This window comes from Pseudomonas sp. TSO6 (assembly GCF_056098905.1).
On record NZ_JBLZWV010000021.1, the window covers coordinates 1 to 56,619 of the forward strand.

Annotated in this window: 52 protein-coding genes (1 of these 52 only partly in view); 27 read left to right on the plus strand and 25 right to left on the minus strand. The window is 62.6% G+C overall.

Features of this window, described 5'->3' with window-relative positions; translation table 11 throughout:
- Window positions 1–44: 44 nt before the first annotated feature.
- From ccmA to ACN6NG_RS07035, 17 genes are all read left to right on the plus strand, one after another.
- Window positions 45–677: a cytochrome c biogenesis heme-transporting ATPase CcmA gene (gene ccmA, locus ACN6NG_RS06955; protein WP_016498577.1), complete on the plus strand. Its 633-nt coding sequence runs from the start codon at window positions 45–47 to the stop codon at window positions 675–677.
- Window positions 674–1,342: a heme exporter protein CcmB gene (gene ccmB, locus ACN6NG_RS06960; RefSeq protein ID WP_012051653.1), complete on the plus strand. Its 669-nt coding sequence runs from the start codon at window positions 674–676 to the stop codon at window positions 1,340–1,342. The genes ccmA and ccmB overlap by 4 nt, the downstream gene beginning before the upstream one ends.
- Before the next feature lie 46 nt (window positions 1,343–1,388).
- The gene (locus ACN6NG_RS06965) at window positions 1,389–2,156 is read left to right on the plus strand and encodes a heme ABC transporter permease (protein ID WP_016498579.1); all 768 of its coding nucleotides are present in this window, start codon (window positions 1,389–1,391) and stop codon (window positions 2,154–2,156) included.
- Window positions 2,153–2,329, plus strand: coding sequence for a heme exporter protein CcmD (gene ccmD, locus ACN6NG_RS06970; protein ID WP_012273475.1), 177 nt, complete (start codon window positions 2,153–2,155; stop codon window positions 2,327–2,329). The genes ACN6NG_RS06965 and ccmD overlap by 4 nt, the downstream gene beginning before the upstream one ends.
- Window positions 2,326–2,781: a cytochrome c maturation protein CcmE gene (gene ccmE, locus ACN6NG_RS06975; protein ID WP_049277351.1), complete on the plus strand. Its 456-nt coding sequence runs from the start codon at window positions 2,326–2,328 to the stop codon at window positions 2,779–2,781. Before ccmD ends, ccmE begins: the two co-directional genes overlap by 4 nt.
- Window positions 2,778–4,766, plus strand: coding sequence for a heme lyase CcmF/NrfE family subunit (locus ACN6NG_RS06980; protein ID WP_414816542.1), 1,989 nt, complete (start codon window positions 2,778–2,780; stop codon window positions 4,764–4,766). The genes ccmE and ACN6NG_RS06980 overlap by 4 nt, the downstream gene beginning before the upstream one ends.
- Window positions 4,763–5,299 (plus strand): DsbE family thiol:disulfide interchange protein, encoded by a 537-nt coding sequence (locus tag ACN6NG_RS06985; protein ID WP_063423090.1) that lies wholly within the window; start codon window positions 4,763–4,765, stop codon window positions 5,297–5,299. Before ACN6NG_RS06980 ends, ACN6NG_RS06985 begins: the two co-directional genes overlap by 4 nt.
- Window positions 5,296–5,772, plus strand: coding sequence for a cytochrome c-type biogenesis protein (locus tag ACN6NG_RS06990; RefSeq protein WP_016498583.1), 477 nt, complete (start codon window positions 5,296–5,298; stop codon window positions 5,770–5,772). Before ACN6NG_RS06985 ends, ACN6NG_RS06990 begins: the two co-directional genes overlap by 4 nt.
- Complete coding sequence (gene ccmI / locus ACN6NG_RS06995) at window positions 5,765–6,961, plus strand: c-type cytochrome biogenesis protein CcmI (protein ID WP_063423091.1); 1,197 nt, start codon at window positions 5,765–5,767, stop codon at window positions 6,959–6,961. The genes ACN6NG_RS06990 and ccmI overlap by 8 nt, the downstream gene beginning before the upstream one ends.
- A gap of 12 nt (window positions 6,962–6,973) precedes the next feature.
- The gene (locus tag ACN6NG_RS07000) at window positions 6,974–7,390 is read left to right on the plus strand and encodes a hypothetical protein (RefSeq protein WP_063423092.1); all 417 of its coding nucleotides are present in this window, start codon (window positions 6,974–6,976) and stop codon (window positions 7,388–7,390) included.
- A 414-nt stretch (window positions 7,391–7,804) separates the two neighbouring features.
- A complete protein-coding gene (locus ACN6NG_RS07005) occupies window positions 7,805–8,743 on the plus strand; it encodes a 2-hydroxyacid dehydrogenase (RefSeq protein ID WP_414816543.1) in 939 nt (312 codons plus the stop codon).
- Between the two features lie 49 nt (window positions 8,744–8,792).
- Window positions 8,793–9,581: a PhzF family phenazine biosynthesis protein gene (locus tag ACN6NG_RS07010; RefSeq protein WP_016498586.1), complete on the plus strand. Its 789-nt coding sequence runs from the start codon at window positions 8,793–8,795 to the stop codon at window positions 9,579–9,581.
- A gap of 79 nt (window positions 9,582–9,660) precedes the next feature.
- Window positions 9,661–10,068, plus strand: a complete 408-nt coding sequence (locus ACN6NG_RS07015; protein ID WP_061203375.1) for a GFA family protein — start codon at window positions 9,661–9,663, stop codon at window positions 10,066–10,068.
- Between the two features lie 82 nt (window positions 10,069–10,150).
- On the plus strand, window positions 10,151–10,489 hold the full coding sequence (locus ACN6NG_RS07020; RefSeq protein ID WP_232877057.1) for an FKBP-type peptidyl-prolyl cis-trans isomerase: 339 nt from the start codon (window positions 10,151–10,153) through the stop codon (window positions 10,487–10,489).
- A gap of 288 nt (window positions 10,490–10,777) precedes the next feature.
- Window positions 10,778–11,284, plus strand: a complete 507-nt coding sequence (locus tag ACN6NG_RS07025) for a hypothetical protein (RefSeq protein ID WP_061203374.1) — start codon at window positions 10,778–10,780, stop codon at window positions 11,282–11,284.
- Window positions 11,285–11,517: 233 nt separating this feature from the next.
- A complete protein-coding gene (locus ACN6NG_RS07030; protein WP_063423096.1) occupies window positions 11,518–12,180 on the plus strand; it encodes a hypothetical protein in 663 nt (220 codons plus the stop codon).
- 44 nt (window positions 12,181–12,224) lie between these two features.
- Window positions 12,225–13,418, plus strand: coding sequence for an FAD-dependent oxidoreductase (locus ACN6NG_RS07035; protein WP_474313337.1), 1,194 nt, complete (start codon window positions 12,225–12,227; stop codon window positions 13,416–13,418).
- A 118-nt stretch (window positions 13,419–13,536) separates the two neighbouring features.
- Here the strand turns inward: ACN6NG_RS07035 and ACN6NG_RS07040 are convergent, their stop codons facing one another.
- The 3 genes from ACN6NG_RS07040 to ACN6NG_RS07050 form a co-directional block, all read right to left on the minus strand.
- The gene (locus tag ACN6NG_RS07040; protein ID WP_016498592.1) at window positions 13,537–14,265 is read right to left on the minus strand and encodes an aspartate/glutamate racemase family protein; all 729 of its coding nucleotides are present in this window, start codon (window positions 14,263–14,265) and stop codon (window positions 13,537–13,539) included.
- Between the two features lie 16 nt (window positions 14,266–14,281).
- Window positions 14,282–15,814, minus strand: a complete 1,533-nt coding sequence (locus ACN6NG_RS07045; RefSeq protein WP_156858308.1) for an NCS1 family nucleobase:cation symporter-1 — start codon at window positions 15,812–15,814, stop codon at window positions 14,282–14,284.
- Between the two features lie 555 nt (window positions 15,815–16,369).
- Window positions 16,370–16,807, minus strand: coding sequence for an Lrp/AsnC family transcriptional regulator (locus ACN6NG_RS07050; RefSeq protein ID WP_063423160.1), 438 nt, complete (start codon window positions 16,805–16,807; stop codon window positions 16,370–16,372).
- 133 nt (window positions 16,808–16,940) lie between these two features.
- Between ACN6NG_RS07050 and ACN6NG_RS07055 the strand changes: the two genes are divergently transcribed.
- Both ACN6NG_RS07055 and ACN6NG_RS07060 read left to right on the plus strand, forming a co-directional pair.
- Window positions 16,941–17,837, plus strand: a complete 897-nt coding sequence (locus ACN6NG_RS07055; RefSeq protein WP_063423159.1) for a DMT family transporter — start codon at window positions 16,941–16,943, stop codon at window positions 17,835–17,837.
- Between the two features lie 145 nt (window positions 17,838–17,982).
- Window positions 17,983–18,909 carry a class I SAM-dependent methyltransferase gene (locus ACN6NG_RS07060; RefSeq protein ID WP_063423158.1) on the plus strand — a complete coding sequence of 309 codons (927 nt, stop codon included), beginning with the start codon at window positions 17,983–17,985 and terminating at the stop codon, window positions 18,907–18,909.
- A 119-nt stretch (window positions 18,910–19,028) separates the two neighbouring features.
- Here ACN6NG_RS07060 and ACN6NG_RS07065 read toward each other — a convergent pair whose 3' ends face one another.
- The 9 genes from ACN6NG_RS07065 to gcl form a co-directional block, all read right to left on the minus strand.
- On the minus strand, window positions 19,029–21,053 hold the full coding sequence (locus ACN6NG_RS07065; protein WP_414816545.1) for a mechanosensitive ion channel family protein: 2,025 nt from the start codon (window positions 21,051–21,053) through the stop codon (window positions 19,029–19,031).
- A 173-nt stretch (window positions 21,054–21,226) separates the two neighbouring features.
- Window positions 21,227–22,225, minus strand: coding sequence for a sulfate ABC transporter substrate-binding protein (locus ACN6NG_RS07070; RefSeq protein WP_236198309.1), 999 nt, complete (start codon window positions 22,223–22,225; stop codon window positions 21,227–21,229).
- 213 nt (window positions 22,226–22,438) lie between these two features.
- Window positions 22,439–23,260, minus strand: a complete 822-nt coding sequence (locus ACN6NG_RS07075) for an ion transporter (protein ID WP_132845359.1) — start codon at window positions 23,258–23,260, stop codon at window positions 22,439–22,441.
- A gap of 45 nt (window positions 23,261–23,305) precedes the next feature.
- Complete coding sequence (locus ACN6NG_RS07080; RefSeq protein WP_236198308.1) at window positions 23,306–24,178, minus strand: urea transporter; 873 nt, start codon at window positions 24,176–24,178, stop codon at window positions 23,306–23,308.
- 210 nt (window positions 24,179–24,388) lie between these two features.
- Window positions 24,389–25,804 (minus strand): pyruvate kinase, encoded by a 1,416-nt coding sequence (gene pyk, locus ACN6NG_RS07085; RefSeq protein ID WP_016498601.1) that lies wholly within the window; start codon window positions 25,802–25,804, stop codon window positions 24,389–24,391.
- Window positions 25,801–27,075 carry a glycerate kinase type-2 family protein gene (locus tag ACN6NG_RS07090; protein WP_414816546.1) on the minus strand — a complete coding sequence of 425 codons (1,275 nt, stop codon included), beginning with the start codon at window positions 27,073–27,075 and terminating at the stop codon, window positions 25,801–25,803. Before ACN6NG_RS07090 ends, pyk begins: the two co-directional genes overlap by 4 nt.
- A gap of 178 nt (window positions 27,076–27,253) precedes the next feature.
- Window positions 27,254–28,147, minus strand: coding sequence for a 2-hydroxy-3-oxopropionate reductase (locus tag ACN6NG_RS07095; RefSeq protein WP_016498603.1), 894 nt, complete (start codon window positions 28,145–28,147; stop codon window positions 27,254–27,256).
- A 152-nt stretch (window positions 28,148–28,299) separates the two neighbouring features.
- Window positions 28,300–29,082, minus strand: a complete 783-nt coding sequence (gene hyi, locus ACN6NG_RS07100) for a hydroxypyruvate isomerase (protein WP_049273327.1) — start codon at window positions 29,080–29,082, stop codon at window positions 28,300–28,302.
- Between the two features lie 54 nt (window positions 29,083–29,136).
- Window positions 29,137–30,912, minus strand: a complete 1,776-nt coding sequence (gene gcl / locus ACN6NG_RS07105) for a glyoxylate carboligase (RefSeq protein WP_063423153.1) — start codon at window positions 30,910–30,912, stop codon at window positions 29,137–29,139.
- Between the two features lie 257 nt (window positions 30,913–31,169).
- Between gcl and ACN6NG_RS07110 the strand changes: the two genes are divergently transcribed.
- Window positions 31,170–31,610 carry a GlcG/HbpS family heme-binding protein gene (locus ACN6NG_RS07110; RefSeq protein ID WP_063423152.1) on the plus strand — a complete coding sequence of 147 codons (441 nt, stop codon included), beginning with the start codon at window positions 31,170–31,172 and terminating at the stop codon, window positions 31,608–31,610.
- Between the two features lie 135 nt (window positions 31,611–31,745).
- Here the strand turns inward: ACN6NG_RS07110 and ACN6NG_RS07115 are convergent, their stop codons facing one another.
- Entirely contained in the window at window positions 31,746–32,357 is a 612-nt protein-coding gene (locus tag ACN6NG_RS07115) for a TetR/AcrR family transcriptional regulator (protein WP_010955036.1), read from the minus strand.
- A 132-nt stretch (window positions 32,358–32,489) separates the two neighbouring features.
- Between ACN6NG_RS07115 and ACN6NG_RS07120 the strand changes: the two genes are divergently transcribed.
- Window positions 32,490–33,404, plus strand: coding sequence for a DUF808 domain-containing protein (locus tag ACN6NG_RS07120; protein ID WP_063423151.1), 915 nt, complete (start codon window positions 32,490–32,492; stop codon window positions 33,402–33,404).
- 137 nt (window positions 33,405–33,541) lie between these two features.
- Here ACN6NG_RS07120 and ACN6NG_RS07125 read toward each other — a convergent pair whose 3' ends face one another.
- The 7 genes from ACN6NG_RS07125 to puuE form a co-directional block, all read right to left on the minus strand.
- Entirely contained in the window at window positions 33,542–34,324 is a 783-nt protein-coding gene (locus ACN6NG_RS07125) for an outer membrane protein OmpK (RefSeq protein WP_016498611.1), read from the minus strand.
- Between the two features lie 355 nt (window positions 34,325–34,679).
- Window positions 34,680–35,465, minus strand: a complete 786-nt coding sequence (locus tag ACN6NG_RS07130; RefSeq protein ID WP_474313341.1) for an outer membrane protein OmpK — start codon at window positions 35,463–35,465, stop codon at window positions 34,680–34,682.
- A gap of 140 nt (window positions 35,466–35,605) precedes the next feature.
- A complete protein-coding gene (locus ACN6NG_RS07135) occupies window positions 35,606–36,961 on the minus strand; it encodes a nucleobase:cation symporter-2 family protein (protein WP_012273436.1) in 1,356 nt (451 codons plus the stop codon).
- Window positions 36,962–37,174: 213 nt separating this feature from the next.
- Window positions 37,175–38,503 carry a urate hydroxylase PuuD gene (locus ACN6NG_RS07140; RefSeq protein WP_016488366.1) on the minus strand — a complete coding sequence of 443 codons (1,329 nt, stop codon included), beginning with the start codon at window positions 38,501–38,503 and terminating at the stop codon, window positions 37,175–37,177.
- 43 nt (window positions 38,504–38,546) lie between these two features.
- Window positions 38,547–39,050 carry an ureidoglycolate lyase gene (locus ACN6NG_RS07145; RefSeq protein ID WP_016488365.1) on the minus strand — a complete coding sequence of 168 codons (504 nt, stop codon included), beginning with the start codon at window positions 39,048–39,050 and terminating at the stop codon, window positions 38,547–38,549.
- A gap of 49 nt (window positions 39,051–39,099) precedes the next feature.
- On the minus strand, window positions 39,100–39,615 hold the full coding sequence (uraD, locus tag ACN6NG_RS07150; protein WP_016498613.1) for a 2-oxo-4-hydroxy-4-carboxy-5-ureidoimidazoline decarboxylase: 516 nt from the start codon (window positions 39,613–39,615) through the stop codon (window positions 39,100–39,102).
- A complete protein-coding gene (puuE, locus tag ACN6NG_RS07155; protein ID WP_016498614.1) occupies window positions 39,615–40,541 on the minus strand; it encodes an allantoinase PuuE in 927 nt (308 codons plus the stop codon). Before puuE ends, uraD begins: the two co-directional genes overlap by 1 nt.
- 399 nt (window positions 40,542–40,940) lie before the next feature.
- Between puuE and uraH the strand changes: the two genes are divergently transcribed.
- Window positions 40,941–41,294, plus strand: coding sequence for a hydroxyisourate hydrolase (uraH, locus tag ACN6NG_RS07160; RefSeq protein WP_003254328.1), 354 nt, complete (start codon window positions 40,941–40,943; stop codon window positions 41,292–41,294).
- A 383-nt stretch (window positions 41,295–41,677) separates the two neighbouring features.
- Here uraH and ACN6NG_RS07165 read toward each other — a convergent pair whose 3' ends face one another.
- Entirely contained in the window at window positions 41,678–43,027 is a 1,350-nt protein-coding gene (locus ACN6NG_RS07165) for an NCS2 family permease (RefSeq protein ID WP_016498615.1), read from the minus strand.
- Between the two features lie 283 nt (window positions 43,028–43,310).
- On the opposite strand from ACN6NG_RS07165, the gene ACN6NG_RS07170 reads away from it, so the two are divergent.
- Window positions 43,311–44,066 (plus strand): GntR family transcriptional regulator, encoded by a 756-nt coding sequence (locus ACN6NG_RS07170; RefSeq protein WP_063423149.1) that lies wholly within the window; start codon window positions 43,311–43,313, stop codon window positions 44,064–44,066.
- 236 nt (window positions 44,067–44,302) lie between these two features.
- The gene (gene aqpZ / locus ACN6NG_RS07175; RefSeq protein ID WP_474313344.1) at window positions 44,303–45,001 is read left to right on the plus strand and encodes an aquaporin Z; all 699 of its coding nucleotides are present in this window, start codon (window positions 44,303–44,305) and stop codon (window positions 44,999–45,001) included.
- Here the strand turns inward: aqpZ and guaD are convergent.
- The 4 genes from guaD to xdhA all read right to left on the minus strand — a co-directional run bounded on the left by guaD (window position 44,998) and on the right by xdhA (window position 51,154).
- Window positions 44,998–46,302, minus strand: coding sequence for a guanine deaminase (gene guaD, locus ACN6NG_RS07180; protein WP_474313345.1), 1,305 nt, complete (start codon window positions 46,300–46,302; stop codon window positions 44,998–45,000). The two genes, aqpZ and guaD, sit on opposite strands and share 4 nt — an antisense overlap.
- A gap of 10 nt (window positions 46,303–46,312) precedes the next feature.
- Window positions 46,313–47,158 (minus strand): xanthine dehydrogenase accessory protein XdhC, encoded by an 846-nt coding sequence (xdhC, locus tag ACN6NG_RS07185; RefSeq protein WP_016498618.1) that lies wholly within the window; start codon window positions 47,156–47,158, stop codon window positions 46,313–46,315.
- A 149-nt stretch (window positions 47,159–47,307) separates the two neighbouring features.
- Window positions 47,308–49,707, minus strand: coding sequence for a xanthine dehydrogenase molybdopterin binding subunit (gene xdhB / locus ACN6NG_RS07190; RefSeq protein ID WP_474313348.1), 2,400 nt, complete (start codon window positions 49,705–49,707; stop codon window positions 47,308–47,310).
- Window positions 49,700–51,154, minus strand: a complete 1,455-nt coding sequence (gene xdhA, locus ACN6NG_RS07195) for a xanthine dehydrogenase small subunit (protein ID WP_063423147.1) — start codon at window positions 51,152–51,154, stop codon at window positions 49,700–49,702. Before xdhA ends, xdhB begins: the two co-directional genes overlap by 8 nt.
- A gap of 268 nt (window positions 51,155–51,422) precedes the next feature.
- Between xdhA and ACN6NG_RS07200 the strand changes: the two genes are divergently transcribed.
- The 3 genes from ACN6NG_RS07200 to zipA form a co-directional block, all read left to right on the plus strand.
- Window positions 51,423–52,082, plus strand: coding sequence for a GntR family transcriptional regulator (locus ACN6NG_RS07200; RefSeq protein ID WP_016498621.1), 660 nt, complete (start codon window positions 51,423–51,425; stop codon window positions 52,080–52,082).
- 3 nt (window positions 52,083–52,085) lie between these two features.
- On the plus strand, window positions 52,086–55,574 hold the full coding sequence (smc, locus tag ACN6NG_RS07205) for a chromosome segregation protein SMC (protein WP_063423146.1): 3,489 nt from the start codon (window positions 52,086–52,088) through the stop codon (window positions 55,572–55,574).
- A gap of 204 nt (window positions 55,575–55,778) precedes the next feature.
- Window positions 55,779–56,619: the 5' portion of a cell division protein ZipA gene (gene zipA / locus ACN6NG_RS07210; RefSeq protein WP_049272885.1), read on the plus strand. 50 nt of this gene lie beyond the right edge of the window; 841 of the gene's 891 nt are visible here — the first part of the coding sequence; its start codon is at window positions 55,779–55,781; its stop codon lies beyond the right edge, outside the window.

Genomic DNA, 56,619 nt, shown 5'->3' on the forward strand with positions numbered 1-56,619 from the left:
CGCGCCCCCGCCGGCCCGAAGCCCTACAAAGATAAGGCGAAACCGTGACCCTTCACCTCCAAGCTGCGGGCCTGGCCTGCGAGCGCGACTGGCGCCTGCTGTTCGAGCAGCTCGATTTCGAGCTGGGCGCCGGCGACATGCTGCAGATCAGCGGCCCCAACGGCAGCGGCAAGACCAGCTTGCTGCGGCTGTTGGCCGGGTTGATGCAACCCACCGCCGGGCAGATATTGCTGGGCGGCAAGCCCCTGGCCGAGCAGCGCCATGCCCTGGCCAGCATTCTGCTGTGGATCGGTCACGCCGCGGGCATCAAGGACCTGCTCACCGCCGAGGAAAACCTCACCTGGCTGTGCGCCCTGCACCAGCCGGCCAGCCGCGAGGCGATCTGGGCGGCGCTGGCGGCGGTCGGTTTGCGCGGTTTCGAAGACGTACCCTGCCATACCCTGTCGGCCGGCCAGCAGCGCCGCGTAGCCCTGGCCCGTCTGCACCTGGCCAGCCCGCCGCTGTGGATTCTCGACGAGCCGTTCACTGCCCTGGACAAGCAAGGCGTAGCGCAGCTCGAAGCGCACCTGGCGGCCCACTGCGAGCAGGGCGGCACAGTGGTGCTGACCACCCACCATACGCTGGAACGCAAGCCCTCCGGTTACCGTGAACTGAACCTGGGGCAATGGGCGGCATGAGCGTATTCATCCTGTTGTTGCGTCGCGAAGCGCGCCTGCTGTTCCGTCGCCCTGCCGAGCTGGCCAACCCGCTGGTGTTCTTCGCCATCGTCGTGGCCATGTTCCCGCTGGCAGTCGGCCCGGAAAGCCAATTGTTGCAAACCTTGTCCCCGGGCCTGGTCTGGGTAGCGGCGCTGCTGGCAGTGCTGCTGTCGCTGGACGGCTTGTTCCGCAGCGATTTCGAGGATGGCTCGCTGGAGCAGTGGGTGCTGTCGCCGCACCCGCTGGCGCTGCTGGTGCTGGCCAAGGTGCTGGCGCACTGGATCTTTTCCGGGCTGGCGCTGGTATTGTTGGCGCCGCTACTGGCGCTGATGCTGGGGCTGCCGAGCCATTGCCTGCCGGTGCTGCTCGGCTCCCTGCTGTTGGGCACACCGGTACTGAGCCTGCTGGGCGCGGTAGGTGCGGCGCTGACAGTCGGTCTGAAACGCGGTGGTTTGTTACTGGCGTTGCTGATTCTGCCGTTGTATATCCCTGTATTGATCCTGGGCAGTGGTGCGTTGCAAGCGGCGTTGCAAAATATGCCCGCAACCGGCCACCTGCTCTGGCTCGCCAGCTTGACGGCCCTGGCCGTGACCCTGGCCCCCTTTGCGATAGCGGCCGGCCTGAAGATCAGCGTCGGCGAATAACGAGTCCCGGGCTTTCAAGCCCGGCAAATACCCTGGATGTACCCTGATGAAAATAAGCTGGACGTGGTTCCACAAGCTGGGCTCCCCGAAATGGTTCTATGCCATCAGCGGCCGTATGCTGCCATGGCTGGCCGGCGCTGCCGTGCTCCTGTTGCTGGTCGGTATCACCTGGGGCCTGGCGTTCGCCCCCCAGGACTACCAGCAAGGCAACAGCTTCCGCATCATCTACATTCATGTGCCGGCGGCGATGCTGGCGCAGTCCTGCTACGTGCTGCTGGCGGTCGCCGGGGTGGTGGGGCTGGTGTGGAAGATGAAACTGGCCGACGTCGCCCTGCAATGTGCTGCGCCCATCGGCGCCTGGATGACCGCCGTGGCGCTGGTTACCGGCGCCATCTGGGGCAAGCCGACCTGGGGCAGTTGGTGGGTGTGGGACGCCCGCCTTACGTCCATGCTCATCCTGCTGTTCCTGTACTTCGGCATTATTGCGCTGGGCCAGGCAATCAGTAATCGTGACAGTGCGTCCAAGGCCTGTGCGGTGCTGGCGATTGTCGGCGTGGTCAACATCCCGATCATCAAGTACTCGGTGGAGTGGTGGAACACCCTGCATCAGGGCGCGACCTTCACCCTGACCGAAAAACCGGCGATGCCCGCAGAAATGTGGTTGCCGCTGCTGTGCACGGCGTTGGGTTTCTACTGTTTCTTCGGCGCTGTGCTGTTGCTTCGCATGCGCCTTGAAGTGCTCAAGCGCGAGGCGCGCGCCAGTTGGGTCAGGGACGAAGTGTTGAACAGCCTGGGGCGGAGGAGCGCACAATGAGCTTTGCCACCTTCGGTGATTTTCTCGCCATGGGCCACCATGGCCTGTACGTGTGGTCGGCCTATGGCATCTGCCTGGCGGTGCTGGCGCTGAATGTCGCTGCGCCGCTGTTGGCCCGCCGTCGCTACCTGCAAGAAGAGGCGCGCCGTTTGCGCCGGGAGAACAACCAGTGAATCCGCAGCGCAAGAAACGCCTGTTGCTCATCGTCGGCCTGCTGGTCGGCGTCGGGGTTGCCGTCGGCTTTGCCTTGAGCGCATTGCAGCAGAACATCAACCTGTTCTACACGCCCACCCAGATCGCCAACGGCGAAGCGCCGCTGGACACCCGCATCCGCGCTGGCGGCATGGTCGAGAAGGGCTCGGTGCAGCGCTCGTCCGACTCGCTGGACGTGCGCTTTGTGGTCACCGACTTCAACAAGTCGGTGCCAATCACCTACCGCGGCATCCTGCCCGACCTGTTCCGCGAAGGGCAGGGCATCGTCGCCTTGGGCAAGGTCAACGCCGACGGCGTAGTGGTGGCCGATGAAGTACTGGCCAAGCACGATGAGAAGTACATGCCGCCCGAGGTCACCAAGGCCCTGAAGGAAAGCGGCCAGGCTGCCACCGGTACGGAGGCCAAGCCATGAATGCGGCACTGGTAATCCCTGAACTCGGCCAGCTGGCGATGATTCTGGCCATCTGCTTTGCCGCCGTGCAGGCCAGTGTGCCGCTGCTCGGCGCCTGGCGTGGCGACAGCCTGTGGATGAGCCTGGCGCGCCCGGCGGCGTGGGGGCAATTCGCCTTCCTGGCCTTTGCCTTCGCCTGTTTGACCCATGCCTTCATGACCGACAACTTCTCCGTCGCCTATGTGGCCAGCAACTCCAACAGCGCCTTGCCGTGGTACTACAAGTTCAGCGCCGTATGGGGCGCCCACGAAGGTTCGTTGCTGCTGTGGGCGTTTATCCTGGGCGGCTGGACCTTTGCCGTGTCGGTGTTCTCGCGTCAGTTGCCGCAGGTGATGCTGGCCCGCGTGCTGGCGGTGATGGGCATGATCAGCGTCGGCTTCCTGAGCTTCCTGATCATCACCTCCAACCCGTTCCAGCGCCTGCTGCCGCAAGTGCCCACCGACGGCCGCGACCTCAACCCGCTGCTGCAGGACTTCGGCCTGATCGTTCACCCGCCGATGCTGTACATGGGCTACGTGGGCTTCTCGGTGGCCTTTGCCTTCGCCATTGCCGCCTTGCTCGGCGGCCGCCTGGACGCTGCCTGGGCGCGCTGGTCGCGGCCCTGGACCATCGTCGCCTGGGCGTTCCTGGGTGTCGGCATCACCCTGGGCTCGTGGTGGGCCTACTATGAGCTGGGCTGGGGTGGCTGGTGGTTCTGGGACCCGGTGGAAAACGCCTCGTTCATGCCTTGGCTGGTGGGCACGGCGCTGATCCACTCGCTGGCGGTGACCGAAAAGCGTGGGGTGTTCAAGAGCTGGACCGTGCTGCTGGCTATTGCCGCATTCTCGCTGAGCCTGCTGGGTACCTTCCTGGTGCGCTCTGGCGTGCTGACCTCGGTGCACGCGTTTGCCGCCGACCCGTCGCGGGGCATTTTCATCCTGTTCTTCCTGTTGTTCGTGGTCGGTGGTTCGCTCACCCTCTTCGCCCTGCGCGCACCGGTGGTCAAGAGCCAGGTCGGCTTCGCCCTGTGGTCCCGCGAGACGCTGCTGCTGGCCAACAACCTGGTGCTGGTGGTGGCCGCGTCGATGATTCTGCTCGGCACGCTGTACCCGCTGGTGCTTGATGCCCTGACCGGGGCCAAGCTGTCGGTGGGTCCGCCGTATTTCGATGCCTTGTTCCTGCCGCTGATGGCACTGCTGATGGTGGTAATGAGCGTGGGCGTGCTGGTGCGCTGGAAGGACACCCCGGGCAAATGGCTGGTCAGCATGATCACCCCGGTGCTGATCGGCAGTGCCATCCTTGCCCCGGTTGCCGGTTTTATCGTTGACGACTTCGACTGGCCGACCCTGACCGCCTTCGCCCTGGCTGCCTGGGTGGTACTCGGCGGGCTGCGCGACATCCTCGACAAGACCCGTCACAAAGGCCTGCTCAAGGGCCTGCCTGGCCTGGGGCGCAGCTACTGGGGCATGCAACTGGCACACCTGGGCCTGGCGGTGTGTGCGTTGGGCGTGGTGCTGTCGAGCAACAACAGCGCCGAACGCGACCTGCGCATGGCCCCGGGCGAAAGCGTGGAGCTGGGTGGGTATCACTTCCTGTTCCAGGGCGCCAAGCACTTCGAGGGACCGAACTTCATTTCCGACAAAGGTACCGTGGTGGTCAGCCGTGTTGGCCGTGAAGTGACTACCCTGCACCCGGAAAAGCGCCTGTACACCGTGCAGCAGTCGATGATGACCGAAGCTGGCATCGATGCCGGCTTTACCCGCGACCTGTACGTTGCCCTGGGCGAGCCGCTGGAAAATGGCGCCTGGGCGGTGCGTGTGCACATCAAGCCTTATGTCCGCTGGATCTGGCTGGGCGGTCTGCTGACCGGCCTGGGCGGGTTGCTGGCGGCACTCGACCGGCGCTACCGCGTCAAGGTCAAGACCCGGGTGCGTGATGCCCTGGGCGTGTCTGGAGCAGCTGCATGAAGCGTTGGATCATGGTAGTCCCCCTGGCAGTGTTCCTGCTGGTGGCGGTGTTCCTCTACAAGGGGCTGTTTCTCAAGCCCGACGAGCTGCCGTCGGCAATGATCGGCAAACCGTTCCCGGTGTTTTCCCTGGTTTCGACCCAGGGCGACCGCACCCTGACCCAGGCCGACTTGCAGGGCCGCCCGGCACTGGTCAACGTGTGGGCCACCTGGTGCCCGTCGTGCAAGGTCGAGCACCCGTACCTGAACCAGCTGGCGCAGCAGGGCGTGGTGATCCACGGGGTCAACTACAAGGACGACAACGCCGCCGCGCAGAAATGGCTGGCCGAGTTCCACAACCCCTACCAGCTGGACATCCGTGATGAGCAGGGCAGCCTGGGCCTGGACCTTGGGGTGTACGGCGCGCCGGAAACCTTCCTGATCGACGCCAAGGGCATCATCCGCTACAAGCACGTGGGCATTGTCGATGCCACTGTCTGGCGTGAGCAGCTGGCGCCGCTGTACCAGGGCCTGGTCGACGAGGCCAAGCCATGAGGCGCTGGCTGGCAGCTGCCGTGCTGGGCATGAGCCTGGCCGGTGTGGCCAAGGCGGCCATCGACACTTACCAGTTCCGCGATGACGCCGAGCGCGAACGCTACCAGCAGTTGACCAAGGAACTGCGTTGCCCCAAGTGCCAGAACCAGGACATTGCCGACTCTAACGCGCCGATTGCTGCCGACCTGCGCCGCGAGATCTTCCGCATGCTTGGCGAAGGCAAGAGCAACCAGCAGATCGTCGACTTCATGGTCGACCGCTATGGTGACTTTGTGCGCTACAAACCGGCACTCAGCGGGCGTACCTGGCTGTTGTGGTTCGGGCCGGGCATCCTGTTGGTCGGTGGTTTTGCGGTGCTGGCGGTGATCGTGCGCCGACGCCGTGGTACGGCTTTGCCGGGCAATAATGAGCTTTCCGTCGAAGAACGCGAGCGACTCGCCAAACTGCTGGAAAAAGAACAGACACATGACTGAATTCTGGCTTAGCGCGGGCCTGCTGCTGCTCGCCGCCCTCAGCTTTTTGCTGATCCCGATCCTGCGTGGCCGTGGCCGCCAGCAGGAAGAAGACCGTACCGCCCTGAATGTGGCCCTGTACCAGGAACGCGTTGCCGAACTGGCTGCCCAGCAGGCTGCCGGTGTGCTCGATGCGGCGCAGTTGACCAAGGGCCGTGACGAGGCTGCCCGAGAGCTGCTGGCCGATACCGAAGGCGCCGAAGCCCCGCGCCAGGGCCATCTGGGCAAAGCCCTGCCGCTGCTGGCTGCAGTGCTGGTACCGCTGATGGCGCTGGGGCTGTACCTGCATTTTGGTGCTGCCGACAAGGTGGCGCTGACCCAGGAATTCGCCGAGGCGCCCAAGTCGATGGAAGAAATGACCACGCGCCTGGAGCGTGTGGTCCAGGCCCAGCCGGAGTCGGCAGAGGCCCTGTACTTCCTGGGCCGTGCCTACATGGCCGAGCAGCGCCCGGCCGATGCTGCGCGTACCTTCGAGCGCTCGGTCGCTTTGGCTGGCCGCCAGCCCGAGCTGCTGGGCCAGTGGGCCCAGGCCCTGTACTTTGCTGCCGACAAGCAGTGGAACCCGCAGTTGCAGGCACTGACGGATGAAGCGCTGAAGGCCGACCCCAACGAAGTGACCAGCCTGGGCCTGCGCGGTATTGCCGCCTTTGAAGGTGAGCGTTACCAGGAAGCCATCGACTACTGGAAGCGCCTGTTGGCGCAGCTGCCGGAAGGCGATGCCTCGCGTGCGGCCCTGCAAGGTGGCATCGACCGCGCTGCCGAACGCCTGGGTGACCCGGCAGTGCAGGGTGCAGCGCCCGCACCAGTGGCTGCGCGGCTGAAAGTACGGGTGGAACTGGCGGCGGCACTGAAGGACAAGGTAAAACCGGACGATACGGTGTTCATCTTCGCTCGCGCCAGCAATGGCCCACCGATGCCCCTGGCAGCCAAGCGGGTGACGGTGGCGCAGTTGCCGATCGAAGTGGAGTTGTCCGATGCTGACGCGATGATGCCGCAGATGAAACTGTCGCAATTTGCCGAAGTCCAACTGGTTGCACGTGTTTCCCGCGCTGGCCAGCCTACCCGCGGCGAGTGGATTGGCCAGGGCGCGCCGTTGCCCAGTGCCACCCAGGCTACCCAGCACCTGACCATCGACAGCCCAGACCCGTAAGAGAGCAAAGCCATGCACAGCACCGTCCGCCTGACCCTGATTACCCTGGCCCTGGGTTTGTCTGCGTGTACGGTGCACCAGCCGTATGAACAGCCGGCACCCCCGATCGAGCGCGTGCCGCCGCAAGGGCCGGTGGTCAAGCCGTTGCCGGGTGGGCAGCCGTCCACCCAGCCGAGCAAACCGGCGGCGATACCCAAGCCGATGCCGCGCACCTCGGCCAGCTTTGCGCCACCACCTGGCGGGGCGAGCCACTGGGACCCCAAGCTGGGTGTGTATGTATTGGAGAAACAGCCCAATACCTTCTACCGGCAGCGTACCTATTATCGGTTTGATAATGGCTGGAGTTGGTCGCTGAGCCCGAATGGGCCTTGGCAGGATACTGACAGCAGTGGCGTGCCGGGTGGGTTAGGGCGAGCGTTCGCCGAGTAGTGGGCTTTTCCGGGTCTGTCTTGAGTTATTTGGGTGTTCGAGATCGAGCGCCGCCCGCGCCGCATCGCGAGCTGCGCTCGCTCCTACGATTGTTTCGGGCCAATTATTCCTGTGGGATTTGCGCGCGAACGCCTTGGTGCATGGCTCGATATCGCGTTGTACAAACAAGGCGGTCGCGCGAACCTGTCACAGGTGTAACTGGCCCGAAACAAACGTAGGAGCGAGCGCAGCTCGCGATGCGCCGCGCGGGCGGCGCTCGATCTCCCATGCACCGCATCTGTAACGCCGGACTCCCCGGCCGTTACGCAATCTCATCTCCCACTCCACCTATACAGTACAATTTTCCGCGCAATTACCAATTGACTGTACTGCACGGTAATTCCGCATAATGCCCCTTCAACATTGGGAGGTGGCATGCGCAAGACAGTCCTGGTACTGGTAGAAACCGTCGACGATTACCTGCCCATGCTGGAGCAGGCCGGTTACCGCCTAATCCGCGCCCCCTCACCGCAACTGCGCGCCGACGCCATCCAGCGCCACGCCAGTGAAATCGATGCCGTGCTCACTCGCGGCCCGCTGGGGCTGACTGCCGCAGAAATCGACGCATTGCCCAAGTTGCAGATCATCTGCGTGATCGGTGCCGGTTACGAGCAAGTCGACCTGGCTGCCGCCGCCGCCCGCGGCATCACCGTTACCAACGGCGCGGGTGCCAATGCCAGTGCAGTCGCCGACCACACCCTGGCGCTGTTACTGGCGCTGCTGCGCGACATTCCCCGTGCTGATGCCAGCACCCGGCGCGGTGAATGGAACCGGGTGATCAGCCCCTCGGTGAGCGGCAAGCGCCTGGGCATTCTTGGCCTGGGGGCGGTGGGGCAAGCCATTGCCAAGCGCGCCAGCCTGGGCTTCGACATGCCCGTCAGCTATCACAGCCGCACGCCGCGCGAAGATGTGCCTTACACCTGGTACGACAGCCCGCTCCACCTGGCCGAAGCTGTCGACATCATGGTCGTGGCCACCCCCGGTGGCGCCAATACGCAGCATCTGGTCGATGCCCAGGTACTAGAGGCGCTGGGCGGCAAGGGCTATCTGGTGAATATCGCCCGGGCCAGCGTGGTCGACACCGACGCCCTGGTGGCCGCCCTGGAGCAAGGCAAGCTGGCGGGCGCCGCCCTGGACGTATTCGACGACGAACCGGCGGTGCCGGATGCTCTCAAGGCTATGGCCAACACGGTGCTCACACCCCACGTGGCCGGACAGTCGCCGGAGGCCGCGCGCGATACCGTCACCCTGGTGCTGCACAACCTGCAGGCATTCTTTGCCGGTGAACCAGTGCTGACCCCGGTGCGCCAGTAACCCTTTCATACATCTGCCTGGCAAATCCCGGGCAACAAGGAGTGTGTGCATGCAACTCGAAATCTTCCAGGTCGATGCCTTTTCCGCTGAACCGTTCGGTGGCAACCCGGCGGCGGTGATCCCGCTACAAGCCTGGCTGCCGGACGATGTGCTGCAGCGCATTGCCGAAGAAAACAACCTGTCGGAAACCGCCTATTTCGTGCGCAACGGCGAAACCTTTGACCTGCGCTGGTTCACCCCGACCGTAGAAGTCGACCTGTGCGGCCACGCCACCCTGGCCTCGGCTTATGTGCTGTTCGAGCAGCTGGGTGAGCAGGCGCAGGTACTGCGCTTCAACACCCGCAGTGGCGAGTTGCGTGTCAGCCGTGGCACTGACGGGCTGCTGGCCATGGATTTCCCGGCCAGGCAACCGGCCGTCGTGGAAACCCCGGTGGGCCTGCTGCAAGCGCTGGGCCTGACCCAGGCACAGGCGGTGTACCGCAGCGATGACTATGTAGTAGTAATTGATGACGCCCTGTTGCTCGACACGCTGAAGCCGGACTTTGTGGCGCTGTCGGCCTTCGACGTGCGTGGTATTGCCGTGACGGCGGCAGGGCGTGGCTTTGATTTCGTCACCCGCTGGTTCGGCCCACGGGTTGGCGTGAATGAAGACCCGGTCACCGGCTCGGCACACACCTCGCTGGCGCCAGTGTGGGCTGACCGCCTGGGCAAGCAGTTGCTGAGCTGCGAGCAGGGCGGGGCACGCAAAGGCCAGCTGCTGTGTGAAGTACCGGGCAATGGCCGGGTGATCATCAGCGGGCGAGCGGCGTTGTACCTGCGCGGCACTGTGTACATCTGAAGCTTCACGCGATCCTTTGTAGGCGCGTTGCAGCTGGCATCTATAATTGCTGGCCCAACCCTCGCTAAAGGAACCAGCCATGGCCATGGAAAAACAAGGTACCTGCCTGTGCGGCGCCACCACGCTCAAGGTCATCGTCGACAACACTCATATCAGCGCATGCCATTGCAGCATGTGCCGCAAGTGGACCGGCGGGCCGTTGCTGGTGGTGCATTGCAGCCAGCCACCGGTGATCGAAGGGCGTGCCCCCAGTGTCTATGACTCGTCCGACTGGGCCCAGCGAGGGTTCTGCGGCCAATGCGGCACGCACCTGTATTACCGGCTGAAGGCCAACGACTTCCATGCGGTGCCGGTCGGCCTGCTGGATGGGGATCAGGAATGGGATTTCGATCTGCAGATTTTTGTCGAGCAGAAGCCCGCCTGGTACTGTTTTGCGAACCACACCAAAGAGCTGACCGGCCAAGAGGTGTTTGAGCAGAACAGCTAATCGTGTGCCGTCGATCCTGCTTGCCAAACCGGTGCATTCCTGAGAAAAGGGCGGCTTTGTTTTCCAGCGTTGGAGTGTGCCCGTGAGCCAAGAACTGCAGATCATCGACCTGGTCGAGGGTGAAGGCAAAGCCGCCGTCAAAGGCGCCCTGATCACCACCCAGTACACCGGCTGGCTGGCTGACGGCAGCGAGTTCGATTCATCCTGGTCACGCGGCAAGCCGTTCCAATGCGTGATCGGCACGGGTCGGGTGATCAAAGGTTGGGACCAGGGCCTGATCGGGATGCGCGTTGGCGGCAAGCGCAAACTGCAGGTTCCTGCACACCTGGGCTATGGCGAGCGCAGTGTGGGGGCCATACCGCCTGGCTCGGACCTGACCTTTGAGATCGAATTGCTGGAAGTGCTGACGCGGGATGATTGAGGAAAAGGACTACACGCGCTGTCGGCGCGTGTCTGATTGAGGGGCGATTCACAGCCAGTTAAGCTTGCCGACTCAACAAGCGAGAGGGGAGCAATTCCATGAAGTCGCATTTTTCCTCGAGGGTGGTACGCGAAGCTAACGCTTTGCTAGTTGCATCAGGTGCACGTATGGAAATTTTGCTACCGCGTGAACTGGCCAGCGTGATCACTAACCCGCGAAAGACCCGTTCGGAACTGAAGGCAGCCTTCACAGCCGCTTACTTCCGCCTGCGCAAGGGGTGAAAGCCTTATGGCGGACGGCTGTTACAACCACATCTACTCTGTGCTTGTAGAAAATGAGCAAGATACGCTCGGTATCATTGCCTATTCGTTATACAAGCGGCAGAAAATCGAATTCATCCAGGCTTTCAAAACAAAGCATGATCGGGAGCCCAAAGATGAAGACTTGGCTCCTTTCCACGACGTCAGCAACAGCGCCACGCAGATCGAGAGTTATCGAAACCAGGCCAGCCAGCTTGCTCAGGGCTTTCTTGACGCCTCGATCGCAGCGCAGGCTGTGGAGCTTGAACAGTACTACTCAGATAAGGCGAGCAGTGAAATCAGGCAAGCCAAACCTGGGTTCTGGTTGGGCGTGGCACAAAGTCTTGTAGGTTCAGTTCTATTTGTATTCTTGCTAGGTTTTCTGGTGTTTTTCGCCTGGAGTTTGAATCAAGGTCCGAAACAGGTCATCGAACAGGTGTTTGATGTCACCATCATCAACTCTGTCCCTGCGAGCGAAGCTGCAGGAGCACTGTGACGGCTACTCCCCAGAGTGATTAGTTGAGACTGGACATAATTCAGCAACACCCATCCCCTAATCTAGGCCTTGCCCAGGGAACGGCATCCACCTCCAGGGAGGAACCAAACGGGTTCAGGGCACTCTGACCCTCACTCGTTGCCAAGGATGGCATTCACTACAAGGCCGCCCTGCAGCTGACAGGGCGATGTGGCGGGTCAACCCGATTTTCTCTGCCACACGAGCCTGCCTTGATGAAGTTGCCAACATTCTTCCGCCGTCGTCGCCATTTGCTGCTGAGCCTGGTACTCACGGCCGTCGCCGTGCCGCTGGCGCTGGAGGCTGTTGAAAGCCGGGCTGAACCGGTGGATGGCACCCAAACCCTGGTGTTCCTGCGCCATGCCGAGAAGCCCGGTGAGGGGCTTGGCCAATTGAACTGCCAGGGCCTCAACCGCGCACTGGATCTGGCAACCTTGCTGCCGGAACGCTTCGGCAATGCCGACTACGTGTTTGCCGCCAACCCTTCGCGGCATGTCGAAGAAGGCAGCAAGGACGAAAGCTACAGCTACATCCGCCCGCTGATGACCATCACCCCCAGCGCCATCCGCCTCGGCTTGCCGGTGAATATCGACTACGGCGCCAACGACACCGACGAACTGGCCGATGAGTTGCTGAGCGAAAAATACCGCAATGCGACCGTCTATACCGCCTGGTCCCACGGCTACCTGCCTGAACTGATCAACACGGTGGCCGGCAAGGCCTTGGGTGAAGAGCGGGTAATCACCCAGGACTGGAGCGGCGATGACTTTGACACCCTCTATGTACTGACCCTGACCTGGCACGACGGCAAGGCCAGCCTGCTCAGCCGCAACGTGCGCCAGGGCCTGAATGACGGTGCGCATAGCTGCCCGACCTGATCCGCTGGTACTGTTTGGCCAGGAAGCCGGAACAGGGAAGTGTGATGAAGCAGCGGGTAACGGTAATCGGTGGCGGGGTGGTTGGCCTGGCAACGGCCTACGCGCTTGTTCGTGAAGGGTGGTCGGTTGATTTGATCGAGGCCCGTGACAGCCTGGCGTCGGCCACCAGCTTCGCCAATGGCGGGCAATTGTCCTATCGCTATGTGGCACCGCTGGCTGATGCCGGGGTGCCCTGGCAGGCACTGGGTTGGCTATTGCAGGGCGAGTCGCCGCTGCGCCTGCGCTTGCGTCTGGACCCGGCGCAGTGGCGCTGGCTGCTGGCATTCACCTTGGCATGCCGGCGCAGCGTCAATCGCCGAAATGCCGGGCAACTGCTGGAGCTGGCGCTGCGCAGCCAAGCCGTTCTGGCGCAGTGGCGCGACAGCCAGAACTTTGGTGATTTTGCCTGGCGGCGCAATGACAAGCTGGTGGCCTTTCGCAGCGAACGGGCCTTTGCCCATGGCCGGGCGCAATCGACCGACCCGGCCAGCCAGCGGGTGCTGGCGGCCTCCGAGTTGCGCGCGCTGGACCCTGCCCTGGAGGGCGCACCGTTTGTGGGTGGCGTGTTCACAGCGGATGAAGAGGTTGGCGACTGTCACTTGTTCTGCCAGCGCCTGGAGGCACTGTTGCGCGCTTCGGGGCAATGCCGTTTCCTGCTTGGTCGGCCAGTGACGCAGCTGGTACGGCGCCAGCACCAGGTCGTAGCGCTGCAACTGGGCAACGAACAACTGGAGGTGGAACAGTTGGTGCTGTGTGCCGGGCATCGTGGCCCAGGCTTGGCTTTACCGGGGGTGCAGATACCGGTGTATCCGCTTAAGGGCTACAGCCTGACGGCACCCATCAGCGCCTGGCATCGGCCGCCGGAGGTGAGCCTTACCGACTATGAACGCAAGATCGTCTATGCCCGCCTGGGGCAGCAGCTGCGGGTAGCGGCGATGGTGGACATTGTCGGGTTCGACGAATCGGTGGAAAAGCGCAGGTTGCAGAGCATGCGACGGCTGGCGCTGGAGACATTACCGATGGCTGCGGATTATGGGCAGGCGGTGGAGTGGGCGGGCATGCGACCGGCGACACCGACCGGGGTGCCGATCATAGGTGGGACGGTGTATCGCAACCTGTGGCTGAACCTGGGGCATGGGGCTTTGGGGTTTACACTGGCCTGTGGCAGTGCAGAGCGGCTGGCTAGAGAAATCGGTTGACCATACCGGCCTCTTCGCGGGTAAACCCGCTCCCACAGGACCCCACAGCATTCAGGTTTGTGGTGAACCTGTGGGAGCGGGTTTACCCGCGAAGAGGCCGGTACAGCCAAACCTGAAATCAGCGGCCCAGGCGCATCGGCCAACCCACCACTTTCTTCACCCGCGGCGTGGCATAGGTTCGCACTTTGGAGGTGCTCAAGCCCATGCGCACCAGCGATTCGGCGATGGTCACCGCCGCGCTCACGCCATCCACCACCGGCACGCCGGTGCGCTGGCGGATCTGCTCGTCCAGCCCGGCCATCCCACCGCAACCCAGGCAGATCACCTCTGCCTTGTCGTCACGCACGGCGCGTTCGGCCTGCTCGACAATCGCCTCCACAGCCCGTTGTGGGTCAGCTTCCAGCTCCAGCACCGCCAGCCCGCTGGCCCGCACCGACGCACAGCGGTCATAAAGGCCAGACAGCTTCAGACGGTCTTCGATCAGTGGCACGGTGCGGTCCAGCGTGGTCACCACGGAATAGGCATGGCCCAGGTACATCGCGGTGCTGGCGGCTGCATCGGTAATGTCCACCACTGGCACGTTCAGCAATTCCTGCAGGCCTTCGCGGCCGTGTTCGCCATAACCGGCCTGGATCACGGCGTCGTAGGGGCCCTCGTAGGCCAGCACCCGGTCCATCACGGCGATGGCGGCCAGGTAGCTTTCGAAGTTGCCTTCCACCGACTCGGCACCGAACCAAGGGGTAAGGCCGACGATTTCGGTACCGGGCGCTGCTACGGCCCGGGCTTGCTGGGCAATGGCTTCGGTGATGGCTTCGGTGGTGTTGACGTTGGCGATCAGAATACGCATGGGCAGTCCTCCCTGATTAATGGCTGCTGTGGTCGACGGCGATGCATTCGCCGCTGACGTCGTGGTAGTGGCGGTTGCGTGGTGCGATCAGCAGGTACAGGACGGCGGCGATGCCGGCACCGATCAGCCAGGAGAACGGGGCAACACTGTGGAAATTGGGTACCAGGGCCAGCACGATGGCCAGCAACGCAGCAGGCACGAAGGCGGCCACGGCGCGCAGGTTGATACCCTTGCTGTAGTGGTAGGCGCCGGTCGGGTGCTCGGTGTACAGCTCTGGCACGTTGATGCAGCCTTTGCGCAGCAACCAGTAGTCGGACATGATCACCCCGTACAGCGGGCCGAGCAGGGCGCCCAGGCCGGACAGGAAGTACACGATCACCAGCGGACTGTTGTACAGGTTCCACGGCAGGATCAGCACCGCCAGGGTGGCGCTGATCAGCCCCGCGCGGCGGAAGTTCAGGTGGCGTGGCGCCAGGTTGCTGAGCACGAAGGCCGGGGCGACGAAGTTGGCCATGATGTTCACCGCCACGGTGACAATCAGGAAGGCTACGCAGCCCAGTACCAGGAACAACGTGCTGGGGATGGCGGCGACGATCTGGGTCGGGCTGTCGATAATCTGGCCGTTGATCTTGAACTGCGCGCCGCACAGCACCACGGTGATCACGGCGAACACCAGGATGTTCACCGGCAGGCCCCAGAAGTTGCCGACGCGGATGGTCTTGCGGCATGGCGAGGAGCGGGCGAAATCACAGAAATTCAGCACCAGGGTGCCGTAGATGGCCAGCCACAATGCGCCGCCGGCGAAGATGTTGCGCCACATATCGATGCCGGTCAGTGGCTCGGCGACCGACCAGGCGATGCGCGCGTCGGCCCTGAAGTACATGAACACTGCCAGGGCGGCCACGGTCAGCAGGATCACCGGGCCGGCGAAGGCCTCGTAGCGGCGCACCATTTCCATGCCGTAGGCCAGGATCACCAGCTGTACCAGCCAGATTGACACGAAGCACACCCAGCCCAGGCTCGACAGGCCGAGGATGCTGTCGTGGTCGTAGGCCGCCATTTGCGGCCACACGGCGGTAAGCAGCACGCGCAGCACCACTGAGGCCAGGTAGGTCTGGATGCCAAACCAGGCAATGGCAATGACTGCGCGGATCAGCGCCGGTATCTGTGCGCCATGGATGCCGAAGGCAATGCGGCTGATGACCGGGAACGGCACCCCGGTTTTCTGCCCCATGTAGCCGGACAGGTTCATGAAGAAGTACACCAGCGCCGCGCCAATGGCCAGCGACAGCAAAATCTGCCAGCCACCCAGGCCAAGGGCGAACAAGCCCATGGCGAACGAGTAGTTGGCAATATTGTGCACATCGTTTGTCCACAACGCGAAGATGCTATAGCCACCCCAGCGCCGCCCTGCGGTGCGTGTCGGGGCAAGGTCGCGGTTGTGCAGGCGCGGGCTCAGGGCCAGTTCTGGCGCATTGCCGACGAGGCTGGAAGCGGGGTGGGTGCTGGCGACGGATAGTTCAGGGGCAAGGTCGAGGCTGCTACTCATTCCGGCGGGCTCCTGATGCACATTGACTGCGATGAGCGGGCATGCGCACGGGCTCGCCATCTCGTCGGTGCAGCTTGGCATCACAGGGTTCTGGGCGCGGCGGCCGGCTTTGGACCGGCGTGGCGGGTTCTTGTGTATTTATGTTCTGTTTAATTTGTATACAAAACACGAACACACAAAAGCGAGTTCCATGCCAAGGGAAAGCAAGTTTTACCAGATGGACATTTCGAACTTATCTTGTTGAAAGATAAGTTAATGAAATAAGTGAGGTATAAATTGACCGAATGAACAGGTTTAAATTTTCTCTCGACTATTTAGTTGATCGAATGGTCAAAATTAGTTGCGGGGAGTGTGTAACGCAATGGGGCGTTTCTGAAGAAAGTGCACACAAAAATGGCACTTATGGTGACGTTTATGTGTACAAAAAATAGTCAGGTTTTCCTGCGCTGGCCTCTTCGCGGGTAAACCCGCTCCCACAGGGTTCAACACAAGCCCAAATCTGGTGCAGTGCCTGTGGGTGCGGGTTTACCCGCGAAGAGGCCGGAACAGGCGAATTCATTCCATCGGCGGCAATCGCCGCTTCACCGGGCTTTTCTTGATGATGGCGGTGTTGGTCTCGGCCAGCACATTGATGCGGTCGAGCAGGGTGTCCAGTTGCTCCATCGAGCGCACATGCAACCGGGCAATGAAACAGTCCTCCCCGGTGACCTTGTCGCACTCGGTGAACTCGGGGATGGCAATGATCTGCCGTTCTACCTCCTGCAGCTGGCCCGGCAGTGGGCGGACGCGCACGATGGCCTGTAACTGGTAACCAAAGGCGCGCGGGTCGACCTCCACGGTGTAACCGCGCAGCACCCCACGCTCTTCCAGTCGGCGCAGGCGCTCGCTGACGCTGGGCGCGGACAGCCCGCTGACTTGCGCCAAGGCTTTGAGCGAGCGGCGCGAGTCTTCCATCAGTGCGTTGATCAGCAGTTGGTCGATGGCATCGGTCATGGTCACCTCGTCAGGTAATTCGCGTTATTTGCCTTGATAGTAAAGGCAAGGCTGCAAATTTGCCTTGGTAAACCGCTGGAAGGCAAGGCTGCAACCTTTGCATACTGTTGTCATCGTCAATAGGAGGTGTGAGATGGACAGTTCATTGCGCCGTGGCTCGCTGGAAATGGTCGCCGCCATGCTGATTTCCGGGACCATCGGCTGGTTCGTGCTGGTGTCGGGGCAGCCGGTGCTCGAGGTGGTGTTCTGGCGCTGCGTTTTCGGCGCCGTGACCCTGCTGGTGATTTGCGCCGCTTTCGGCTTTTTGCGGGCCGGAGTCATCAGCCGTACGGCGTTCCTGTTGGCGATCGCCAGCGGCGTGGCCATTGTCGGCAACTGGCTGCTGCTGTTTGCCTCGTATTCCCGTGCGTCGATCGCCATCGGGACAGCGGTGTACAACGTGCAGCCGTTCATGCTGGTGGGGCTGGCAGCGCTGTTTCTGGGCGAAAAGATCACACTGGCCAAGCTTACATGGCTTAGCGTGGCGTTCCTCGGCATGTTGGCCATCGTCAGCGCCCATGGTGCGGGGCAGGGCGGTGGTGAGGAATACTTGCTGGGCATTGGCCTGGCACTGGGCGCGGCGTTTTTGTATGCCATTGCGGCGTTGATCATCAAGCGGCTGAAAGGCACCCCGCCTCACCTGATCGCGTTGATCCAGGTAACGACGGGTGTGCTGTTGCTGGCGCCGTGGGTCAAGCTCGGCGGATTGCCGGGTGAAGCGCCAGCGCTGGCCAGCCTGTTGACGCTGGGCATGGTCCACACCGGCCTGATGTATGTGCTGCTGTACAGTGCCATCCAGCGTTTGCCCACTGCGTTGACCGGGGCGCTGTCGTTCATTTACCCGATTGCGGCGATTCTGGTGGACTGGGTGGCGTTCGGGCACCGCTTGGCGCCGCTGCAATGGCTGGGGGTAGGGCTGATTCTGCTGGCAGCGGCGGGGATGCAGCAGGGATGGTGGTTCCGGCCAGCGCGGCTTGCAGTCAAGAATTGAAGTGACCTTGCGGGCCTCTTCGCGGGTAAACCCGCTCCCACAGGATCACCGTAGCTCTGAATACTGTGGGGTCCCTGTGGGAGCGGGTTTACCCGCGAAGAGGCCGGCAAGGTAGAATGCCGCTTTTGCCAGCCTGCGACCCACCATGACTTCCCCGATTCACACCTTGGAGCAGCACCTGCTCGCCGCCCTCGACCCTGCTCCGCAGGAAACCCGCCGCCTGTTCCATGGCCGTGGCCGCTGCTGGGCAGGCCTGGAGCAGGTCACTGTCGACTGGTTGCAAGGCGTGCTCTCGGTAGCCCTGTTCCGCGAGCTGCCCGAGGGCCAACTGGCCGAACTGGAAGCCATGCTGCGCAACTTGGCGCAGAGCCCGCAATGGGCCGGCCAGGCCATTCTCATCCAGCACCGCTACTTGCCCGACAGCCCGGGCCAGTGGCTGCTGGGCGAGCCGTGCCACCAACGTGAGGTGGTCGAAGACGGCCTGACCTACCTGCTGGACCTGGGCGTGCGGCAGAACAATGGCCTGTTCCTCGACATGCGCTACGGTCGGCGCTGGGTGCGCGAGCAGGCGGCGGGCAAGCGAGTACTGAACCTGTTCGCCTACACCTGCGGCTTCTCGGTGGCAGCGATTGCCGGTGGCGCCGAACAGGTGGTGAACCTGGACATGGCCAAGTCGGCCCTGTCTCGGGGGCGGGACAATCACCGCCTCAATGGCCACGATGCTTCGCGGGTGGCGTACCTGGGGCATGAGCTGTTCAAGTCGTGGGGCAAGGTGCGCAAGTACGGGCCTTACGACCTGATCATCATCGACCCGCCGACCTTCCAGCGTGGCAGTTTCGTGCTGACCCAGGATTACGCGAAGATCCTGAGGCGTTTGCCGGAGTTGCTGAGCGCGGGTGGGACGGTGCTGGCCTGTGTCAACGACCCGGGGATCGGGCCGGAGTTTCTGATTGAAGGGATGGCCGAGCAGGCGCCTTCGTTGGCGTTTGTCGAGCGGCTGGAGAACCCGCCGGAGTTTCCGGATGTGGACCCGGCCGGGGGGCTCAAGGCCTTGGTATTCCGCCAGACCTGAGGTTGCCAGTACCGGCCCTATCGCCGGCAAGCCAGCTCCCACAGGGGTCAGCACAACCCTGAATGTTGTGGGGTCCTGTGGGAGCTGGCTTGCCGGCGATAGGGCCAGTGCTGACAGCATCAAGCCCCCAAGGCCTGCAGCGGCAGCGGATACACCTGGGCAAAACTCACGTTGTCGGTCAGGTCCACCCGCTTCTTCAGCCGCTCGTTGAACGCCCGACTCACCGCATATTGCCCACCGGAAATAGTGCGGAACTGCGCCGTCAGCACAAACCCGTTCAAGTCCATGCGGTCCACCCCGAACACTTGCAGCGGCCCTTGCAGGTTGATGCGCAGCAGCGGGTCTTCGCTGATCGACTTGCCCACCTCATGGATCAGCGCCAGTGACGCATCCACATCACTGTCGTAGGTGAACTGCACCGAGAAGAACGCATAGGCGAACTGCCGCGACTGGTTGGTAACCGCCTTGATCTGGCCAAACGGCACCGAGTGCACAAAGCCTTTACCATCGCGCAGGCGCAAGGTACGGATAGTCAGGCTTTCGACGGTACCGGCATGGCCGGAATCAAGCACTACCCAGTCGCCGATGGAAATGGTGTCCTCGATCAGGATGAACAGCCCGGTAATCACATCCTGCACCAGTTGCTGCGAGCCAAAGCCGATGGCTAGGCCGATCACCCCGGCACCGGCCAGCAGTGGCGCGACGTTGATGCCCAGGTTGGCCATGGTGGTGATGGTGCAGATGACGATCAGGATCACTTTGATCGCATTGCGCAGCATCGGCAGGATGGTCCGTACCCGGGTGCTCGGCTGGCGTGCGCTGCGGCGGCCGACGGGTGGCTTGAGTGCTTCCTGGATGGCCGTGTCGAGTACCACCCACAGTAGCCAGGTGACCAGCAGGATCAGGCCAATGCTCGACAGCGAGTTGCTGATCGCCTGGCCCAGGCGGTTGCTCAGGGCAAAATCCACCACCGAGAAGCCCCAGATGCGTCCCAGCAGTTCGATGAAGGCCACTGCCATGGCGATGCGCAGTAGCGCATGGGCGAGGCTGCGCAGCAGCTCCTTGTAAGGGCGTACCCGCTGCGCCGGGTCGGTTTCGCGCTGGGCCAGCAAGTGTTGCAGCAAAGTGCTGAGGAACACCGTAGAGACCAGCAGTACAGTGGTCAGCAAGGCTTTCTGCAGGGCCTTCTGGCTTTCTTCGCCGGCGCCGATCAGGTGAATGGCCGACACCAGGATCATCAGCAGGATCGGCAGATACCACAGCACCGAAAAGATCCGCAGGGTTTCCTGCACGGCGCGATGCTGCACGCGGTCCTTGAAGGCGCGGTTGCGGATCAGGTGCGCCACCGGGCGGCGCAGGCGGATCACCAGGCTGGCGAAGATGAAGGTGGCAATCAGGCCGGTGGCCACCGCGATGCTGGCGGTGATGTTGCCGCCCAGCTGGCGGGCGATCTGTGGGCTGGTCAGGGCGTCGCTCCAGGCCGCGAGGAAGCCGATCATGAACAGCGGGCGGGGGGCCAGGCGTTTGATGACCGCCACGGCGTCGCGTTTGTGCCCGGCATCGAACAGGGTCACCAGGCAGAGGATGATCGAAGTCGAGAACAGGCCGCTGCTGGTGGCGTAAGCCAGGCTCAGGCCCAGGGCGCGGGCCACTGACGGGTCGAGAAAGCGGCTGGCGTACAGCGTCAGCGGCAGGCTGGCCAGCGCCGGCAGGGTGTAGGGCAGCAGGTAGCCGAGCAGGCTGCTGGCGCGCTTGCGTTCGCGTAGCCAGGGCGTACCGGAAGTGCGTTTGGCGACCCAGCGGCCGAGGCTGGTGAGTGCGGCGAAGCTGGCGGCCCAGGTCAGGGTCAGCAGGAGGAAGTTGCCGATCAGTTGCAGCGAGTCGTCGGCCGAGTGCCGGTCGACCAGGCGTTCGACTTCCTTGGTGGCGCGGTCGGTGCGCAGGCGCCAGGCATCGACCAGGTGGGCATCGAGGTCGAGTTCCTGGGCGGCGCTGTCCAGGCCGTCGGCCAGGGCGCCAAGGAGGCCGCCTTGCAATACCGGTTCGGGTTCGGCGGGTTGTTCTTCAGTGGGGGTGGGGTCAGCGGCCAACAGGTGGGTGCTCAGCAGGCAGCCGAGCAGTAGGGTAGAGAGAAAACGCAGCACTGGAGTACTCCTTGGGCCGGGGTGAGCGGGGCAGGGTTACTCAAGGAACTGATTGCAGGTTGGTGGAGAAAGTTCGAAGAGGTGTGTCAAAACTACTGGCGCTATCGCCGGCAAGCCAGCTCCCACAGGTACTGCACACGCCTCGGGCATTGTGCAGTACCTGCCTACATCAATTACTGACCGGTATAGATCTGGTCAAACACCCCACCGTCGTTGAAGTGGGTCTTCTGCACGGTGCGCCAGTCACCAAAGGTTTTCTCCACCGACAGGAAGTCCACTTTCGGGAAGCGGTCGGTGTACTTGGCCAGTACCGCGGCATCACGCGGGCGCAGGTAGTTGTTGGCGGCGATCTCCTGAGCTTCTGGGGACCACAGGTACTTCAGGTATTCCTCGGCCACAGCCTGGGTACCTTTCTTGAGCACGACCTTGTCGACCACGCTGACAGGTGGCTCGGCTTCGGCCGACACGCTTGGGTAGACCACTTCGAACTGGTCGCGGCCGAACTCGCGGGCGATCATCTCGGCTTCGTTCTCGAAGGTAACCAGCACATCACCAATCTGGTTGGTCATGAAGGTGGTGGTGGCGGCACGGCCACCGGTGTCCAGCACCGGCGCCTGTTTGAACAGCTTGCCGACGAAGTCACGGGCCTTGGCCTCGTCACCGCCCTGTTTGAGCACATAGCCCCAGGCCGACAGGTACGTGTAGCGGCCGTTACCCGACGTTTTTGGGTTGGGCACGATCACCTGCACGCCGTCCTTGAGCAGGTCGGGCCAGTCTTTCAGGGCTTTCGGGTTGCCCTTGCGCACGATGAACACAGTGGCCGAGGTGAACGGCGCGCTGTTGTTCGGCAGGCGGGTTACCCAGTTATCCGGCACCAGCTTGCCATTGTCGACCAGGGCGTTGATGTCGGTGGCCATGTTCATGGTGATGACATCGGCCGGCAGGCCATCGATCACTGCACGCGCCTGTTTGCTCGAACCGCCGAAGGACATCTGCACGTTGACCTTCTCTTTGTGCTCGGCTTCCCAGTGCTTCTGGAAGGCCGGGTTGTAGTCCTTGTAGAAGTCGCGCATCACGTCGTAGGAAACGTTCAGCAGGGTGGGGGCGGCCTGGGCGAGGTTGCCCAGGGCCAGGCCTGCGGCGAGCAGCGAGGCGGTGAAGAGTTTTTTCACGTTGCTTCCTTGTTATCGAAGTGTTGGCAATTTGCCTGCGACTATAGCGGGTGGGTTTGTGGCGGTTAAAGAACAAAAATGACTTTGGTTATGCCGTCGCCTGTACCGGCCTCTTCGCGGGTAAACCCGCTCCCACAGGGACCGCGCACTGCTAAGGCCTGTGGTGATCCTGTGGGAGCGGGTTCACCCGCGAAAGGGCCAGCACCGGCAGCATCATTGCTTGGGAAACAACCCATTTCCACAGCGCGAACAGAACGCCGCGCCATGCTCATGCGTCTTTTTGTGACACGTCGGGCAATCATGCTGCAGCTGCTCCCCGCGCATGGCATTGGCCAGTTCGGCGGTAAAGATGCCGGTCGGCACGGCAATGATCGAATAACCGGTAATCATCACCAGCGACGACAGCACCTGCCCCAGCGGCGTCTTTGGCACGATGTCGCCAAAGCCTACGGTGGTGAGGGTGACGATGGCCCAGTAGATGCCTTTGGGGATGCTGGTAAAGCCGTGCTCCGGCCCTTCGATCACGTACATCAGCGTGCCGAACACCGTTACCAGGGTCGATACGCTGACCAGGAACACGATGATCTTCTGCTTGCTACCGCGCAGCGCCTCCATCAGGTAGTTGGCCTGCTTGAGGTACGGGCTGAGCTTGAGCACGCGGAAGATCCGCAGCATCCGTATCACCCGGATGATCAGCAGGTACTGGGCGTCGCTGTAGTACAGGGCGATGATCCCCGGCACGATCGCCAGCAAGTCGACCAGGCCGTAGAAGCTGAAGGCATAGCGCAAGGGCTTGGGCGAGCAGTACAGGCGGGTGATGTACTCGGCCAGGAAGATCGCGGTAAAGCCCCACTCTATGCCAGCCAGCAGCCCGGCGTAGCCCTGGTGCACTTCGTCGATGCTGTCGAGGATGACGGTGACCAGGCTGGCCAGGATGATCAGCAGGAGGATTTTGTCGAAGCGTCTTCCTGCCACGGTATCGGACTGGAAGACGATGACGAAGAGCCGCTCGCGCAGGCTCGCAGGGTTATTCATTGGCTCATTCCAAAAAAGCGGTGGGCTGAGCCTAGGGGTTGCATTTCAGCTGTGCAAGCGGCTGGCGTTGCGCTGCCTGGGCTGGGCCAGGTGATTGCCCAGGTGCATCAGCCAGCAGGCGGCGACGAAGGGCGCGGTCAGGCCAGGCACGGGCAGCAGCTTGAACAGCGGTTGCAGCAACAGGGCCAAGGCAATTGCGAGCAGCGTCACCCAGGGTTTTTCACCTTGCCGGCTAAAGGCTAATGCAGCCAGTGCGGCATTGAAGCCATACAGGCCCAGCCATGCGGCCTGCGCTTGGTCGGCAATCAACGCCACGCCCCCACCGATGGCCGAGCCGATCACCGCCCACATTGCCGCGTAGGGGTTGGCGATGAACATGCCGAGGATGATCAGCAAGCCGGCCAGGGGCTGGTCGAGCAGGAAGATCTGGCCTACGCCACGCGCCAGGGCGTACAGCGGGTCGGCTTCGACGAAGGCGCTGGGCGAGGGGCTGACGACTAGCAGGGTGCCCCAGCCCAGCAGCACGAATGGCGCGGTGTAGGCGACCAGCAACTTGCCGCCGCGCTTGCGCCACTGGTGGGTGATGATGCTGGACAGGCCGCCGGCGGCGATGATCAGGGGGGGCAATATGACCGACCAGGGCAGTACGGCGCTGATCAGGATGCCGATCAGCACGCCGTTGTAGCAGTACAGCCCGGCCTGCCGGTCGGCGCGGTCGTAGCCGCGGGCCTGGGCGGTGAGCAGGCCAGCCAGGGCGCCGAGCAGGGCGCCGCCGACCAGGTTGGGCGCGGTCAGCAGAATGGCCAGCAGGCAGCAGAGGCCGCACAGGGGGTTGCGCAGCAGCAGCACCTGGCTGAAACCGTTGAGTAACGCCGTGGCCCAGTCCGGGCACGGGTTGACGAAATTTTTGGTGTACATGGGGCAGTCAGTGAGGTTGATGGGAGGGCGGTGGGCCTCTTTGGGCCTCGGTTTTCCGCAGTTCAGGTAGATCGGTGTACGGGGAGGGCTGCGCCCTCCATTCGCAGCACAAGGCTGCTCCTACAAAGGAATCGCGAGCTTCTCAGGCTACGCGGTCCCTGTAGGAGCAGCCTTGTGCTGCGAATGGGGCGCAAAGCGCCCCCGGCAATCTCAGATCAAAGTCTCGATCCGCAGCGTGTTAGTCGACCCTGGCTTGCCGAAAGGCACACCGGCTGTGATCAGCAGCGTGTCGCCACGGCTGGCCATGCCTTGCGCCTGGGCAATCTCCAGGGCGGTGGAAACCACCTCGTCCACTTGGCGCAGGCGGTCGTTGACCACCGAATGCACGCCCCAGGCCACGCTCAGGCGGCGCGCGGTGTTCAGGTTCGGCGTCAGGTTGAGGATCGGTGCCCGTGGGCGCTCGCGTGCAGCGCGCAGGGTCGAGGCGCCCGACTCGCTGTAGTTGACCAGCACCGCCACCGGCAGGATGCCGCTGATGCGGCGGATGGCGCAGCTGATGGCGTCCGACACGGTGGCCTCGGCCTTCGGCCGGCCAACGTCGAGCTGGGCCTGGTAGTCCGGGCCGTTTTCCACCTGGCGGATGATCTTGCTCATCATCTGCACGGCTTCCAGCGGGTAGTCACCCGAGGCAGTCTCGGCTGACAACATGACCGCATCGGCACCTTCGGCCACGGCGTTGGCCACGTCAGTGACTTCGGCACGGGTCGGCGCCGGCGAGAAGCGCATGGACTCGAGCATCTGCGTGGCTACCACCACCGGCTTGCCCAGCTGGCGGCAGGTGTTGATGATGCGCTTCTGGATTTGCGGCACGCTTTCGGCCGGCACTTCCACGCCCAGGTCACCACGCGCCACCATGATCGCATCTGCCAGTTCGGCAATGGCTTGCAGTTGTTCGACCGCCGAGGGTTTCTCGATCTTGGCCATCAGGTAGGCGCGATCGCCAATCAGCTGGCGCGCTTCGACGATGTCCTCAGGGCGCTGTACAAACGACAGGGCCACCCAGTCCACACCCAGTTCCAGGCCAAAGGCCAGGTCGCGGCGGTCTTTTTCAGTGAGCGGGGAGAGGTCGAGTACTGCTTGCGGTACGTTGACACCCTTGCGGTCGGACAGCTCGCCACCGTTCAGCACTTCAGTGTCGATAGCATCGTTGTGCTTGGCGGTGACGCGCAGGCGCAGCTTGCCATCGTCCAGCAGCAGGTCCATGCCGGGCTCGAGGGCTGCGATGATTTCAGGGTGTGGCAGGTTGACCCGGCGGCTGTCGCCCGGGGTCTTGTCCAGGTCCAGGCGCAGGGCCTGGCCGCGTTGCAGCTGCACCTTGCCTTCAGCGAAACGGCCCACGCGCAGCTTTGGCCCTTGCAGGTCCATGAGGATACCCAGCGGGTAGTTCAGTTGCTGCTCCACTTCGCGGATCCACTGGTAACGCAAGGCGTGGTCAGCGTGTTCGCCGTGGCTGAAGTTGAGGCGGAAGATGTTCACGCCGGCTTCGACCAGTTGGCGGATGTCGTCGATGCCGTTGATCGCAGGGCCGAGGGTGGCGAGGATCTTTACTTTTTTATCAGGCGTCATGGTTGGGCAGTCTCGAGGATCAGGATGGCGCGGAAGTCGTTGACGTTGGTGCGGGTCGGCTCGGTGACGATCAGCGCATCCAGCGCGGCGAAATAGCCATAGCCGTTGTTGTTGTCCAGCTCGTCGCTGGCCGACAGGCCCAGGGCCTCGGCACGGGCGTAGCTGCCCGGGGTCATGAAGGCACCGGCGTTTTCTTCCGAGCCGTCGATGCCGTCGGTGTCGCCGGCCAGCGCGTATACCCCCGGCAGGCCTTTCAGGCTTTCAGTGAGGCTGAGCAGGAACTCGGCGTTGCGCCCGCCACGGCCATTGCCGCGTACGGTCACGGTGGTTTCGCCGCCGGACAGGATCACGCAGGGTGCCTTTAATGGCTGGCCGTGCTGGACGATCTGCCGGGCAATACCGGCGTGTACCTTGGCCACTTCGCGCGACTCGCCTTCCAGGTCGCCGAGAATCAGCGGGCTGAAACCAGCCTGTCGGGCTTTGACTGCGGCGGCCTCGAGCGACTGCTGGGGTTTGGCGATCAGCTGGAAGTGGCTGCGGGCCAGGGCCGGGTCATCGGCTTTGACGGTTTCCGAGGCAGGGTTGTTCAGCCAGTCGATGACCGCTTTCGGCGCTTCGATGTTGTAGCGTTTCAGAATGGCCAGGGCATCAGCCGACGTGCTCGGGTCGGCCACGGTGGGGCCGGAGGCGATCACGGTGGCGAGGTCGCCCGGCACATCGGAAATGGCATAGGTGTAGACCGTGGCCGGCCAGCAGGCCTTGGCCAAACGGCCGCCCTTGATCGCCGAGAGGTGCTTGCGCACGCAGTTCATCTCGCCGATGGTGGCGCCGGATTTGAGCAGTGCCTTGTTGATCTGCTGCTTGTCGGCCAGGGTCAGGCCTTCGGCCGGCAATGCCAGCAGGGCGGAACCACCGCCAGACAGCAGGAAGATGACGCGGTCGTCTTCATTCAGGTTGCTGACCAGTTCCAGCACGCGCTTGGCCACGGCCAGGCCGGCGGCATCCGGTACCGGGTGGGCGGCTTCGACCACTTCGATCTTCTGGCAGTTGGCGCCGTGCCCGTAACGGGTCACGACCAGGCCGGAGACTTCGCCCTGCCAGCTTTTTTCGACCACTTCGGCCATGGCGGCTGCGGCCTTGCCGGCGCCGATGACGATCACCCGGCCGCTACGGTCGGCGGGCAGGTAGGGTTCGAGGACTTGGCGGGGGTGGGCGGCAGCGATGGCTGTGTCGAACAGCTCGCGGAGAATTTTTTGCGGATCGACCGACATGGCAGGCTCCCAGTTATTGTTGTTCTGCAAAACCAAAAACGCCCCTGGAACTGCCTCCGTGCAGGCCGAACCAGGGGCGGGTGTTGCTCGGTGCTACCGCTGAACCTGTGGTCGCAGGTTCAGCGGTGTTGGCTTCTTCGCGCCGAACCGCCGCGAAGAGGCCGGTAAGGTCTACTACTTACTTGTCGCCGCGGATCGAGAAGTTGGCCATGTGTTCCAGGCCTTTGATCAGCGCCGAGTGGTCCCAGTTGCCGCCACCCAGGGCCTGGCAGGTGTTGAACACTTGCTGGGCATTGGAGGTGTTGGGCAGGTTGATGCCCAGTTCCTTGGCGCCTTGCAGGGCCAGGTTCAGGTCTTTCTGGTGCAGGTTGATGCGGAAGCCTGGGTCGAAGGTGCCCTTGATCATGCGCTCGGCGTGCACTTCGAGGATTTTCGACGAAGCAAAGCCGCCCATCAGTGCTTCACGCACCTTGGCCGGGTCGGCGCCGTTCTTGGCGGCGAACAGCAGTGCTTCGCTGACGGCCTGGATGTTCAGGGCGACGATGATCTGGTTGGCGACCTTGGCGGTCTGGCCGTCACCGTTGCCACCCACGCGGGTGATGTTCTTGCCCATGGCTTCGAACAGCGGCAGGGTGCGCTCGAAGGCTTTCGGGCAGCCACCAACCATGATGCTCAGGGTAGCGGCCTTGGCGCCGACTTCACCACCGGACACCGGGGCGTCCAGGTAGGCTGCGCCGGTTGCCTTGATTTTTTCGGCGAACGCTTTGGTGGCGGTAGGCGAGATCGAACTCATGTCGATCACGATCTTGTTCGGACCTACGCCCTCAGCCACGCCGTTTTCACCGAACAGTACGGCTTCCACCTGGGGGGTGTCCGGCACCATGACGATGATGAATTCGGCTTCCTGGGCAACCTCTTTCGGGTTGGCCAAGGCCACTGCACCGGCGGCGATCAGGTCGGCTGGCGCGGCGTCGTGGTGGGTGGAAACGAACAGGCTGTGACCTGCTTTTTGCAGGTTTTGGGCCATGGGCTTGCCCATGATGCCGGTGCCGATGAAACCGATTTTAGCCATGAGAAATTACCTCTTTGTAATTGTGATATCTCAAGCAAGCTTTGGCCCCCTGTGGGAGCGGGCTCGCCCGCGAAGCAGACAACTCGGTGGATGGCACCGGCTTTGCCGGTGTTCGCGGGCGAGCCCGCTCCCACAGGGTCCCGAGTTGTTCCTCAGATTGCGTTGTGGGTTTTCAGCCAGCCCAGGCCCGCTTCGGTGGTGGTCTTGGGCTTGTACTCCGCGCCCACCCAGCCTTGGTAGCCAATGCGGTCCAGGTGCTCGAACAGGAAGCGGTAGTTGATCTCGCCGGTGCCTGGTTCATTGCGGCCGGGGTTGTCGGCCAGCTGGATGTGGTTGATCAGCTGCAGGTTGGTTTCCATGGTGCGAGCCAGGTCACCTTCCATGATCTGCATGTGGTAGATGTCGTACTGCAGGAACAGGTTGTCACTGCCCACTTCGGCCTGGATTTCCAGGGCCTGCTGGGTGGTGTTCAGGTAAAAGCCCGGGATGTCGCGGGTGTTGATCATTTCCATGACCAAGCGGATACCGGCGGCCTTGAGCTTGTCGGCTGCGTAGCGCAGGTTCTCCACGAAGGTCTTGCGCACGGTGGCGCAGTCCGGGCCTTGTGGGCGGATGCCGGCCAGGGCGTTGACCTGGGTGTTGCCCAGCACCTTGGCGTATTCGATGGCCTTGTCGACACCGGCGCGGAATTCTTCGATGCGGTCGGGGTGGCAGGTGATACCGCGCTCACCTTTGGCCCAGTCGCCGGCAGGCAGGTTGAACAGCACCTGGGTCAGGCCATTGGCTTCCAGCTGCTGCTTGATTTCTGCAGCGCTGAAGTCGTAGGGGAACAGGTATTCGACGCCACTGAAACCGGCGTCGGCGGCAGCCTTGAAGCGGGCCAGGAAGTCCTGTTCGGTGAACAGCATGGACAGGTTGGCAGCGAAGCGAGGCATGAGTTGTCTCCTTGCGATGAAGGCCCCCAGGGCGTGCCTGGGGGCGTCAGGCGATCAGTCCAGCATCGAGATGGCGGTTGGCGCGTCGTTGCCGACCAGCGCCAGGTCTTCGAACTCGTTGACCGCGTTGATCTCGGTGCCCATGGAAATGTTGGTCACACGCTCGAGAATCACTTCGACCACGACCGGCACGCGGAACTCTTCGGCCATCTTCTGCGCCTTGAGCAGGGCTGGGGCGATCTCGGCCGGTTCGAACACGCGAATGGCTTTGCAGCCCAGGCCTTCGACCACTGCAACGTGGTCGACACCGTAGGTGGCGGCGTCGGTCGAGTTGATGTTCTCGAACGCCAGTTGTACACAGTAATCCATGTCGAAGCCACGCTGCGCCTGACGGATCAGGCCCAGGTAGGCGTTGTTCACCAGTACGTGGACGTACGGCAGGTTGAACTGTGCGCCTACTGCCAGTTCTTCGATCATGAACTGGAAGTCGTAGTCACCCGACAGCGCGACCACCTTGCGTTTGGGGTCTGCTTTCACTACACCCAGTGCGGCAGGAATGGTCCAGCCCAGCGGGCCGGCCTGGCCGCAGTTGATCCAGTGGCGAGGCTTGTACACGTGCAGGAATTGCGCGCCGGCAATCTGCGACAGGCCGATGGTGCTGACGTAGGTGGTGTCCTTGCCGAATACCTGGTTCATCTCTTCATACACGCGCTGCGGCTTGACCGGCACGTTGTCGAAGTGGGTCTTGCGCTGCAGGGTGGCTTTGCGCTGTTGGCAATCTTCCAGCCAGGCAGCACGGTCTTTCAGCTTGCCAGCGGCTTTCCACTCGCGGGCCACTTCCAGGAACACGTCCAGCGCCTTGCCTGCGTCGGACACGATACCCAGGTCCGGGGTGAATACGCGGCCGATCTGGGTCGGTTCGATGTCGACGTGCACGAACTTGCGGCCTTCGGTGTAGACGTCGACGGAACCGGTGTGGCGGTTGGCCCAGCGGTTACCGATACCGAACACCAGGTCGGATTTCAGCAGGGTGGCGTTGCCGTAGCGGTGCGAAGTCTGCAGGCCGACCATGCCGACCATTTGGGCGTGGTCGTCCGGGATGGTGCCCCAGCCCATCAGGGTCGGGATTACCGGTACGCCGGTCAGTTCAGCGAACTCGACCAGCTTGTCGCTGGCATCGGCGTTGATGATGCCGCCACCGGCTACCAGCAGCGGGCGTTCGGCGTCGTTGAGCAGGGTCAGGGCTTTTTCAGCCTGTACGCGAGTGGCGGACGGCTTGTTGACGGCCAGCGGCTCGTAGGCGTCGATGTCGAATTCGATTTCGGCCATCTGCACGTCGAACGGCAGGTCGATCAGTACCGGGCCTGGGCGGCCGGTGCGCATTTCATAGAAGGCCTTCTGGAAGGCATAAGGCACCTGGCCTGGCTCCAGAACGGTGGTCGCCCACTTGGTCACCGGCTTGACGATGCTGGTGATGTCGACGGCCTGGAAGTCTTCTTTGTGCAGGCGTGCACGCGGGGCCTGGCCGGTGATGCAGAGGATCGGGATGGAGTCGGCCGAGGCGCTGTACAGGCCGGTGACCATGTCGGTGCCGGCTGGGCCGGAAGTACCGATGCACACGCCGATGTTACCCGGGTTGGCACGGGTGTAGCCCTCGGCCATGTGCGAGGCACCTTCGACGTGGCGAGCGAGGACGTGATCGATGCCACCGACTTTTTTCAGGGCCGAGTACAACGGGTTGATGGCAGCCCCTGGGATGCCGAACGCGGTATCTACACCTTCACGGCGCATGACCAGAACGGCTGCATCGATTGCTCTCATTTTGCTCATGGGTTGTGCCTCATCGATTTTGTAATTGTATACAACTTGCTTTGCGACAGAGTGTATTCACGGCTGGCGGCTCAGGTCAATGGGTTTTCATCGGGTAGGCCGGGTTTCGTCAAAGCGGCCGTGAAAACGGCTATTTGCGCCATCGCATACGATCGTTTCAAAATATTGTATACAAAATATCCTTTCGTTGTGTTCTATTTGCCCTATCGGTTTTCAACTGCCCTCAGGGCTTCTCACAACAAGAAGAGGACCTTTCCATGAACGTCTTGAACCTGAAAGTCGCTGTCAGCCTGGTAAATGCCGCACTGGCAGCAGGCCGCAACATCAATGCCGCGCCACTGACCGTGGCGGTGCTGGATGCCGGCGGGCACCTGCTGGCGCTACAGCGTGAGGATGGCGCAAGCCTTATCCGCCCTGAAGTTGCCACTGGCAAAGCCTGGGGCGCGATTGCCCTGGGCAAGGGGTCGCGCCTGCTGGCGCTGGACGCGCAGCAGCGTCCGGCGTTTTTTGCCGCGTTGAACGGGATGGGTGAACGGCCGGTGGTGCCGGCACCGGGTGGTGTGCTGATTCGTGATCAGGACGGCAAGGTGCTGGGTGCGGTGGGGATCAGCGGCGATACGTCGGATATCGACGAGCAGTGTGCGATCAGTGCGATCGAGGAGGTGGGGTTGAAGGCGGATGCGGGGGTAGCAGCTTAAATCGCTATGGCCTGATCTGGCCACATCGCCGGCAAGCCAGCTCCCACAGGTACACCACAGTGATCAGGAACTGTGGAAGCCCTGTGGGAGCTGGCTTGCCGGCGATTGGGCTGCGAAGCAGCCCCACTGGCCCTGTCAGGCTGCCTCAGGCTCACAGCCTTTCAAGACCATGCGAATGATGGTCTCGGCCGCCGCGTCATAATCGCTGTCGGCCAGCTTGGCCTTGCCAGTCACCGCAGAAATCTGCCAGTCGAAGTCGGCATAGGTCTGGGTCGCCGCCCAGATACTGAACATCAGGTGATGCGCGTCCACATGGGCAATCTGCCCGCGGTCGATCCAGCGCTGGATGCACTCGATGTTGTGCCGGGCCTGCTCGTTCAGCTGCTCCACCTGGTTGGGCGACAGGTGCGGGGCGCCGTGCATGATCTCGCTGGCAAACACCTTGGAGGCATGTGGCAGGTCGCGCGAAATGCGGATCTTTGAACGAATGTACGCACTCAGTACTTCCTTCGGGTCGCCGTCGGCGTTGAACGGCGTCGACGCCTGCATGATTGGCGCGATGATGCTTTCCAGGACTTCGCGGTAGAGGTTGTCCTTGGACTTGAAGTAGTAATACACGTTCGGCTTGGGCAGGCCGGCCTTGGCCGCGATATCGCTGGTCTTGGTGGCGGCGAAGCCCTTGTCGGCGAATTCCTCGCTGGCCGCGCGCAGGATCAATTCCTTGTTGCGCTCGCGAATGGTGCTCATGGTCAGGGATCTTCCTCGTGTCTGGCCACCTCTAAGAGGGATCGGGCATGGTAGCACCGCGCTCGACGGGCGCTCAAGGCAGCGGCTTTGGGCTAGAATCCGTGGCACACACCTATCTGGATACAGGCAAACATGGCAGGAAGCAGTCTACTGGTACTGATCGACGACATCGCCACGGTGCTTGATGACGTCTCGCTAATGACCAAGGTGGCGGCAAAAAAAACAGCAGGTGTGCTGGGCGATGACCTGGCGCTGAACGCCCAGCAGGTTACCGGTGTGCGTGCCGAGCGCGAAATACCGGTGGTGTGGGCGGTGGCCAAGGGGTCGTTCGTCAACAAGGCAATCCTGGTGCCGGCAGCGCTGCTGATCAGTGCGTTCATTCCGTGGGCGGTTACGCCATTGTTGATGATCGGTGGCGCCTACCTGTGTTTCGAAGGCTTCGAGAAGCTGGCGCACAAGTTCCTGCACAGTAAGGAAGAGGACGACGCGCAGCACAATGCCCGGAAGGAAGCCGTGGCTGACGCCAATGTCGACCTGGTGGCGTTCGAGAAAACCAAGATCAAGGGCGCGGTGCGCACCGACTTCATCCTGTCAGCGGAAATCATCGCCATCACCTTGGGTACCGTGGCCGATGCGCCGCTGAGCCAGCAGATCATCGTGCTGTCGGGCATCGCCATCGTCATGACCATCGGCGTTTACGGGCTGGTGGCCGGCATCGTCAAGCTCGATGACCTGGGGTTGTGGATGACCCAAAAGGCATCGAGCCTGACCCAGGCCGTTGGTAACGGCATCCTGCGGGCCGCACCGTACATGATGAAAAGCCTGTCGGTGATCGGCACGGCGGCGATGTTTCTGGTCGGTGGCGGCATTCTGGTGCATGGCATCGAGCCGCTGCATCATGCCATCGAGGCGTTCAGCGAGGGGCGTGGCGGGGCGTTGACCGGGGCACTGCTCAATGGCGTAGCCGGGGTGCTGGCCGGTGGCGTGGTGCTGGCGGTGGTGGCGGTTGCCGGCAAATTGTGGCGGGTGCTCCGGCCTGCCACATAAGGTTGCATGGCCGGGGCTTTGCCCCGGTTCACGGGTGAACCCGCTCCCACAGGTACCGCGTTTGCCTTGAACCGGGCGCGGACCCTGTGGGGGCGTTTGCCCGCGAATGGGCCGCGGCACGGCCCTGAGGGATCAGGTCAGAAGTGAACCTTGACCAGGAAACTCATGGTGTTCTGGTCAGTCGTAAAAGCATCGCTGTCCTTGATGCCGTACTTGTTCTTCCAGTAGTCGTACTCCACACCCACATACAGCTGCTTCTCGCCCAGGTGCAATGCCTTGCCCAGGTCATACTTGATCTGCGGGTTGAAGTGCAGGTTGGCGTGGTAGGTGCCGCGGCGGTTCTCGTCGTTGTCCACCACCCAGTCCATGAAGCCGTCGATCAGCACGTCGGAATCGCCCACCGGAATGGTGTACGACCATACCGGCGTGATCTGCCATACGTTGTCGCCGGCGCGGCTGCCGTCGGTGGTGCGGTTGTAGAAGTTCAGCTGGAAGTAGTCAAAGCCGGGAATGGCCAGGTCGAACCCTGGGCCGATCAGGTACGACTCGGTGTCACCCTCGCCAAACTCGTAGGTCATCGCCAGCAGCACGTCCTTGACCGGGCCGAACTCCACCTTCTGGTCGAAGATCTTGTTGAACGACAGGCGTGGGCTGATCTCACCGTAATAGGTATTCGGGCCATTGCCGGCGTCTTTCTGGCCTTGGTAGAAGATCTTGTCGACGAAGATGAAGTTGTCGCCGTACTTCCAGCCATCGGCGTGCTCGAACGTGACGGTTTGCTGGATCGCCGGGTTGACCTTGAAGTTCTTGCCCCACAGGTAGGTCAGGCTGTTGTTCTGCCATTGCAGCAGGTCGTCGGCGTAGGTGGTGCCACAGGCCAGCAGGCCGCCGGCGAGGATCAGGCTGTTGATGGTACGCATTGCGAGTGTCGCTCCCTTGATTGATCTGTTGTCAGCGCTCGGTATTGGCGCTTTTTTGTTGTCTTGCGAGTCAGCTTTTTTCGATGGGCCACAGCTGTTTGGCAAGGGTTGAGCCAACTTTTCCGGGTTGGCAAAACCTTCCTGCTCGACTTCGTTCTGAACGGATGAAAAGGGTCTTTCAGGCTGGCAACACGTTGGCCAACCGCCCGTATTCATTGACTGAGCGGTCAGTAAACGCAGGCAGAATCCGTTCTGCCCTGATCGAGGGGGCGCGCAGATTACTGGCTTGCGCGCCGCGCCTCAAGTGCTCCGTCCTGGAGCGGGGTGGTTCAAACTTGTGCGTTTGGTCAGTTTATTAGAAATGCACTTTGATCAGGGCACTGGCGACGCTCTGGTTGCTTTCCAGGTTGCCGCGGCTGTCGATGCCGTATTTGTCCTTCCAGTAGCTGTACTCAAAGCCCACGTAGAGCTGCTTGGCGCCCAGGTTCAGCGCCTTGCCCAAGTCGTATTTGACCTGCGGGTTGAAGTGCAGGTTGGCGTGATAGGTGCCACGGCGGGTCTGGTCGTTGTCGGGGACCCAGTCCATGTAACCGTCGATCAGAATGTCAGACCTGCCCACGGGGATGGTGTACGACCAGCCAGGGGTGATCTGCCAGACGTTGTCGCCGGGGCGGCTGCCCTCGGTGTTGCGCACGTAGAAGTTGAGGGTGAAATAGTTGAAGCCGGGGATGTCCAGGTCAAAGCCGGGGCCGATCAGGTAGGCTTCGTTGTCGCCTTCGCCACGCTCGTAGGTCATAGCCAGCAGCACGTCCTTGATAGGGCCGAAGGCAAGCTTCTGGTCGAAGATCTTGCCGAGCGACAGGCGCGGGCTGAACTCGCCGTAGTAGGTGGTCACGCCTTTGCTGGCGTCGGCCTTGCCGTTGTAGAAGATCTTGTCGACGAACATGAAGGTGTCGCCGTACTTCCATTTGTTGGCGTGCTCGAACGTGATGGTCTGCTGGATATCAGGGTTGACCTTGAAGTCCTTGCCATACAGGTAGGTCAGGCTTTCGCCATGCCATTGCAGCCATTCGCCTGCATGCGAGGGTAGGGTGGCCAGCAGGCTGCTGCCCAACAACAGGGACGTGGTGATGCGCTTCATGTTGTGATTCCCGGACTTATTGTTTTTGTTGGCGGTTTTTTTGGCGCGCAGGCGCCCCGGGCGACCCATTCCGGCGGGTCGACGGCGTAGCGGTTACTGCAGATGTGGGTGAGGGGCGGCAAAGCGCCGCCCCTTATGGCTCAATGCTGGTGACAGGCGTCGTTGTGCACCGCGCGGTCGGCGCCACCGAGGATGTTGAACAGCACGTTCAACACCAAGGCACTGACCGTGGCCATGGCGATACCACTGTGGGTGATGGGTTCCATCCACTGCGGCATCTGGGCAAAGAACTCCGGACGCACCACGGGGATCAACCCGAAGCCGACGCTCACCGCCACCAGCAGCTGGTTGCGGCGGTCGCCGATGTCCGCCTCCTGAAGAATCTTGATCCCGGTGGCAGTGACCATGCCGAACATGGCAATGGACGCGCCGCCCAGTACCGCAGGCGGGATCGAGGCAATCAGGAAGGCCGCTTTTGGCAGCAGGCTGAGCAGGATCAGCAGTGCACCGGCCACGATGGTGACAAAGCGGCAGCGCACCCCGGTCATCTGCACCAGGCCGATGTTCTGGGCGAACGAGGAGTGGGTAAAGGTGTTGAAGAAGCCGGCAATGAACGATGCACCGGCATCGCACAGCAGGCCGCGACGCAGCATCCCTGGCGTAACTTCGCGATCAGTCACCTTGCCCAGGGCCAGGAACATACCGGTGGACTCGACGAAGATGATCACCACCACCAGGCACATGGACAGGATCGGCGCCAGGCTGAAGGTCGGCATGCCGAAGTGCAGTGGGGTTACCACCTGCAACCACGGCGCGTCTTTCAGGCCAGACAGGTCGACCATGCCAATGGAGCCGGCCAGGATGTAGCCAAGGCCCATGCCCACCAGCACCGATACGTTGACCCAGAAGCCACGCATGAAGCGGTTGATCAGCAGGATGACCGCCAACACCAGGCCGGCGACCAGCAGGTAGATCGGCGAGCCGAAGGTTTCAGCTTCATGGCCGCCACCGGCCCAGTTGACTGCCACCGGGAACAGCGACAGGCCAATCGAGGTGATCACCGTACCGGTGACCAGCGGCGGGAAGAAACGTACGACCTTGGACATGAACGGCGCGATCAGCATGCCGAAGAACCCGGCGGCGATGGTCGCCCCGAAGATCCCCTGCAGGCCTACGCCGGGCATGCCGGCCATGGCCACCATGCTGCCGACGGCAGCGAAACTGGCACCCATCATCACCGGCATGCGGATGCCCACCGGGCCGATACCGAACGACTGGATGATGGTGGCGACGCCAGCGACCAGCAGGTCGGCGTTGATCAGGAAAGCGACTTCTTCACGGGACAACCCAGCGGCCTGGCCGATGATCAACGGCACGGCAATCGCGCCACCGTACATCAGCAGAACGTGTTGCAGGCCAACCAGGATCAGTTGGAACAAGGGCAAGGGTTCGCGCGGCGGCGCAATGGGGATATACGCCTTGCGTGACTCGGACATGCAGCACCTCGAGTTTTGTTTTTATTCTCGGATCCAAGCGGCAAGCTCCAAGCGGCAGTTTCTCGGTGAAGAGAGACCGGGGTTCCCGCTTGCAGTTGAACGCTCGATGCTTGCTTGTTGCGTGAATCTTCAAGTTTGAGGCCGGGTTAACCGGCCTCTTCGCGGCGCAAGGCCGCTCCTACAGGGGACTCAGTCGCCTTGTAGGAGGGTGTTTCAGTTGACCTGGGCGCCTTTGGCGATCCAGTCGCCGACGAGCTTGCGCTCTTCGGTGGTCATCTGGGTGATGTTGCCCAGCGGCATGATCTGGCTGGCGACCGCTTGCGCCTGAATGCGCGCGGCCTGGGCCTGGATCTGCTGCGGGGTGTCGAACATCACGCCGGCAGGGGCGGCGCTGAACAGTGGGCTGGTCGGCTTCGACGAGTGGCACACGGTGCAGCGTTCCTGGATGACATTGTGGATCTTGTCGAAGTCGCCACCGCCGGCCTGGGCAGCGGCCTGGGCCGGTGCTTGCGCTGGTGCAGCCGGCGCTTCGGCAGCCTTGGCGGCGTCCTCTGCGCGCTGCTCGGCAGCGGTCTTGCCACCGACGGCAGTCGCAGGCAGCGGCTGGTACTCGACCTTCGCTGCCGCTTGCTCAGGGCTTACGGCCATCGGTTTCGGACCGGTGACGTAGGCCAGGCAGATCATCGCCAGGGCGCCGACCGGCAGGGTCCAGGCGTACTTGTTGCTGTCGTGGCGGGTGTTGAAGTAGTGGCGGATCAGAACCGCGGCTACTGCGATACCGGCCAGGATCAGCCAGTTGTACTGGCTACCGTAGGTGCTCGGGAAATGGTTGCTGATCATGATGAACAGCACCGGCAGGGTGAAGTAGTTGTTGTGACGCGAGCGCAGCAGGCCCTTGGCCGGCAGTACCGGGTCGGGCGTCTGGTTGTTCTCGATCGCCGCCACCAGCTGGCGCTGGGCCGGCATGATGATGCGGAACACGTTACCGACCATGATGGTGCCGATGATCGCGCCGGTGTGCAGGTAGGCACCACGGCCGCTGAACACCAGGCTGAAGCCCCAGCAGGCGGCGATGATCAAGACGAACAGTACACCGCCGAGCAGCGCTGGCTTCTTGCCCAGGGGCGAGTCGCACAGGAAGTCGTAGATGAACCAGCCAGCGATCAGCGAGCCGATACCGATGGCCACGCCTTCGGCACCGCTCAGGGTGCTGCCAGGGGCCAGCAGGTACAGCGCCGGGTTCCAGTAGAACACCACGCACAGCAGGGCGATACCGGACATCCAGGTGAAGTAGGCTTCCCATTTGAACCAGTGCAGGTTCTCGGGCATTTTCGGGGGTGCGAGCTTGTATTTCTCCAGGTGGTAGATACCACCGCCGTGAATTGCCCAGAGATCACCCGACAACCCATCGCGCGGGTTGCTTCGGTTCAGGTGGTTCTCCAGCCAGACGAAGTAGAACGATGCACCGATCCAGGCGACACCGGTGATCATGTGAACCCAGCGAATGCTCAGGTTCAGCCATTCGTGAAGGTGTGCTTCCACAGTATGTACCTCTGCCGATCACCTAGCGATGATCGACCTTTTCTTATTGGTGGGGATTGAGGATCAGCATCTGTTCCTCGGTGAAGTAATGCTCATCGCAGTTGTTGCCAGAACCACTGCGATCAACCACCAGGAAATCATCCCGCTTTTCGATCGTGAGCACCGGGTGGTGCCAAACGCCGCGATGGTAATTGATGCCCTGCCTGCCATTACTGCGGAAGGCGCGGACCAAGCCTGATACAGGTGCATCGCCAACGGGCGCGACCACGATCAGAAAGGGGTTGCCGAGCAGCGGGATGAAAGCCTGGCTGCCCAGCGGATGGCGTTCCAGCATGCGTACGGTCAGCGGCATGTCCAGCGCGTCGGCGCGGAAGATGCTGATGATCGCCTTGTCTTCGGGCTCGGCGGTCTCGACCGTGGCGAGCTTGTGAAAGCGCATGGTCGAGCCGTTGTTGATCATGAAGTGGTCGCTGCCGTCGGTTTCGATCACATCTCCGAACTGGGCGAAGGCTTCTTTGGTCAGGGGCTCGATCATCAGGGTGCGCATGCGGGTCTCTCTTATATGTTCGTTGTACTGAAAAAGGTTCGGCTGTCGCTTACAACTGCAGCAGGCGGAACAGGGCGATCAGGTTGATCTGCGCCAGGGCTTCCTTGAATTCGGCATCGGCATCGTTGTGGATGCGTTTTTCAAAGGCGGCGAGGATCTGGTGCCGATTGCTGCCCTTTACCGCCATGATGAACGGGAACTGGAACTTGGCTTTGTAGGCATCGTTCAGCTCGGTGAAGCGGGCGAACTCTTCGGCGGTGCACTGGTGGATACCGGCGCCGGCCTGTTCGTTGGTGCTCGATTCGGTCAGCTCGCCCTGGATGGCGGCCTTGCCGGCCAGGTCCGGGTGAGCGTTGATCAGCGCCAGCTGGTCGGCGTGGTTGGCGCTGAGCAGGATGTCGCTCATGCGCTGGTGCAGCGCTTCGATCTCGTCCAGCTCGCCCAACTGGCCCAGGTCGTAGGCTTTTTCGGCAACCCACGGCGAGTGCTCGTAGATGTCGGCGAAGGCCTCGACGAAGGCGTCACGGCTCAGGGCGGAGGGCTTGAGGGTGTTGAAGGCGGTCATCAGGCGTTCTCTTTCTTGTACGGGTGGGTGGCGTGCCAGTGGCGGGCGATATCCACGCGACGGGCGAACCAGACCTGGTCATGGCTTTTTGCGTAATCGACGAAGCGCTTGAGTGCAGCCAGGCGTGCCGGGCGGCCGACCAGGCGGCAGTGCAGGCCGATGGAGAGCATTTTCGGCGCTTCGGCGCCTTCGGCGTACAGCACATCAAAGGCGTCTTTCAGGTACTGGAAGAACTGCTCGCCGCAGTTGAAACCCTGTACCTGGGTGAAACGCATGTCGTTGGTGTCCAGGGTGTAGGGGATCACCAGGTGCGGCTTGTCGGTGGGGTTGTTCGGCTCCCAGTAGGGCAGGTCGTCGTCGTAGGTGTCGCTGTCGTACAGGAACCCGCCTTCTTCCATCACCAGGCGGCGGGTGTTCGGGCCGGTGCGGCCGGTGTACCAGCCCACCGGGCGCTCGCCGGTGAGTTCGGTGAGGATGCGGATGGCTTCGAGCATGTGCTCGCGCTCCTGGGCCTCGTCCATGTTCTGGTAGTCGATCCAGCGGTAGCCGTGGCTGCAGATCTCGTGGCCGGCTTCGGCCATGGCGCGGATCACGTCAGGGTGGCGCTGGGCGGCCATGGCCACGGCGAAGACGGTCAATGGCACGCCGCTGTCCTTGAACAGCTTCAGCAGGCGCCACACGCCAGCACGGCTGCCGTATTCGTACAGCGACTCCATGCTCATGTTGCGCTGGCCCTGCAGCGGCTGGGCAGCGACCATCTCGGACAGGAAGGCTTCGGACTCTTTGTCACCGTGCAGGATGTTGCGTTCGCCGCCTTCCTCGTAATTGAGGACGAAAGACAGCGCGATGCGAGCGTTGCCCGGCCATTGCGGGTGAGGAGGGTTGTTGCCGTAACCGATCAGGTCGCGAGGGTAGTCAGCGCTCACTGCAGTCTTCCTTCTTGTGCGTTAGTGCGGGTGGTGGGCGGGCCGCGTCGGTATGTCGCACCACCGGATGGGCTGATTGTATACAACTTCTGAAATCTTTTGTAAGCCTGTTTTTCCGCATTTCTTCCCTTTTGTCGCCGCGCAGCGGCCTGGAAATACAGTGCAAGAAACCTGCCTGATTGGTCAGCTAATGACGTTTGCCTCGTTACGCGGCCTGTATTTGCGACCGATGGGTCGTTTATGGGCAGGAAATGCCGGGTGCGACAGATGGGTTTAAAAAATTGTGTACAATCTGGCGATGGAATGTCTTAATGGCGTCATTCCCGCCTGCCGCAGGCGCTATGCTGGTGCGATGGCTGAGTATTTTTTGCCCACAGATTGAACAAGAGGCGACACGCAATGGGACGTTTGACCACACACGTACTGGATGCCGCGCATGGCTGCCCGGGCAGCTCGATCAAGGTCGAGCTGTACCGCGTCGAAGGCCAGCAACTGGAGCTGGTGAACACCGCCCTGACCAACAGCGATGGCCGCGTCGACGCGCCGCTGCTGCAGGGTGACGACTACCGCACCGGTGTTTACCAGTTGCAGTTCAGCGCTGGCGATTACTACCGCGCCCGTGGCGTGCAGTTGCCGGCCCAGGCGTTTCTGGATGTTGTTGTGCTGCGCTTTGGCATCGATGAGTCGCAGGAGCACTACCACGTGCCGCTGCTAATCTCGCCGTACAGCTATTCGACCTATCGTGGAAGCTAGTTGGTCGCTAGAAGAATCTTCGTAGGTCCTTTGGCCCGCTCTCACACTGGCGGGCTTTTTTTCGTCTGCAGGAAAGGGGGGCGTGATGGGGGTGTTCGGCGTGAATGTTGTAGCGGGCATGGAATCGCGCGCCGCCCGCGCGGCGCATCGCGAGCTGCGCTCGCTCCTACGTTTGTTTCGGGCTAGTCACGCCTGTGACAGGCGCGCGCGACCGCCTTGTTTGTACGACGCGATATCGCTTCATGCGCCTAGGCGTTCGCGCGCAAATCCCCCAGAAATAACTGGCCCGAAACAAACGTAGGAGCGAGCGCAGCTCGCGACGCGCCGCGTGGGCGGCGCTCGATCTTGAAAACACTAAACTTCTACAGCCAGGCTACCGGTGCTTAGAGGAACACGAACTTGGCAATGAAGATGGCGCACAGCACCCACAGGCTGGCCGAGATTTCCTTGTACTTGCCGGTGCCTGCCTTCAACGCGACGTAGGTGATGAAACCCAGCGCGATACCATCGGCAACGGAGAAGGTCAGCGGCATCATGATGACCGTGACGATCGCCGGAATGCTGTCGGTGGCTTCGTCCCAATGGATGTGCGCCATGCTGCCCATCATCAGCATTGCCACGTAGATCAACGCACCCGCCGTTGCGTAGGCGGGAATCATCCCGGCCAGTGGGGCGAAGAACATCGCGGCGATGAACAGCAGGCCAACCACCACCGCAGTCAGGCCGGTACGACCACCTGCGGCCACACCGGCGGCACTCTCCACATAACTGGTAACTGGAGGCACGCCGACCACAGCACCGAATACGCTGGAAGCACTGTCGGCCTTCAAGGCACGTGAAAGGCCTTCGATACGCCCGTCCGGCGCTACCAGGTTCGCTCGCTGGGCAACCCCCATCAGCGTGCCGGCGGTGTCGAACATGTGTACGAACAGGAACGCCAGCACCACGCTGATCATGCTGACGTTGAACACGCCGGCCACGTCCATGGCCATCCAGGTCGGTGCCAGGCTTGGCGGCATCGACATCACCCCGCCAAACTTGACCAGGCCCAGGCCCCAGCCTGCCAGGGTGACGCCAATGATGCTGATCAGGATCGCGCCGAACACCCGCTTGTAGCTGAGGATGGCGATCAGCAGGAAGCAGATTGCCGCCAGCAGCGGCCCCGGCTCATGCAGCGAGCCCAGCTTGATCAGGGTGGCGGGGCTGTCGACGATGATGCCTGCCGTTTTCAGGCCGATCAGCCCGAGAAACAATCCGACGCCGGCCCCCATGGCATGGCGCAGGCTGACCGGGATGCTGTTCAGCAACCATTCGCGCACTTTCGACAAGGTCAGGAACATGAACAGCACGCCCGAGACGAACACCGCCCCCAGTGCCGTTTCCCAGTTGTAGCCCATGGTGCCGACCACGGTGTAGGTGAAGAAGGCGTTAAGCCCCATGCCCGGCGCCAGGCCCACCGGCCAGTTGGCGTACAAGCCCATCAGCAGGCAGCCCAGCGCGGCGGCGATGCAGGTGGCGACGAAAGCGGCACCATGGTCGATGCCGGCGTCGGCCATGATGTTGGGGTTGACGAAGATGATGTAGGCCATGGTGATGAAGGTGGTCACCCCGGCGATCATTTCGGTTTTGACGGTGCTGCCATGTTGCTTGAGTTTGAAAATCCGCTCCAGCCAGCTTGTTTCGAGCGGTGGGGCGAGATCCAGCGTAGGGGCTTCGGATTTGCGGCTTTCCACAGCAGGTACTCCTCAAGTCATTCTTGTTGTTATGGAGCCAGTTTCCTGCGCAATGCACTTGGCGGCTCCGCGAGGGAAGGCAGACGTCTGACCGTTTTGTTGACTCATGGGTCAAGAAGTTGCTCGGTGGATTATGCTTTTGTGTACAAAGAATGCAAATAATGTTTTATGTTTTGTGTGCGCAATGCGTCGTACAACGGCTATATAGGTAAAACGCCCCCTGCGGAATCGCCTCAGCCTGTGTACAATGGCGCCATACTTTCTCTTCGTGCCTCGAGAGCCCATGAACGAACAGCTGCAACCTCTGAAGAAACCTGCACGTGTCGGCAAGGCCGGCCGCAGTGGTACCCAGGACGACATCGTCTACGCGCACATTTTCGAGGCGATCCTCGAGCAGCGCCTGGCGCCGGGCACCAAGTTGAGCGAGGAAGCGCTGGGCGAAATCTTCGGCGTCAGCCGCACCATCATCCGCCGCGCCCTGTCGCGCCTGGCCCACGAAAGCGTGGTGCTGCTGCGGCCGAACCGCGGTGCAGTGGTGGCCAGCCCCACGGTAGAAGAGGCGCGCCAGGTGTTCTTCTCGCGGCGTATGGTGGAGCGGGCCATTACCGAACTGGCCGTGCAGCACGCCACCCTGGACCAGCTCAACGAACTGCGGCAGATGGTGCGCGAAGAGCGCGACAGCTTCTCTCGCGGTGATCGCGGTGCCGGCATTCGTCTTTCCGGCGAGTTCCACCTCAAGCTGGCGGAAGCCGCGGGCAATGCGCCGCTGGTGAGCTTCCAGCGCAGCCTGGTGTCGCAGACTTCGCTGATCATTGCCCAGTACGAAAGCGGCAACCGCTCGCATTGCTCGTATGACGAGCACATGCAGCTGATCGATGCCATCGAGGCGCGTGATGCCGACCAGGCCGTGAGCCTGATGATGCACCACATGGACCACATCGACAGCAAGCTGAACCTGGACGAGGAGAGTGCCTCGGACGATCTGCATGCGGTGTTCTCGCATTTGCTGAAAAAGCCCAAGGTTTCTGCCAAGGGTTGATCGTTTGCCAAGGTGAGTGAAGGGGGCTGCTTTGCAGCCCATTCGCAGCACAAGGCTGCTCCTACAGGCGATACGCGATCCCTGTAGGAGCAGCCTTGTGCTGCGAATGGGGCGCGAAGCGGCCCCCAGTCATTTCTGGCCATCAGCCAAACGTCTGCTAAATTCTTGTGAGCAAACCTTCATCAAGCAGTTGGGCTTGCGCATTCGTTGCGTTCAACTTCTTGAGGAATGGATTCATGAGCATGTCCCTCGGTAAACGCATGGGTGCCGAACTTATCGGCACCTTCTGGCTGGTCCTTGGTGGCTGTGGCAGTGCGGTCCTCGCAGCCAGTTCGCCTCTCGGTATCGGCGTTCTCGGTGTTGCCTTCGCCTTCGGCCTCACAGTGCTGACCATGGCCTTCGCCATCGGCCATATCTCTGGCTGTCACCTCAACCCTGCCGTGTCGTTCGGGCTGGTGGTGGGGGGGCGCTTTCCTGCCAAAGAGCTGCTGCCCTACGTGATCGCGCAAGTGATTGGCGCCATCCTGGCGGCCGGGGTGATCTACCTCATCGCCAGCGGCAAGGCCGGTTTCGAGTTGTCGTCGGGATTGGCTTCAAACGGCTATGCCGACCACTCGCCCGGTGGTTATACGCTGGGTGCGGGTGTCATCAGTGAAGTGGTGATGACGGCGATGTTCCTGGTGGTGATCATGGGGGCGACCGATTCCCGGGCGCCGGCAGGTTTTGCGCCCATAGCCATCGGACTGGCCCTGACCCTGATCCACCTGATATCGATCCCGATCACCAACACCTCGGTCAACCCCGCGCGTAGCACGGGGCCGGCCTTGTTCGTCGGTGGCTGGGCCCTGCAACAGCTGTGGCTGTTCTGGGTGGCGCCGCTGATCGGTGCTGCAATCGGCGGCGCGCTTTACCGGGGCCTTGCAAAAGAGCCTTAGCGCTGGTGCACGCAACGCCCGGCAGCGTAGGTTTCGCGCACAGTGCGGTCATCGCCCAGGGTGGTGAGCACGAACAGGGTCTCTTCGATGCTGTTGGACTGCTGAATGCGGTAGTCCAGCAGCGGCGTGGCCTTGTAGTCCAGCACCACGAAGTCGGCATCATTGCCCGGGCGCAGGCTGCCGATGCGGTCGTCCAGGCGCAGGGCGCGGGCGCCGCCGAGGGTGGCCAGGTACAGCGACTTGTACGGGTGCAGGCGCGCGCCTTGCAGCTGCATCACCTTGTACGCTTCGTTCAGGGTGTTGAGCAACGAGAAGCTGGTGCCGGCACCGACGTCGGTACCCAGGCCCACGTTGACCTTGAAGCGCTCAGCCTGGGGCAGGTTGAACAGGCCGCTGCCGAGGAACAGGTTGGAGGTGGGGCAGAAGGCCACGGCCGAGCCGGTTTCGGCCAGGCGCTGGCATTCGTCGTCGCACAGGTGCACGCCGTGGGCAAACACCGAGCGCTCGCCCAACAGCTCGAAGTGGTCGTACACGTCCAGGTAACCCTTCTGCTCAGGGAACAGCGACTTGACCCAGTCGATTTCCTTGAGGTTTTCCGACAGGTGCGTGTGCATGTACACGCCCGGGTGTTCCTTGAGTAACTGGCCGGCCAGGGTCAGCTGTTCGGGTGTGCTGGTCGGGGCGAAGCGCGGGGTAACTGCGTAATGCAGGCGGCCCTTGCCGTGCCAACGCTCGATCAGTGCCTTGCTCTCGGCATAGCCGGATTCGGCGGTGTCGGTCAGGTAGTCCGGGGCGTTGCGGTCCATCATCACCTTGCCGGCGATCAGACGCAGGTCCAGGCGCTCGGCCTCTTCGAACAGGGCGTTGACCGATTCCGGGTGCACGCTACCGAATACCAGCGCGGTGGTGGTGCCGTTGCGCAGCAGTTCCTTGAGGAAGATTTTCGCCACCTGGTCGGCGTGCGCTTTGTCGGCGAACTGCTTTTCGCAGGGGAAGGTGTAGGTGTTCAGCCAGTCCAGCAGTTGCTCGCCGTAAGAGCCGATCATGCCGGTTTGCGGGAAATGGATGTGGGTGTCGATAAAACCCGGGGTGATCAGCGCGTCCTGGTAGTGCTCCACCAGGATGCCTGCTTCCAGGGTCGGCAGCAGTTCGCTGGCGTGGCCAATGGCGCTGATGCGGCCGTCGTCGACCACCAGCAGGCCGTCTTCGAAATACTCATGGGAAGCCTCCAGGCCCACCTCGGCCGGGTCGGCGATGCTGTGCAGGATGGCGGCACGGTAGGCTTTGCGGGTAACGGTCATAACACACTCGTCAAATAGCTTGGCTGCGCCGGGAGGGCGGCAGCAACTGGGCAATGGGGCCGGCATTGGCAGCAGCGTCGTGCTGGCCGAAGCAGGCGTTGTAGGTGGCGATGATTTCGCCGGCGATGGACACGGCGATTTCGATGGGCAGCTTGCCCTTTACCTCGGGCAGGCCCATCGGGCAGCGCATGCGCGCCAGCACGGCCTCGTCGTAGCCGCGCTCGCGCAGGCGGTGCTCGAACTTGACCCGTTTGGTCTTCGAGCCGATCAGGCCGAACCAGGTGAAGTCGTTGCGCTTGAGAATGGCGGCGGTCAGCTCCAGGTCGAGCTGGTGGTTGTGGGTCATGACGATGCAGTAGCAGCCTGGTGGCAGGTCTGCGACTTCGTCGACCGGTTCCTCACTGACGACCTTGGTCACCCCGTTGGGGATGAGCTCGGGGAATTCCTGTTCGCGCGAATCGATCCAGCGCACCCGGCAGGGCAGCGCGGCGAGCAAGGGTACCAGAGCCCGGCCGACATGGCCCGCGCCGAACACGGCGATCTGCGCCTGCACGGCGGCCATGGGCTCGAACAGCAGCACGGTGACGCCGCCGCAGCACTGGCCCAGGCTGGCGCCAAGGCTGAAGCGCTCCAGGTGTGGGGTGGTACGCTGCTCTTCGAGCATTTGCCGGGCGATGTGCAGGGCCTTGTATTCCAGGTGGCCGCCGCCGATGGTGTCGAACAGGCCACTGGCGCTGACCACCATCTTCGAGCCTGCGTTGCGCGGGGTCGAGCCGCGCTCCTCGATGATGGTCACCAGCACGCAGGCTTCGCCACGGGACTGGTGGTCGGCGAGGGCGTTGATCCATTGGTGCATGATGCAGATCCTCATTCCAGGTGGCCTGTTCGGGCCCTATCGCCGGCAAGCCGGGCTCCCACAAATACAGCACAGAGCTTGCCAGCGGTGCAGCACCTGTGGGAGCCCGGCTTGCCGGCGATAGGGCCCGAACAGGCGCCCACCCAACCTCAGTGAGTGACGGTTTCCAGTTGCTGTTCTACAGGCTGAGTGGCAGCCACCACCTTGCGCATCTGCTCACAACCCCACAGCACCCGCTCCGGTGTCGCCGGCGCGTCAATGTTCGGCTGCACGCGGTAGTCGGCCAGGCTGGCCACGGCATCCTTGATCGCACACCAGGCCGCAATGCCGAGCATGAACGGCGGCTCGCCCACGGCCTTGGAATGGAACACGGTGTCTTCCGGGTTCTTGCGGTTTTCCACCAGCTTCACCCGCAGGTCCAGCGGCATGTCGGCGACGGCCGGGATCTTGTAGCTGGCCGGGCCGTTGGTCATCAGTTTGCCCTTGGCGTTCCATACCAGTTCTTCGGTGGTCAGCCAACCCATGCCCTGGATGAAGCCGCCTTCCACCTGGCCAATGTCGATGGCCGGGTTAAGCGAGTCACCCACGTCGTGCAGGATGTCGGCGCGCAGCATCTTGTATTCGCCGGTCAGGGTATCCACGATCACTTCCACGCAGGCAGCGCCGAAGGCGTAGTAGTAGAACGGCCGGCCGCGTGCTTGGCTGCGGTCGTAGAAGATTTTCGGCGTGCGATAGAACCCGGTGCTGGACAGCGACACCTGCGCGAAGTAAGCCTGCTGCACCAGTTGCTCGAAGCTGACGATCTGGTCGCGCATGCGCACATGGCCGTTGCGGAACTCGACGTCTTCCTCGGTTACCTGATAGTGCCGTGCGGCAAACTCGGTCAGGCGCCGCTTGAGGATTTCGGCAGCGTTCTGCGCTGCCTTGCCATTCAGGTCGGCGCCACTGGAGGCTGCGGTCGGCGAGGTGTTGGGCACCTTGTCGGTGTTGGTGGCGGTGATCTGTATGCGGCTGAAGTCCACCTGGAAGATCTGCGCCACTACCTGGGCCACCTTGGTGTTCAGGCCCTGGCCCATCTCGGTGCCGCCGTGGTTCAGGTGAATGCTGCCATCGGTGTAGATGTGGATCAGCGCACCGGCCTGGTTGAGGAAGGTGGCGGTGAACGAAATGCCGAACTTGACCGGCGTCAGCGCCAGGCCCTTCTTCAGCACCGGGCTGTTGGCGTTGAAGCGGCGGACCGACTCGCGGCGCTCGGCGTAGTCGCTGCTGGCTTCCAGGTCGGCGGTCATCTCTTCGAGCATGTTGTGCTCGACGGTCTGGTAGTAGTGGGTGACGTTACGCTCGGTCTTGCCGTAGTAGTTGGCCTTGCGCACCGCCAGCGGGTCACGGCCCAGGTGGCGGGCGATATGGTCCATTACCTGCTCGATGGCGACCATGCCCTGCGGGCCGCCAAAGCCGCGGTAGGCGGTGTTGGAGGCGGTGTTGGTCTTGCAGCGGTGGCCATGCACGGTGGCATCGCCCAGGTAGTAGGCGTTGTCGGAGTGGAACATGGCGCGGTCGACGATCGAGCCCGACAGGTCGGGCGAGTAACCGCAGTTGCCGGCCAGGTCGAAGTTGATACCGTGCAGCCGGCCGGTGTCGTCAAAGCCCACGTCGTACTCGACGTAGAACGGGTGGCGCTTGCCGGTCATGGTCATGTCTTCGACCCGCGGCAGGCGCATCTTGGTGGGCTGGCCGGTCAGGCGCGCAATTACCGCGCACAGGCACGCCGGGCTGGCGGCCTGGGTTTCCTTGCCACCAAAACCGCCACCCATGCGGCGCATGTCCAGCACCACCTTGTTCATCGGCACGTCGAGCACTTCAGCGACCAGTTTCTGCACTTCGGTGGGGTTCTGCGTGGAGCAGTAGACGATCATGCCGCCGTCTTCGGTAGGCATCACCGAGGAAATCTGCGTTTCCAGGTAGAAGTGTTCCTGGCCGCCGATGTGCAGGGTGCCCTGAATGCGGTGCGGGGCTGTGGCCAGGGCGGCAGCGGAGTCGCCGCGCTGGTGGGTGTGGCTGTCGAGTACGAAGTGCTTTTGGCGCAGCGCATCGACCACATCCAGCACCGGTTCAAGGTCTTCGTATTCGACGATGGCGGCCATGGCCGCACGGCGTGCGGTTTCAAGGTCACGGGCGGCCACGGCAAGCACCGGCTGGCCGAAGAACTCGACCTTGTCGATGGCCAGCAGCGGGTCGCCGGCCACCACCGGGCCGATGTCTTTCAGGCCGGGAATGTCTTCGTGGGTGATGGCAATACGCACACCCTCGAAGGCATAGCACGGCGTGGTGTCGATGCGCAAAATGCGCGCATGGGCGCGGTCGGCGGTGCGCGCATAGACGTGCAGCTGGTTGGGGAATTCCAGGCGGTCGTCGATGTACAGCGCCTCGCCGGATACATGCTTGTCGGCGCTGTCATGCTTGACGCTGCGGCCCACCCCGGTGGTCAGGTCCTGGCTGAACAGCTCGGCCATCTCGGCCTGGCTCTTGGCTACGTGATGGTTAGACATAAGCGGTCACCCGGGTTTCGATGTGCGGCGTTTGCTGTTCGATGAAGTACTTGCGCAGCAGGTTCTGCGCGGTCAGCAGGCGGTATTCCTTGCTGGCGCGGAAGTCGCTGAGCGGGGTGAAGTCCTCGGCCAGGGCCTGGCAGGCACGTTCGATGGCGGCCTGGTTCCATGGCTTGCCGCGCAATGCGGCTTCGCAGGCGCGGGCCCGTTTAGGGATGGCCGCCATGCCGCCGAAGGCGATGCGCACACCACTGACCACGCCGTTTTCGATACTCAGGTTGAAGGCCGCACACACGGCAGAAATGTCGTCGTCCAGGCGCTTGGACACTTTGTAGGCGCGGAACGCCCAGTCGCTGGTGGCGCGAGGCACGATGATCTTCTCGATGAACTCGCTGTCCTGGCGGGCAGTGATGCGGTAGTCGATGAAGTAGTCTTCCAGTGCCAGCGTGCGCTGGCGCTCGCCTTGGCGCAGCACGATCTGCGCGTCCAGGGCAATCAGCAGGGGCGGCGAGTCGCCGATGGGCGAGGCGTTGCCGATATTGCCGCCCAGGGTGCCCTGGTTGCGAATCTGCAGCGAGGCGAAGCGGTGCAGCAGGTCGCCGAAGTCCGGGTACTCCTCGTGGAGTGCGCCGTAGCAGTCGGTAAGCGGGGTGGCCGCGCCGATTTCCAGGTGGCTGGCGGTTTTTTCGATGCGCTTGAGCTCGGCCACGTGGCCGACATAAATCATCACCGGCAAGGTCTTGTGGAACTGGGTCACTTCCAGGGCCAGGTCGGTACCGCCGGCCAGCAGGCGGGCTTCGGGGTGTGAGCTGTACAGGTCGGCCAGGTCGGCCACGGTCAGCGGCACCAGGCAACGCTTGTCGCCGCTGTTCAGCTCTCCCGTCTGGGTCGGCGTAATGGCCTTGAGGCGGCTGATGGTGTGCGCCTGCTGGGCATCGAACTGGTCGCGGCAGGGCTGGCGGCAGCTCTGCTCGGCGGCGTCGAGGATCGGGCGGTAGCCGGTGCAGCGGCACAGGTTGCCGGCCAGGGCTTCCTGGGCCTGGTGCAGGTCGGGGCCGCTGCTGTTCTTTTGCAGGGCGAACAGCGACATGACAAAGCCTGGGGTGCAGAAGCCGCATTGCGAGCCATGGCAATCGGCCATGGCCTGTTGCACGCTGTGCAATTGGCCCTGATGCTTGAGACCTTCGACGCTGATCAGTTGCTTGCCGTGCAGCGACGAGACAAAGGTGAGGCACGAGTTGAGGCTGCGGTAGCGCAGGCTGTCGTTGCCTTGTTCGTCCTGGGTCAATTCGCCGACGACCACGGTGCAGGCGCCGCAGTCACCACTGGCGCAGCCCTCCTTGGTGCCGGGTTTGCCCAAGTGCTCGCGCAGGTACTGCAGCACCGTCATGTTCGGGTCCAGGGCGTGCTCACTACGCAGCTCCTGGTTGACGAGAAACTGGATCACGGGGATGGCCTCGCAATGGTTTTATTGTTGTTGGGCGGACTCTAAGCAACACCTGTCTATCAGGTCAATATTTTTCTGACTCAAAGGTCAGGAAATTACTCGGATCAACGCCCGGCCGAACACATTGCCTCTATAGCAAGCATAGATCGCGCCGGGCGCGCGGCTGTCTGGCAGGTCAAATAAACCGCCTGGCCCCTCTGCGCGATTACCGCCCAAGTACGCTACAATCCGGCCCTTGTGCCCAGTTCAATGATTTTGAAGGAAAACCATGACGTTCAAGGCCCCGGACAGCCTCTCCGAGCAGATTGCCGATTACCTGGCCGAACGCATCATCCGCGGCGAGCTGGCGCCAGGCGAGCGTATCCAGGAGCAGAAGGTGACCCTGGCCCTGAACGTCAGCCGTGGCTCGGTGCGCGAAGCGTTGTTGATCCTCGAGCGCCGGCACCTGGTGGCGATCTTGCCGCGTCGGGGTGCCCACGTGACCGTGCTGGACGAGCGCAGCGTGCGCAGCCTGTGTTCCTTGATGGGCGAGTTCTACATTCTGCTGGGCAATGCGGTTGCGCAAAAATGGCGCACTGATGCCGACCTGCGCCCGTTTCTGGATATTCAGCAGCGCCTGCAGCGTGCCCATGACCAGCTCGACATCAAGACGTTTGTCGCCGATAGCTTCGCGGTGATGCGCGCAGCCTATCCGTTCGCCGACAACCCGTTCCTGCAGGAAACCGTGGAAAACCTGCAGCCGGCCATGAGCCGTGCCTACTACCTGTCGCTGGACCAGCGCCAGGCCAACATGATCGACTACCTCGACCTGTTCGCCCGCCTGCTCGACGCCGTTGTCGCACGCGACCTGCCGCGCATTCGCGAGGTGCTTACCGCCTATGGCCAGCGCAGCTGCGAACTGGTGCTGGCGGCGCTGGCCCGAGGCTGACCGATGCGCCTGAAGTGCATTCGCCTGGCCGGCTTCAAGTCGTTCGTCGACCCGACCACGGTCAATTTCCCCAGCAACATGGCGGCCGTGGTCGGCCCCAATGGCTGCGGCAAGTCCAACATCATCGACGCGGTGCGCTGGGTGATGGGCGAGAGCTCGGCAAAAAACCTGCGCGGCGAATCGATGACCGACGTCATCTTCAACGGCTCCAGTGGCCGCAAGCCGGTCAGCCAGGCCAGCATCGAGCTGGTGTTCGACAACAGCGAAACCACCCTGGTAGGCGAGTACGCCGCCTACGCCGAAATTTCGATCCGCCGCAAGGTCACCCGCGACGGGCAGAACAGCTATTACCTTAACGGCACCAAGTGCCGCCGGCGCGACATCACCGATATTTTCCTCGGTACCGGCCTGGGGCCGCGCAGCTATTCGATCATCGAGCAGGGGATGATCTCCAAGCTGATCGAGGCCAAGCCCGAGGAGCTGCGCAACTTTATCGAGGAAGCCGCTGGCATCTCCAAGTACAAGGAGCGCCGTCGCGAAACCGAGAACCGCATCCGCCGCACCCAGGAAAACCTGGCGCGCCTGACCGACCTGCGCGAAGAGCTTGAGCGCCAGCTGGAGCGCCTGCACCGCCAGGCCCAGGCGGCGGAGAAGTACCGCGAGTACAAGGCCCAGGAGCGCCAGTCGAAGGCACGCCTGTCGGCCTTGCGCTGGCGCGGCCTGGACGAGCAGGTGCGCCAGCGCGAGTCGGTGATTGGCGATCAGGATGTCTCTCATGAGGCGTTGGTGGCCGAGCAGCGCAATGCCGATGCCAGCATCGAGCGCCTGCGCGATGGCCACCATGAATTGTCTGAACGCTTCAACCAGGTGCAGGGCCGCTTCTACTCGGTAGCCGGTGACATTGCCCGGGTCGAACAGAGTATCCAGCACGGCCAGCAGCGCCTGCGCCAGTTGCAGGACGATTTCAAGGAAGCCGAGCGCACCCGGCTGGAGACCGAATCGCACCTGGGCCACGACCGCACCTTGCTGGCCACCCTGGGCGAAGAGCTGGCCATGCTCGAACCCGAGCAGGAAATGACCCTGGCCGCCGCCGAAGAGGCCGCCGCGGCCCTTGAAGAAGCCGAGTCGGGCATGCACGGCTGGCAGGAGCAGTGGGACAGCTTCAACAGCCGCTCCGCCGAGCCACGCCGCCAGGCCGAAGTGCAGCAGGCGCGCCTGCAACAGCTGGAAGCCAGCCTGGAGCGTTTGGCCGAGCGCCAGCGCAAGCTGGGCGAGGAGCGCGAGCAACTGGGTAGTGACCCGCAGGATGCCGCCATGCTCGAATTGGCCGAGCAATTGGCCAGCAGTAAAATGCTGCTGGAAGAACTGCAGCTGTCCGAAGAGCAGGTAGTGGAGCGCTTGGAAGGCGCGCGCGAGCAACTGCAACAGGCCACCCAGGCCCAGCAGCAGGCGCAGGGCGACCTGCAGCGCCTGGGTGGTCGTCTGGCCTCGCTCGAAGCCTTGCAGCAGGCTGCCCTGGAACCTGGCGCAGGTGCTGCAGACTGGCTGCAAGGCCAAGGCCTGGAACAACAGCCACGCCTGGCTGAAGGCTTGCGGGTAGAGCCGGGTTGGGAGTTGGCAGTAGAAACAGTGCTTGGCGCCGATCTGCAGGCCGTGCTGGTGGATGATTTCGATACGCTCGATTTCACAGGCCTTGAGCAAGGTGAACTGCGCTTGCTGCAGGCCAGCGGCAAGTGTGCGTCGTTGCCCGGCAGCCTGCTGGAAAAGGTCGAGGGCCGTATCGACCTGGCGCCCTGGCTGGGCCAGGTCAAGCCTGTGGAAGACCTGGCCCAGGCGCTGGCACAGCGCGCGTCGCTTGGCGAAGGGCAGAGCCTGGTCAGCCGCGATGGCTACTGGGTAGGCCAGCACTTCCTGCGGGTGCGCCGTGGCGGTGAAGCCGAAGGCGGCGTGCTGGCGCGTGGCCAGGAGATCGAGCGCCTGGGCCTGGAGCAACATGAGCAGGAAGCGGCACTGGAGCAGTTGGAGCAACAGCTGCAGGCCCTGCGCGAGCAGCAGCTGGACCAGGAAGAGCAGCGCGAACAGCTGCGCCGCCGCACCCAGGAAGAAAACCGTCTGCATGGCGAACTGAACGCCAGCCTGTCGGCCAGCCGTGCCCGGGCCGAGCAGGTCGAGCTGCGCCGTCGACGCCTGCTTGAAGAACTGGCCGAGCTCGAAGAGCAGCGCGCCCTGGAGCATGAGCAGCTAGGTGAAGCGCGCTTGCTGCTGCAGGAAGCCCTGGAGCTGATGGCCCAGGACACCGAGCAGCGCGAGCAGTTGATGGCTCGCCGCGACACCCTGCGCGAAGGCCTCGACCGGGTACGCCAGGAGGCTCGCCAGCACAAGGACCACGCCCACCAGTTGGCCGTGCGCCTGGGTTCGCTGCGCGCCCAGCACGACTCTACTCATCAGGCCCTGGAGCGCCTGGAACAGCAGGCCGCGCGCCTGACCGAGCGCCAGGAGCAACTGAGCCTGAACCTGGAAGAGGGCGAGGCCCCCCAGGAAGAACTGCGCCTGAAGCTCGAAGAGCTGCTGGAGCGGCGCATGAGCGTTGACGAGGAAATGCGCAAGGCCCGCCTGCACATGGACGAAGCCGACCGCGAACTGCGTGATGCCGAAAAACGCCGCACCCAGGCCGAGCAGCAAGCCCAACTGCTGCGCGGCCAGCTGGAAACACTGCGCCTGGAGTGCCAGGGCCTGGATGTACGACGCAAGACCCTGCAGGAGCAGTTGCTGGCCGACGGCTACGACCTGCAAGGCGTGCTCGCCACCCTGGAGGCCGAGGCCAGCGAGCAGGGCACCGAACAGGAACTGGAGCAGCTCGAAGCACGCATCCAGCGCCTGGGCGCGATCAACCTGGCCGCCATCGAGGAATATGAACAGCAGTCCGAGCGCAAGCGCTACCTGGACGCGCAGGACGCCGACCTGGTCGAGGCCCTGGAGACCCTGGAAAACGTCATCCGCAAGATCGACAAGGAAACGCGCAACCGCTTCAAGGATACCTTTGATCAGATAAATGCCGGATTACAGGCACTTTTCCCAAAAGTTTTCGGTGGTGGCAGCGCTTATCTGGAACTGACGGGCGAAGATCTACTCGATACAGGGGTGACGATCATGGCGCGACCACCGGGCAAGAAGAACAGCACCATCCATCTGCTGTCCGGTGGCGAGAAGGCACTGACCGCTTTGGCGCTGGTGTTTGCCATCTTCAAGTTGAACCCCGCACCGTTCTGCATGCTCGACGAGGTCGATGCACCGCTGGACGATGCCAACGTCGGGCGTTACGCGCGCCTGGTCAAGGAAATGAGTGAAAGCGTGCAGTTCATCTACATCACGCATAACAAGATTGCCATGGAGATGGCGGACCAATTGATGGGGGTGACCATGCATGAACCAGGTTGTTCACGTCTTGTTGCAGTTGATGTGGAGGCGGCCATGGCCATGGTCGACGCTTGATGTGCGACGATGGGGGCACATTCTGGAGCGAAATGCCCCGTCATGTGCGACAGACGGTGTAAAGTTGTCTTTGGTCGTGCTAGCTTAATGTCACTCGTTTTTTGCGTGGGTAAAACGCCTGTCAGAACATAGAGTTGGCGCCACGTGTTAAAGGGCTTTGAACCCTTTGTTTTCAAGCATATTTTTATAGAGGCACGGGATTACATGGAAATCGGTCTGCGCGAGTGGCTGATCGTCATCGGCATCATTGTCATTGCCGGGATTCTTTTCGACGGCTGGCGCCGCATGCGCGGCGGGAAAGGCAAGTTGAAATTCCGTCTGGATCGCAGTTATTCCAACCAGCCGGACGAAGAGGGTGGCAGCGCCGAAGTGCTCGGCCCGTCGCGTGTGCTGGACACCCACAAGGAGCCTGAGCTGGACGAAAGCGACCTGCCGTCGCTCAGCGCTTCTTCGCGTGATCGCGAGCGTGAGCCCAAGCCGGCCAAGGCCAGCAAGCGCAACAAGCGCGCCACCGCAGCGGCGGATGTGCAGCAGGGTGACCTGAACCTGAGTGCCGACACGCGCGAGCCGGACCTGTTTGCCGACAGCGATGACGACTTTGCCGCCGACAACACCCGCAGCAGCAGCCCGGCGCCTGCCACCAGCCTCAAGGAGCTGCCACCGGCCGAGGAAGTGCTGGTGATCAGCGTTATTTCCCGTGACGAGGGCGGCTTCAAAGGCCCGGCACTGCTGCAGAATATTCTGGAAAGCGGCCTGCGCTTCGGCGAAATGGACATCTTCCACCGCCACGAGAGCATGGCCGGCCACGGCGAAGTGCTGTTTTCCATGGCCAACGCGGTAAAACCTGGCGTGTTCGACCTGGACGACATCGACCACTTCAGCACCCGTGCGGTGAGCTTCTTCCTAGGCCTGCCGGGCCCGCGTCATCCGAAGCAGGCCTTCGACGTGATGGTCGCCGCGGCGCGCAAACTGGCCCACGAACTCAACGGCGAGCTCAAGGACGACCAGCGCAGCGTGCTGACGGCCCAGACCATCGAGCACTACC

What these genes read in the sequence shown, in the direction of transcription:
- ccmB (WP_012051653.1), top strand. Translation starts at nt 674, where the DNA reads ATGAGCGTATTCATCCTGTTGTTGCGTCGCGAAGCGCGCCTGCTGTTC.
- ACN6NG_RS06965 (WP_016498579.1), top strand. Translation starts at nt 1,389, where the DNA reads ATGAAAATAAGCTGGACGTGGTTCCACAAGCTGGGCTCCCCGAAATGG.
- ccmD (WP_012273475.1), top strand. Translation starts at nt 2,153, where the DNA reads ATGAGCTTTGCCACCTTCGGTGATTTTCTCGCCATGGGCCACCATGGC.
- ACN6NG_RS06980 (WP_414816542.1), top strand. Translation starts at nt 2,778, where the DNA reads ATGAATGCGGCACTGGTAATCCCTGAACTCGGCCAGCTGGCGATGATT.
- ACN6NG_RS06985 (WP_063423090.1), top strand. Translation starts at nt 4,763, where the DNA reads ATGAAGCGTTGGATCATGGTAGTCCCCCTGGCAGTGTTCCTGCTGGTG.
- ACN6NG_RS06990 (WP_016498583.1), top strand. Translation starts at nt 5,296, where the DNA reads ATGAGGCGCTGGCTGGCAGCTGCCGTGCTGGGCATGAGCCTGGCCGGT.
- ccmI (WP_063423091.1), top strand. Translation starts at nt 5,765, where the DNA reads ATGACTGAATTCTGGCTTAGCGCGGGCCTGCTGCTGCTCGCCGCCCTC.
- ACN6NG_RS07000 (WP_063423092.1), top strand. Translation starts at nt 6,974, where the DNA reads ATGCACAGCACCGTCCGCCTGACCCTGATTACCCTGGCCCTGGGTTTG.
- ACN6NG_RS07005 (WP_414816543.1), top strand. Translation starts at nt 7,805, where the DNA reads ATGCGCAAGACAGTCCTGGTACTGGTAGAAACCGTCGACGATTACCTG.
- ACN6NG_RS07010 (WP_016498586.1), top strand. Translation starts at nt 8,793, where the DNA reads ATGCAACTCGAAATCTTCCAGGTCGATGCCTTTTCCGCTGAACCGTTC.
- ACN6NG_RS07015 (WP_061203375.1), top strand. Translation starts at nt 9,661, where the DNA reads ATGGCCATGGAAAAACAAGGTACCTGCCTGTGCGGCGCCACCACGCTC.
- ACN6NG_RS07025 (WP_061203374.1), top strand. Translation starts at nt 10,778, where the DNA reads ATGGCGGACGGCTGTTACAACCACATCTACTCTGTGCTTGTAGAAAAT.
- ACN6NG_RS07030 (WP_063423096.1), top strand. Translation starts at nt 11,518, where the DNA reads ATGAAGTTGCCAACATTCTTCCGCCGTCGTCGCCATTTGCTGCTGAGC.
- ACN6NG_RS07035 (WP_474313337.1), top strand. Translation starts at nt 12,225, where the DNA reads ATGAAGCAGCGGGTAACGGTAATCGGTGGCGGGGTGGTTGGCCTGGCA.
- ACN6NG_RS07040 (WP_016498592.1), bottom strand. Translation starts at nt 14,265, where the DNA reads ATGCGTATTCTGATCGCCAACGTCAACACCACCGAAGCCATCACCGAA.
- ACN6NG_RS07045 (WP_156858308.1), bottom strand. Translation starts at nt 15,814, where the DNA reads ATGAGTAGCAGCCTCGACCTTGCCCCTGAACTATCCGTCGCCAGCACC.
- ACN6NG_RS07050 (WP_063423160.1), bottom strand. Translation starts at nt 16,807, where the DNA reads ATGACCGATGCCATCGACCAACTGCTGATCAACGCACTGATGGAAGAC.
- ACN6NG_RS07055 (WP_063423159.1), top strand. Translation starts at nt 16,941, where the DNA reads ATGGACAGTTCATTGCGCCGTGGCTCGCTGGAAATGGTCGCCGCCATG.
- ACN6NG_RS07060 (WP_063423158.1), top strand. Translation starts at nt 17,983, where the DNA reads ATGACTTCCCCGATTCACACCTTGGAGCAGCACCTGCTCGCCGCCCTC.
- ACN6NG_RS07075 (WP_132845359.1), bottom strand. Translation starts at nt 23,260, where the DNA reads ATGAATAACCCTGCGAGCCTGCGCGAGCGGCTCTTCGTCATCGTCTTC.
- ACN6NG_RS07080 (WP_236198308.1), bottom strand. Translation starts at nt 24,178, where the DNA reads ATGTACACCAAAAATTTCGTCAACCCGTGCCCGGACTGGGCCACGGCG.
- pyk (WP_016498601.1), bottom strand. Translation starts at nt 25,804, where the DNA reads ATGACGCCTGATAAAAAAGTAAAGATCCTCGCCACCCTCGGCCCTGCG.
- ACN6NG_RS07090 (WP_414816546.1), bottom strand. Translation starts at nt 27,075, where the DNA reads ATGTCGGTCGATCCGCAAAAAATTCTCCGCGAGCTGTTCGACACAGCC.
- ACN6NG_RS07095 (WP_016498603.1), bottom strand. Translation starts at nt 28,147, where the DNA reads ATGGCTAAAATCGGTTTCATCGGCACCGGCATCATGGGCAAGCCCATG.
- hyi (WP_049273327.1), bottom strand. Translation starts at nt 29,082, where the DNA reads ATGCCTCGCTTCGCTGCCAACCTGTCCATGCTGTTCACCGAACAGGAC.
- gcl (WP_063423153.1), bottom strand. Translation starts at nt 30,912, where the DNA reads ATGAGCAAAATGAGAGCAATCGATGCAGCCGTTCTGGTCATGCGCCGT.
- ACN6NG_RS07110 (WP_063423152.1), top strand. Translation starts at nt 31,170, where the DNA reads ATGAACGTCTTGAACCTGAAAGTCGCTGTCAGCCTGGTAAATGCCGCA.
- ACN6NG_RS07115 (WP_010955036.1), bottom strand. Translation starts at nt 32,357, where the DNA reads ATGAGCACCATTCGCGAGCGCAACAAGGAATTGATCCTGCGCGCGGCC.
- ACN6NG_RS07120 (WP_063423151.1), top strand. Translation starts at nt 32,490, where the DNA reads ATGGCAGGAAGCAGTCTACTGGTACTGATCGACGACATCGCCACGGTG.
- ACN6NG_RS07125 (WP_016498611.1), bottom strand. Translation starts at nt 34,324, where the DNA reads ATGCGTACCATCAACAGCCTGATCCTCGCCGGCGGCCTGCTGGCCTGT.
- ACN6NG_RS07130 (WP_474313341.1), bottom strand. Translation starts at nt 35,465, where the DNA reads ATGAAGCGCATCACCACGTCCCTGTTGTTGGGCAGCAGCCTGCTGGCC.
- ACN6NG_RS07135 (WP_012273436.1), bottom strand. Translation starts at nt 36,961, where the DNA reads ATGTCCGAGTCACGCAAGGCGTATATCCCCATTGCGCCGCCGCGCGAA.
- ACN6NG_RS07145 (WP_016488365.1), bottom strand. Translation starts at nt 39,050, where the DNA reads ATGCGCACCCTGATGATCGAGCCCCTGACCAAAGAAGCCTTCGCCCAG.
- uraD (WP_016498613.1), bottom strand. Translation starts at nt 39,615, where the DNA reads ATGACCGCCTTCAACACCCTCAAGCCCTCCGCCCTGAGCCGTGACGCC.
- uraH (WP_003254328.1), top strand. Translation starts at nt 40,941, where the DNA reads ATGGGACGTTTGACCACACACGTACTGGATGCCGCGCATGGCTGCCCG.
- ACN6NG_RS07170 (WP_063423149.1), top strand. Translation starts at nt 43,311, where the DNA reads ATGAACGAACAGCTGCAACCTCTGAAGAAACCTGCACGTGTCGGCAAG.
- aqpZ (WP_474313344.1), top strand. Translation starts at nt 44,303, where the DNA reads ATGAGCATGTCCCTCGGTAAACGCATGGGTGCCGAACTTATCGGCACC.
- guaD (WP_474313345.1), bottom strand. Translation starts at nt 46,302, where the DNA reads ATGACCGTTACCCGCAAAGCCTACCGTGCCGCCATCCTGCACAGCATC.
- xdhC (WP_016498618.1), bottom strand. Translation starts at nt 47,158, where the DNA reads ATGCACCAATGGATCAACGCCCTCGCCGACCACCAGTCCCGTGGCGAA.
- xdhB (WP_474313348.1), bottom strand. Translation starts at nt 49,707, where the DNA reads ATGTCTAACCATCACGTAGCCAAGAGCCAGGCCGAGATGGCCGAGCTG.
- ACN6NG_RS07200 (WP_016498621.1), top strand. Translation starts at nt 51,423, where the DNA reads ATGACGTTCAAGGCCCCGGACAGCCTCTCCGAGCAGATTGCCGATTAC.
- smc (WP_063423146.1), top strand. Translation starts at nt 52,086, where the DNA reads ATGCGCCTGAAGTGCATTCGCCTGGCCGGCTTCAAGTCGTTCGTCGAC.